51 protein-coding genes (2 of these 51 running past the window's edge) are annotated in these 56,747 nt (G+C 64.0%); 31 read left to right on the top strand and 20 right to left on the bottom strand.

The window, feature by feature from the left end; translation table 11 throughout:
• The 8 genes from xdhB to ACCD07_RS07690 form a co-directional block, all read left to right on the top strand.
• Window positions 1–1,303: the 3' portion of a xanthine dehydrogenase molybdopterin binding subunit gene (xdhB, locus tag ACCD07_RS07725; protein WP_413447009.1), read on the top strand. Its footprint begins 1,031 nt before the window's first position; 1,303 of the gene's 2,334 nt are visible here — the last part of the coding sequence; the start codon falls outside the window, past its left edge; the stop codon is at window positions 1,301–1,303.
• Between the two features lie 10 nt (window positions 1,304–1,313).
• Window positions 1,314–2,360: a xanthine dehydrogenase accessory protein XdhC gene (gene xdhC / locus ACCD07_RS07720; protein WP_413447008.1), complete on the top strand. Its 1,047-nt coding sequence runs from the start codon at window positions 1,314–1,316 to the stop codon at window positions 2,358–2,360.
• A 30-nt stretch (window positions 2,361–2,390) separates the two neighbouring features.
• The gene (guaD, locus tag ACCD07_RS07715) at window positions 2,391–3,698 is read left to right on the top strand and encodes a guanine deaminase (RefSeq protein WP_413447007.1); all 1,308 of its coding nucleotides are present in this window, start codon (window positions 2,391–2,393) and stop codon (window positions 3,696–3,698) included.
• A gap of 18 nt (window positions 3,699–3,716) precedes the next feature.
• The gene (locus ACCD07_RS07710) at window positions 3,717–5,180 is read left to right on the top strand and encodes an adenosine deaminase (RefSeq protein WP_176654598.1); all 1,464 of its coding nucleotides are present in this window, start codon (window positions 3,717–3,719) and stop codon (window positions 5,178–5,180) included.
• Between the two features lie 577 nt (window positions 5,181–5,757).
• Entirely contained in the window at window positions 5,758–8,139 is a 2,382-nt protein-coding gene (locus ACCD07_RS07705; RefSeq protein WP_413447006.1) for a TonB-dependent receptor, read from the top strand.
• 127 nt (window positions 8,140–8,266) lie between these two features.
• Window positions 8,267–9,985: a bifunctional metallophosphatase/5'-nucleotidase gene (locus ACCD07_RS07700; RefSeq protein ID WP_176654596.1), complete on the top strand. Its 1,719-nt coding sequence runs from the start codon at window positions 8,267–8,269 to the stop codon at window positions 9,983–9,985.
• A gap of 8 nt (window positions 9,986–9,993) precedes the next feature.
• Complete coding sequence (locus ACCD07_RS07695) at window positions 9,994–11,223, top strand: phospholipase D-like domain-containing protein (RefSeq protein WP_413447005.1); 1,230 nt, start codon at window positions 9,994–9,996, stop codon at window positions 11,221–11,223.
• On the top strand, window positions 11,220–12,296 hold the full coding sequence (locus tag ACCD07_RS07690) for a S1/P1 nuclease (RefSeq protein WP_413447004.1): 1,077 nt from the start codon (window positions 11,220–11,222) through the stop codon (window positions 12,294–12,296). The genes ACCD07_RS07695 and ACCD07_RS07690 overlap by 4 nt, the downstream gene beginning before the upstream one ends.
• A 7-nt stretch (window positions 12,297–12,303) precedes the next feature.
• On the opposite strand, the gene ACCD07_RS07685 is transcribed toward ACCD07_RS07690, so the two are convergent.
• From ACCD07_RS07685 to ACCD07_RS07675, 3 genes are all read right to left on the bottom strand, one after another.
• A complete protein-coding gene (locus tag ACCD07_RS07685) occupies window positions 12,304–13,974 on the bottom strand; it encodes a GH39 family glycosyl hydrolase (protein ID WP_413447003.1) in 1,671 nt (556 codons plus the stop codon).
• A 106-nt stretch (window positions 13,975–14,080) separates the two neighbouring features.
• Window positions 14,081–14,983 carry a substrate-binding periplasmic protein gene (locus ACCD07_RS07680; RefSeq protein WP_413447002.1) on the bottom strand — a complete coding sequence of 301 codons (903 nt, stop codon included), beginning with the start codon at window positions 14,981–14,983 and terminating at the stop codon, window positions 14,081–14,083.
• Window positions 14,984–15,025: 42 nt separating this feature from the next.
• Window positions 15,026–15,799, bottom strand: a complete 774-nt coding sequence (locus tag ACCD07_RS07675; RefSeq protein ID WP_413447018.1) for a DeoR/GlpR family DNA-binding transcription regulator — start codon at window positions 15,797–15,799, stop codon at window positions 15,026–15,028.
• A gap of 73 nt (window positions 15,800–15,872) precedes the next feature.
• Between ACCD07_RS07675 and ACCD07_RS07670 the strand changes: the two genes are divergently transcribed.
• The 3 genes from ACCD07_RS07670 to ACCD07_RS07660 all read left to right on the top strand — a co-directional run bounded on the left by ACCD07_RS07670 (window position 15,873) and on the right by ACCD07_RS07660 (window position 17,467).
• Entirely contained in the window at window positions 15,873–16,448 is a 576-nt protein-coding gene (locus ACCD07_RS07670) for an NUDIX domain-containing protein (protein WP_413447001.1), read from the top strand.
• 68 nt (window positions 16,449–16,516) lie between these two features.
• Window positions 16,517–17,098: a hypothetical protein gene (locus ACCD07_RS07665; RefSeq protein WP_176654590.1), complete on the top strand. Its 582-nt coding sequence runs from the start codon at window positions 16,517–16,519 to the stop codon at window positions 17,096–17,098.
• A gap of 9 nt (window positions 17,099–17,107) precedes the next feature.
• Window positions 17,108–17,467 carry a c-type cytochrome gene (locus ACCD07_RS07660; protein ID WP_176654589.1) on the top strand — a complete coding sequence of 120 codons (360 nt, stop codon included), beginning with the start codon at window positions 17,108–17,110 and terminating at the stop codon, window positions 17,465–17,467.
• A 13-nt stretch (window positions 17,468–17,480) separates the two neighbouring features.
• Here the strand turns inward: ACCD07_RS07660 and ACCD07_RS07655 are convergent, their stop codons facing one another.
• The 5 genes from ACCD07_RS07655 to tal form a co-directional block, all read right to left on the bottom strand.
• A complete protein-coding gene (locus ACCD07_RS07655; protein ID WP_176654588.1) occupies window positions 17,481–18,452 on the bottom strand; it encodes an ABC transporter permease in 972 nt (323 codons plus the stop codon).
• Window positions 18,453–18,459: 7 nt separating this feature from the next.
• Window positions 18,460–19,539: an ABC transporter permease gene (locus ACCD07_RS07650; RefSeq protein WP_353399911.1), complete on the bottom strand. Its 1,080-nt coding sequence runs from the start codon at window positions 19,537–19,539 to the stop codon at window positions 18,460–18,462.
• Window positions 19,536–21,065: an ABC transporter ATP-binding protein gene (locus ACCD07_RS07645; RefSeq protein ID WP_413447000.1), complete on the bottom strand. Its 1,530-nt coding sequence runs from the start codon at window positions 21,063–21,065 to the stop codon at window positions 19,536–19,538. The genes ACCD07_RS07650 and ACCD07_RS07645 overlap by 4 nt, the downstream gene beginning before the upstream one ends.
• 99 nt (window positions 21,066–21,164) lie before the next feature.
• Window positions 21,165–22,160 (bottom strand): BMP family lipoprotein, encoded by a 996-nt coding sequence (locus ACCD07_RS07640; RefSeq protein WP_176654585.1) that lies wholly within the window; start codon window positions 22,158–22,160, stop codon window positions 21,165–21,167.
• A 131-nt stretch (window positions 22,161–22,291) separates the two neighbouring features.
• A complete protein-coding gene (gene tal, locus ACCD07_RS07635; RefSeq protein WP_413446999.1) occupies window positions 22,292–23,380 on the bottom strand; it encodes a transaldolase in 1,089 nt (362 codons plus the stop codon).
• Between the two features lie 569 nt (window positions 23,381–23,949).
• On the opposite strand from tal, the gene ACCD07_RS07630 reads away from it, so the two are divergent.
• From ACCD07_RS07630 to pcp, 4 genes are all read left to right on the top strand, one after another.
• Window positions 23,950–26,298 (top strand): TonB-dependent receptor, encoded by a 2,349-nt coding sequence (locus tag ACCD07_RS07630; RefSeq protein WP_413446998.1) that lies wholly within the window; start codon window positions 23,950–23,952, stop codon window positions 26,296–26,298.
• Between the two features lie 70 nt (window positions 26,299–26,368).
• The gene (locus ACCD07_RS07625; protein ID WP_176654582.1) at window positions 26,369–27,070 is read left to right on the top strand and encodes a DUF969 domain-containing protein; all 702 of its coding nucleotides are present in this window, start codon (window positions 26,369–26,371) and stop codon (window positions 27,068–27,070) included.
• Complete coding sequence (locus ACCD07_RS07620) at window positions 27,067–28,023, top strand: DUF979 domain-containing protein (RefSeq protein ID WP_413446997.1); 957 nt, start codon at window positions 27,067–27,069, stop codon at window positions 28,021–28,023. The genes ACCD07_RS07625 and ACCD07_RS07620 overlap by 4 nt, the downstream gene beginning before the upstream one ends.
• Before the next feature lie 69 nt (window positions 28,024–28,092).
• A complete protein-coding gene (gene pcp / locus ACCD07_RS07615; protein WP_176654580.1) occupies window positions 28,093–28,743 on the top strand; it encodes a pyroglutamyl-peptidase I in 651 nt (216 codons plus the stop codon).
• Window positions 28,744–28,754: 11 nt separating this feature from the next.
• On the opposite strand, the gene ACCD07_RS07610 is transcribed toward pcp, so the two are convergent.
• From ACCD07_RS07610 to ACCD07_RS07600, 3 genes are read right to left on the bottom strand one after another with little or no spacing between them, the layout of a single operon-like run.
• Window positions 28,755–29,663, bottom strand: coding sequence for a LysR family transcriptional regulator (locus tag ACCD07_RS07610; protein ID WP_176654579.1), 909 nt, complete (start codon window positions 29,661–29,663; stop codon window positions 28,755–28,757).
• 29 nt (window positions 29,664–29,692) lie between these two features.
• Window positions 29,693–30,604: a pseudouridine-5'-phosphate glycosidase gene (locus ACCD07_RS07605; protein ID WP_176654578.1), complete on the bottom strand. Its 912-nt coding sequence runs from the start codon at window positions 30,602–30,604 to the stop codon at window positions 29,693–29,695.
• 5 nt (window positions 30,605–30,609) lie between these two features.
• Window positions 30,610–31,740, bottom strand: coding sequence for a carbohydrate kinase (locus ACCD07_RS07600; protein ID WP_413446996.1), 1,131 nt, complete (start codon window positions 31,738–31,740; stop codon window positions 30,610–30,612).
• 223 nt (window positions 31,741–31,963) lie between these two features.
• Between ACCD07_RS07600 and xapA the strand changes: the two genes are divergently transcribed.
• The 7 genes from xapA (at window position 31,964) to ACCD07_RS07565 (ending at window position 40,460) form a co-directional block, all read left to right on the top strand.
• A complete protein-coding gene (xapA, locus tag ACCD07_RS07595) occupies window positions 31,964–32,803 on the top strand; it encodes a xanthosine phosphorylase (RefSeq protein WP_176654576.1) in 840 nt (279 codons plus the stop codon).
• 52 nt (window positions 32,804–32,855) lie between these two features.
• On the top strand, window positions 32,856–34,049 hold the full coding sequence (locus tag ACCD07_RS07590) for a phosphopentomutase (RefSeq protein ID WP_413446995.1): 1,194 nt from the start codon (window positions 32,856–32,858) through the stop codon (window positions 34,047–34,049).
• Window positions 34,046–35,002 (top strand): deoxyribose-phosphate aldolase, encoded by a 957-nt coding sequence (gene deoC / locus ACCD07_RS07585; RefSeq protein ID WP_176654574.1) that lies wholly within the window; start codon window positions 34,046–34,048, stop codon window positions 35,000–35,002. Before ACCD07_RS07590 ends, deoC begins: the two co-directional genes overlap by 4 nt.
• 27 nt (window positions 35,003–35,029) lie before the next feature.
• Complete coding sequence (locus ACCD07_RS07580; RefSeq protein ID WP_413446994.1) at window positions 35,030–37,411, top strand: aldehyde dehydrogenase family protein; 2,382 nt, start codon at window positions 35,030–35,032, stop codon at window positions 37,409–37,411.
• 80 nt (window positions 37,412–37,491) lie between these two features.
• A complete protein-coding gene (gene deoA, locus ACCD07_RS07575) occupies window positions 37,492–38,814 on the top strand; it encodes a thymidine phosphorylase (RefSeq protein WP_413446993.1) in 1,323 nt (440 codons plus the stop codon).
• Between the two features lie 11 nt (window positions 38,815–38,825).
• Window positions 38,826–39,233 (top strand): cytidine deaminase, encoded by a 408-nt coding sequence (locus ACCD07_RS07570; RefSeq protein ID WP_176654572.1) that lies wholly within the window; start codon window positions 38,826–38,828, stop codon window positions 39,231–39,233.
• Between the two features lie 6 nt (window positions 39,234–39,239).
• On the top strand, window positions 39,240–40,460 hold the full coding sequence (locus ACCD07_RS07565; RefSeq protein ID WP_413446992.1) for a nucleoside deaminase: 1,221 nt from the start codon (window positions 39,240–39,242) through the stop codon (window positions 40,458–40,460).
• Between the two features lies 1 nt (window position 40,461).
• On the opposite strand, the gene ACCD07_RS07560 is transcribed toward ACCD07_RS07565, so the two are convergent.
• A complete protein-coding gene (locus tag ACCD07_RS07560; RefSeq protein WP_413446991.1) occupies window positions 40,462–41,877 on the bottom strand; it encodes an HD domain-containing phosphohydrolase in 1,416 nt (471 codons plus the stop codon).
• Between the two features lie 113 nt (window positions 41,878–41,990).
• Between ACCD07_RS07560 and ACCD07_RS07555 the strand changes: the two genes are divergently transcribed.
• The 3 genes from ACCD07_RS07555 to ACCD07_RS07545 are packed head-to-tail and all read left to right on the top strand — an operon-like array spanning window position 41,991 to window position 43,906.
• Window positions 41,991–42,593: a hypothetical protein gene (locus ACCD07_RS07555; RefSeq protein WP_176654569.1), complete on the top strand. Its 603-nt coding sequence runs from the start codon at window positions 41,991–41,993 to the stop codon at window positions 42,591–42,593.
• A 24-nt stretch (window positions 42,594–42,617) separates the two neighbouring features.
• Window positions 42,618–43,190: a cytochrome b/b6 domain-containing protein gene (locus ACCD07_RS07550; protein WP_176654568.1), complete on the top strand. Its 573-nt coding sequence runs from the start codon at window positions 42,618–42,620 to the stop codon at window positions 43,188–43,190.
• Window positions 43,187–43,906 (top strand): molybdopterin-dependent oxidoreductase, encoded by a 720-nt coding sequence (locus tag ACCD07_RS07545; protein WP_413446990.1) that lies wholly within the window; start codon window positions 43,187–43,189, stop codon window positions 43,904–43,906. Before ACCD07_RS07550 ends, ACCD07_RS07545 begins: the two co-directional genes overlap by 4 nt.
• On the opposite strand, the gene ACCD07_RS07540 is transcribed toward ACCD07_RS07545, so the two are convergent.
• The 6 genes from ACCD07_RS07540 to ACCD07_RS07515 form a co-directional block, all read right to left on the bottom strand.
• On the bottom strand, window positions 43,903–44,289 hold the full coding sequence (locus tag ACCD07_RS07540) for a VOC family protein (protein ID WP_176654567.1): 387 nt from the start codon (window positions 44,287–44,289) through the stop codon (window positions 43,903–43,905). The two genes, ACCD07_RS07545 and ACCD07_RS07540, sit on opposite strands and share 4 nt — an antisense overlap.
• A 10-nt stretch (window positions 44,290–44,299) precedes the next feature.
• A complete protein-coding gene (locus ACCD07_RS07535) occupies window positions 44,300–44,725 on the bottom strand; it encodes a VOC family protein (protein WP_176654566.1) in 426 nt (141 codons plus the stop codon).
• Window positions 44,726–44,845: 120 nt separating this feature from the next.
• Window positions 44,846–45,631 (bottom strand): LytR/AlgR family response regulator transcription factor, encoded by a 786-nt coding sequence (locus ACCD07_RS07530; protein WP_353399949.1) that lies wholly within the window; start codon window positions 45,629–45,631, stop codon window positions 44,846–44,848.
• A complete protein-coding gene (locus ACCD07_RS07525) occupies window positions 45,628–46,557 on the bottom strand; it encodes a sensor histidine kinase (protein ID WP_176654564.1) in 930 nt (309 codons plus the stop codon). Before ACCD07_RS07525 ends, ACCD07_RS07530 begins: the two co-directional genes overlap by 4 nt.
• A complete protein-coding gene (locus tag ACCD07_RS07520) occupies window positions 46,554–46,820 on the bottom strand; it encodes a hypothetical protein (RefSeq protein WP_413446989.1) in 267 nt (88 codons plus the stop codon). Before ACCD07_RS07520 ends, ACCD07_RS07525 begins: the two co-directional genes overlap by 4 nt.
• A gap of 102 nt (window positions 46,821–46,922) precedes the next feature.
• A complete protein-coding gene (locus tag ACCD07_RS07515) occupies window positions 46,923–47,483 on the bottom strand; it encodes a GNAT family N-acetyltransferase (protein WP_176654562.1) in 561 nt (186 codons plus the stop codon).
• 172 nt (window positions 47,484–47,655) lie between these two features.
• Between ACCD07_RS07515 and ACCD07_RS07510 the strand changes: the two genes are divergently transcribed.
• Window positions 47,656–48,735, top strand: coding sequence for an FxDxF family PEP-CTERM protein (locus tag ACCD07_RS07510; RefSeq protein ID WP_353399956.1), 1,080 nt, complete (start codon window positions 47,656–47,658; stop codon window positions 48,733–48,735).
• A 172-nt stretch (window positions 48,736–48,907) separates the two neighbouring features.
• Entirely contained in the window at window positions 48,908–49,843 is a 936-nt protein-coding gene (locus ACCD07_RS07505) for a choice-of-anchor A family protein (RefSeq protein ID WP_353399959.1), read from the top strand.
• Here the strand turns inward: ACCD07_RS07505 and ACCD07_RS07500 are convergent.
• Both ACCD07_RS07500 and ACCD07_RS07495 read right to left on the bottom strand, forming a co-directional pair.
• The gene (locus tag ACCD07_RS07500) at window positions 49,806–50,486 is read right to left on the bottom strand and encodes a TetR/AcrR family transcriptional regulator (RefSeq protein WP_353399962.1); all 681 of its coding nucleotides are present in this window, start codon (window positions 50,484–50,486) and stop codon (window positions 49,806–49,808) included. The two genes, ACCD07_RS07505 and ACCD07_RS07500, sit on opposite strands and share 38 nt — an antisense overlap.
• Window positions 50,468–51,943, bottom strand: a complete 1,476-nt coding sequence (locus ACCD07_RS07495) for a PLP-dependent aminotransferase family protein (protein ID WP_353399964.1) — start codon at window positions 51,941–51,943, stop codon at window positions 50,468–50,470. The genes ACCD07_RS07500 and ACCD07_RS07495 overlap by 19 nt, the downstream gene beginning before the upstream one ends.
• A 219-nt stretch (window positions 51,944–52,162) precedes the next feature.
• Here ACCD07_RS07495 and ACCD07_RS07490 point away from each other — a divergent pair, with 219 nt between their 5' ends.
• From ACCD07_RS07490 to ACCD07_RS07475, 4 genes are all read left to right on the top strand, one after another.
• The gene (locus ACCD07_RS07490) at window positions 52,163–53,479 is read left to right on the top strand and encodes an aspartate aminotransferase family protein (RefSeq protein WP_413446988.1); all 1,317 of its coding nucleotides are present in this window, start codon (window positions 52,163–52,165) and stop codon (window positions 53,477–53,479) included.
• A gap of 13 nt (window positions 53,480–53,492) precedes the next feature.
• A complete protein-coding gene (ald, locus tag ACCD07_RS07485; protein WP_413446987.1) occupies window positions 53,493–54,608 on the top strand; it encodes an alanine dehydrogenase in 1,116 nt (371 codons plus the stop codon).
• Window positions 54,609–54,630: 22 nt separating this feature from the next.
• A complete protein-coding gene (locus tag ACCD07_RS07480) occupies window positions 54,631–56,133 on the top strand; it encodes a CoA-acylating methylmalonate-semialdehyde dehydrogenase (protein WP_413446986.1) in 1,503 nt (500 codons plus the stop codon).
• 112 nt (window positions 56,134–56,245) lie between these two features.
• Window positions 56,246–56,747, top strand: partial view of an NAD(P)-dependent oxidoreductase gene (locus ACCD07_RS07475; RefSeq protein WP_413446985.1) — the beginning only. It continues 869 nt past the right edge of the window; only the first 502 of its 1,371 coding nucleotides appear in the window; it begins with the start codon at window positions 56,246–56,248; its stop codon lies beyond the right edge, outside the window.

Here is a 56,747-nt window from a genome sequence, read left to right as displayed (position 1 = left end):
CTGCGGCAAGACCAACACGCAGTCGAATACCGCCTTCCGCGGCTTCGGCGGTCCGCAGGGCGCGATCGCGATCGAATACATCGTCGACGAAATCGCCCGCAACCTGGGCCGCGACGCGCTCGATATCCGCCGCCTGAATTTCTACGGCAAGACCGAGCGCAACGTCACGCCATACGGCCAGGAGATCGTCGACAACGTCATCGAGGCGCTGACGGCGGAGCTGGAGCAAAGCAGCGACTACCGCGCGCGCCGCGCCGCTGTCGAGGAATACAACAAGACCAGCCCGGTGCTGAAGAAAGGGCTGGCGCTGACGCCGCTCAAGTTCGGCATCGCCTTCAACGTCACTCACCTGAACCAGGCCGGCGCGCTGGTCCACGTGTATGTGGACGGCTCGGTGCTGGTCAATCACGGCGGCACCGAGATGGGGCAGGGCATCAACACCAAGGTGTTGCAGGTGGTGGCGCACGAACTGGGTCTGGATCCGGAGCATGTACGCGCCACGGCCACCGACACCAGCAAGGTCGCCAACACTTCGGCCACGGCCGCCTCCACCGGCGCGGACTTGAACGGCAAGGCGGCGCAGGACGCGGCGCGCCAGATCCGCGAACGCCTGGCCGCCTTCGCGGTCAGGCTGTATGGTGATGACGACGGCGTGCCGGTGCAGTTCTTCGACAACGCGGTGCACGCCAACGGCCACTCGATTCCGTTCCCCGAACTGGTGCAGAAAGCCTATCTGGCGCGCGTGCAGCTGTGGTCCGACGGCTTCTACGCGACGCCGGGCCTGCATTGGGATCCGAAGACGATGAACGGCCACCCGTTCTCCTACTATGCCTACGGTGCCGCTGTTTCGGAAGTGGTGGTCGATACGCTGACCGGCGAATGGAAGCTGCTGCGCGCGGACGCCTTGTACGATGCCGGCCGTTCGCTCAATCCCGCCATCGACCTGGGGCAGGTGGAGGGCGCGTTCATACAGGGCATGGGCTGGCTGACGACCGAGCAATTGTGGTGGAATCCGGCCGGCAAGCTGATGACGCATGCGCCGTCGACCTACAAGATTCCCGGCGTGTCGGACTGCCCGGAAGACTTCCGCGTGCGGCTGTTCGACAACGGCAACGTGGAGGACAGCATCCACCGTTCCAAGGCGGTCGGCGAGCCGCCGCTGCTGCTGCCGTTCTCGGTGTTCTTCGCGATACGCGATGCGATTTCCGCTGTCGGCGGACATCGGGTCAATCCGCCGCTGAACGCACCGGCGACCAGCGAAGAGATCTTGCGCGCGGTGTCGGCGGTGGAAGCCGCGGCCTGAGGACGTCATCATGAACGAATGGCTGACAGCTGCGATCACGGAACCGGCGGTGCTGGTGACGGTGGCCATCGTCGAGGGCTCCGGCCCGCGCGAACCCGGCGCCCGCATGCTGGTGACGGCCGATGGCCAGGTCGACACCATCGGCGGCGGACATCTGGAAATGTGCGCGGTGGATGTCGGACGCAGCATGTTGAAAGGCGCCGCCAGGGGAGAGGATGTCCACGCCCGGCTGGAGCGGTACGCGCTCGGTCCGACGCTGGGCCAGTGCTGCGGCGGCGTCGTGCACCTGGCCTTTGAATTGATCGACCCCGCGCTGGCCAGGGTGATGTCCAGTCTGCGCAAACGCCAGCGGGAGGACAGTTGGCGCCTTAGCGCCATCGACGGCATGCCGGTCTCGCTGCTGCTCGATGCCGATGGTGCAATCGTCGCCGGCGCGGACGAAGCCGCCCCGTTCGGCCCGGCCTTCCCGGCAATCGACCACCAGCGCGGCACGCACGTCCTGCGCGACACCGCCGGCCGTCGCTGGCTGGCCGATCCATGCCTGGCACCGCGCGCGCATCTGCTGCTGTTTGGCGCCGGTCACGTCGGCGCGGCCATCATCCGCATGCTGGGCGAGCTGCCGTGCACCGTTACCTGGATCGACGAGCGCGATGACATGTTCCCGCAGTCCATACCCGCCAACGTCACCGTCGAAGCTACCGACGCGCCGGAAGCGTTGGTCGCCGCCGCACCGGCAAACGCCAGCTACCTCGTCATGACCCATAGCCACGCACTCGATCAGCGCCTGAGCGAAGCCATCCTCCGCCGCGCCGACGTCGGCTGGTTCGGCCTGATCGGTTCGAAGACCAAGCGCGTCCAGTTCGAGCGCCGAATGGCCGCGCGCGGCCTGCCGCAGGACCGCATCGACGCCATGGTCTGCCCCATCGGCGTGGCCGGCATCACCAATAAACTGCCCGCCGCCATCGCCACGTCCGTGTGTGCCCAGCTGCTGATGGTGTGGGAGGCGCAGCAGGCCGCCGTGCAAGGCGCGCCGGTGCGCCTGGTCGCTTCGCGTTAAACTGAGCATTCCCAACCAGGAAGGCCTTTCATGCCAAACACCCTGCAAGCCTACCGTGGCAGCTTGCTGCACTTTCTTGCCGATCCCGCCTTCAGCGACCAGTCATATGCATGGCATGAAGACGGCCTGCTGGTTGTCGCCGACGGCAAGGTGCAGGCGGCCGGCGACTATGCCACGCTGCACGCCGCGCTGCCGCCGGGCACCGAGCTGCACGACTACAGCGGCAAGCTGCTGCTGCCCGGATTTATCGACACCCATGTGCACTATCCGCAGACCGACATGATCGCCTCGCCGTCGGAGGGCCTGCTGCCTTGGCTGGAAACCTATACCTTCCCGACCGAGCGCCAGTTCGAGGACCCCGTTCATGCGGCCGGCGTGGCCGAGTTCTTCCTCGACGAGTTGCTACGCTGCGGCACCACCACCGCCATGGTCTACTGCACCGTGCATCCGCAATCGGTGGACGCCTTCTTCACCGCGAGCGAGGCACGCGGCCTGCGCATGGTGGCGGGCAAGGTGATGATGGACCGGAACTGCCCCGAGTTCCTGCGCGACACCGCCGAATCCAGCGCCCGCGACACCGAAGCGCTGATCCAGCGCTGGCACCAGCGCGGCCGCTCGCTGTACGCGATCACACCGCGCTTCGCGCCCACCTCCACCGAGGAACAGCTGCAACTGGCTGGCGAGCTGGCGCGCGCGTATCCGGACACCTTCATCCAGACCCACGTATCGGAAAACGAAGCCGAATGCGCGTGGGTGCGCAAATTGTTCCCCAAGTCGCGCAGCTACATCGACGTCTACGACAGCTACGGCATGCTGCGCCCGCGCGCCATGTACGGCCACTGCATCTGGCTCAATGAGCAGGACCGCCTGCGCATGGCGGAAACCCGCTCGGCCACCGCCATCTGCCCGACCTCCAACCTGTTCCTCGGCAGCGGCCTGTTCGACTTCGAGCGCGCCGACCAGGCCGGCGTGCCGCTGTCGCTGGCCACCGACGTGGGCGGCGGCACCTCGTTCTCGATGTTGCAAACGATGAATGAAGCCTATAAAGTAGCGCGCTTGAGCGGCAGTTATTTGCCGGCTTTGCGGATGTTCTACCTGGCCACGCTGGGCGCGGCCCGCAGCATGCAGCTCGAAGGCACGATCGGCAATTTCGCCGCCGGCGCCGAGGCAGACTTCATCGTCCTCGATCCGCAGGCGACGCCGCTGCTGCAACGGCGGACCGCGCGCGGCGAGAGCCTGGAAGAGCTGCTGTTTGCGCTGGCCTTGCTGGGCGACGACCGCGCCGTGGCGGCTACTTATTCGGCCGGCCGCAAAGTCCATACCCGCGAAACGAATTAATTCACATTGGGATCACACATGAAGAAAAAAATCGCCGTCCTGAAGGCCGCCGCCATTGCCGCCGCCGTGTTCTGCGCCATGCCGCACGGCGCGCAGGCCGCCAGCAATGAAGAGATCACCAAGCGCCACTTCGCCGCGCTGGTCTCGGGCAAGGAGCCCAAGCTGGCCGAGCTGACGATGTTCTTCACCATGATGCCCAAGGGGGGCGACCTGCATCACCACTACTCGGGCGCGCTGTACGCCGAGCAGTACCTGGAATGGGTGGACAAGCAGGGCTATTGCGTCAACAAGACCAGCTACACCATCGACATCAAGCCGGACGTGGCGGCCGCCGAAGCCGCCAAGCCGCTGGCCGAGCGCGCCTGCCTGTCCGGCCAGGACGTCATGAACAACAATACCGTGCTGGCCAACCTGCTGCAGCGCTGGTCGGACAAGGACTTCTACAACCACAGCGGCCTGCAGTCGCCGCCGGACCGCCAGTTCTTCGACACCTTCGCCTACTTCAATCCGGTGTCGTCGACCAACGGCGCCGACGGCCTGCAGCGCCTGAAGCAGCGTGCGATCCAGGAAAACCTGAGCTACATCGAGACCATCTACGAGATCGCGCCGATCGCGCAGGACCTGGAGTTCGACCGCAAGGCCACCGGCGGCGGCGTCACCGACGCCGACCTGGAAGCCTGGGCGGCCAAACTGGACCATGACGCCGCCTTCCAGGGCTGGATCGCCGGCTACCTGGAGGGCGTGCAGACCAACGGCGCCGGCATCGACGACGCCAACTTCACGCTGCGCTACCAGCCGTTCGCGCTGCGCTTCCTGTCGCCGTCGCAGGTGTTCTCGCAGATGGTGTCGAGCTTCAAGCTGGCGCTGGCCAGCCCGATGATCGTCGGCGTCAACATCGTCGGCCAGGAAAGCGTCAACGTGTCGATGCGCGATTACGCGATGCACATGCAGATGTATAAATTCCTGAAAGCCAAGTATCCATCCGTGAAACTGGCGCTGCATGCGGGTGAGCTGGCGCTGGGCATGGTGCCGCCGGAGGGCCTGACCTTCCACATCAAGGACGCGATCGACGTGGCCGGCGCCAGCCGCATCGGCCACGGCATGGATATCGCCCACGAGACCGATCCGCTGGGCATCATGAAAAAAATGCACGACAAGCAGATCGCCGTCGAGGTTAACCTCAGCAGCAACGACTTCATCCTCGGCATCAAGGGCGCCGCCCACCCTGTCACGCTGTACCGCAAATACGGCGTGCCGTTCGTGCTGGCGACCGACGATGCCGGCGTGTCGCGCAACAACCTGTCCGGCGAATACGTGCTGTACGCCGCGCGCTACCAGCCCGATTACGCCGAAGTTAAAAAGCTGTCATATGACAGCATCCGCTATTCCTTCCTGGCGGACGCCGATAAACAGCGCTTGCTGAAAGCTTTGGACGGCAAGTTCGCCCGGTTCGAGGCGGCCATCGCCGGCGCCAAGCGCTGATCCTGTTGCGCTGGCACGACGTAATCGCTGGTGTTACACATCTAAATTCGTTCTTTACGCGGCTTGCCATGTTTGCCACACTCCAGAGTGAGTGTGGCAACATTGCGACATAAACAGACTTGCCTGCACCGTCTTAGTGCGTTTTACGCATGAATTAATTTCAAGCCTTTATCCGTCTACTATAATTCTCCCCTTAAAGATGCCTGTCTGCTCATAGAGTGGAAACCAGCGCGGTTCAGCGCCTCATTTATATGGCTTTCATATAAATCCCTAAAGTAAATCGTATTTGTCACACATTTTTTGCTGATGCATAGTTGTTGAAGATGCTTCCAAACCGTCAACTTTGTTGTGGTTTCGAAGGTGTTGATACCACATTCAGTCCGGCAAGCAGTGGCAGTCTGATCGACCTGACTTTCTTGTCATGGTGGTGAAATATTTACTGATTACAATTTTGTGATGTCATGGGCACTTTGTGTCAAGAATGTGACCGCGGGCCACAAGCCCGGCCAGGTCCAGGCATCGTAAAACACAATAAATTTTTTTACATAAACTGGGAGTTCCCTTAATGCAATCCGCCGTGAAACACAATCCGAAGCTGCGTCTGAGCCTGGTCGCTCTGGCATGCCAGATGGTCTGCATGGGCGCCGCGTTCGCGCAAGACGCAACCGCCGACGCCGCCAAGCCAGCCACTGAAACCGTGACCATTACCGGCCGCAAAGTCGGTATGGGCCTGATGGTGCAGGAAGACGTACCAAAGGCACGCTCGACCGTTACCGCCGAGGAACTGGCCAAACAGCGTCCTACCGGTAACGCCTACGACGCTCTGGCCCTGCTGCCGGCAGTGAACACCTACAGCTACGACTCGACCGGCCTGTTCGGCGGCGGCCTGACCCTGCGCGGCTTCAACTCCGACCAGATCGGCGCGACCATCAACGGCGTTCCAGTGAACGATTCGGGTAACTTCGCTGTGTTCCCACAGGAATACGTCGACCAGGAAAACACCTGCACCACCTTCGTGACCCAGGGTTCGACCGACGTCGACTCGCCACAAGTTGGCGCCACCGGCGGTAACTTCGGCATCACCACCTGCGATCCAGAAGACGAGCAGCGCTTCCGCGTAGCCCAGACCCTGGGTCAGCTGAGCATGTTCAAAACCTATCTGCGCTACGACAGCGGCCGCTTCCTGAACGACAAGGCCAAGGTCTTCGTCTCGGTATCGCAGGCCAAGTCGGACAAATGGAAAGGCGCCGGCGAAGCTAACCGCAAGCACGTCGACATCGGCTTCAACTACGACTGGGACCGTTTCAACTTCATCCACGGCACCGTGTTGTACAACAACGCCAAGAACAACAACTTCAGCAGCTTCAACCTGGCTGACCTGAAGTCGCACGGCTACTACTACGATTACTCGACCACCTTCATCGGCCACGCACCAGCGAGCCCAGGCAAGGCAGTCAGCGATCCGGCACAGAACAACGCCGACTCCTACTACAAGTTGTCGCTGAACCCGTTCGAGAACGTCATTGCCTCGGCAACGGCCAAGTTCCGCCTGGGCGAGAACACCGACATCAAGATCGTGCCTTACTACTGGTACGGCTACGGCACCGGCGGCGTGCAGCAGAAACTGCAACAGGAAAATGCCTTCCTGAATCCGGCCACCGGCAAATTCACCGGCGTCGACCTGAACGGCGACGGCGACACCCTGGACAAGGTCTGGGTGTACAGCGGCTCGATCACCCGTACCCAGCGTCCGGGCGGTTCCGTATCGCTGACCCAGAACTGGGGCAACCACCAGATCCTGGCGGGCTTCTGGTACGAGCGCGCCAAGCACCAGCAAACCGGTCCGATGGAAAAGCTCGACAACAACGGCGAGCCTACCGACATCTGGCTGCGCGACAACCTGGTGACCCGTCCGGACGGTTCGCTGTACGAATCGCGTAACTGGAAATCGATCTCGACCGCGTTCCAGGGCTTCATCCAGGACACCGCCACCTTCGTCGACGACAAGCTGACCGTCAACGTTGGCCTGCGTACCCCGCACATCAAGCGCGACTTCACCAACTACGCCAACGAAGGCAACAGCCAGTCCACGCCGAACTCGGGCGTGACCTACCAGTACAACAAGACCTACTCGACGGTCCTGCCGCAACTGGGCCTGCGCTATCGCATCACCAACGACGATCAGCTGTTCGCCAGCCTGGCCAAGAACATGAAGGCGCCACCTAACTTCGTGTTCTCGACCACCAACGGCAACCTGCAGATCGTCAACAACATCCCGACGCTGCTGGGCGATGTCAAAGCCGAAACTTCGATGAACCTGGACATGGGCTACCGTCACCAGACGACCGCCATCACCACCCAGGCCACCGTCTTCTTCAGCGACTTCAAGGACCGCCAGGCTACCGCCTTCGATCCTAGCTCACAGACCTCGACGCTGACCAACGTCGGCAAAGTGCGCAACAAGGGCTTCGAACTGGAAGCGGGTAACACCCCTGTGAACGGCTGGTCGTTCTACGCTTCGCTGGGTTACAGCAGCAGCGAGATCCAGGCCGATCTGCAGGCAGCCAAGGGCGTGTACCTGCCGACCAAGGGCAACCAGTTCCCACTGACCCCGAAATGGAAAGGCGGCCTGTCCGCTTCGTACGAGACCAACAACTGGTACACCCGTCTGAAAGCCAAAGTCACCAGCAACCAGCAAGCTACGCTGGCCAACGACGAACTGGTTCCAGGCTACACCACGGTTGATTTCGACGCAGGCTACCAGTTCGCCAGCGCCGGCATGTTCAAGAATCCCAAGCTGACCCTGAACGTGTCGAACCTGCTGGACCGCCAGTACCGCAACCCATCGTCGCAGTCCGTGACCAACGCTACCGCCTACCCAGGCGTTACCGCGAAGTCCGTGTTCTACTACCTGGGCGCTCCACGCTTCCTGTCGGCAACTCTGCGCGTCGACTTCTAAGCTGAGTTCTACGCTGAGTTCTACGTTAATATACCGGTCTGGCGCTGCGGCGCCGGCTGGATCTGGCGCGGATTAGCGTCGTTTCGCAGGCCTTCGGGCCTGTTTTTCATTTTTGGAACGCGGTTACATGAACAAGTTTTCCAAGCCGGCGCGCGCGCTGGGCCCCTTGCTCGCTTGCGGCGCCGCGCTGGTCCTGTCTTCCTGCGGCCTGTTCCGGCATGCGCCGCCCGGCATGGCGGAAGTCCAGCTGGTGACGCTGAATGATTTCCACGGCAATATCGAAGCCACCAAGTATGTGATCGACAGCGCCTATGCGGCCGCGCCGCGCACCGTCGTCGCCGGCGGCATCGATACGCTGGGCGCCGCGCTGCAGGCATGGCGCAAGCAAGACCCGGAACTGCTGCTGGTCGGCGCCGGCGACCTGATCGGCGCCAGTCCGGCGATGTCGTCGATGTGGGCCGACGAGCCGACCATCGGCGCGATGGACCTGCTGGGCTTGCGCATCAGCTCGGTGGGCAACCACGAATTCGACACCGGCCGGCTGGAACTGCTGCGCCAGCAAAAAGGCGGCTGCAATTCGCCGCGCGCCGACAAGGCCTGCAAATTCGAAACCTCCTACGGCGGCGCCAAATTCCAATACCTGGCCGCCAACGTCATCGACATGGTGACCAAAAAGCCCATCCTGCCGGCCTACAAAATCGAGCAGGCGCATGGCGTCAAGATCGGCTTCATCGGCGCCGTGCTGCGCGACGCCGTCGAGAAGGCGCCGGCTTCCGGCATCGCCGGCCTGGACTTCGCCGACGAGGCCGACGCTATCAACCGCCAGCTGCCGGAACTGCGCAAGCAGGGCGTGGGCGTGTTCGTGGTGCTGATCCACCAGGGCGGCCGCACCACCGACAAATTCGACCAGCAGGATTGCACCCATCTGGGCGGACCGATCGTCGACGTGGTCAAGCGTCTCGATCCGGCGATCCGGCTGGTGATCAGCGGCCACTCGCACCGCGGCTACCTGTGCCGCGTGGACGGCCGCCTGGTGACGCAATCGGACATGGGCGGCCACGTCATGTCGCGCATCAAGCTGACGGTCGATACCGCCACCAACACGCTGCGCGACGTCAGCGCCAGGCAGGAGGTGATGATCCCCGGCACCTGGCCGGCGAATCCGGCGCTGGACGCCTATCTGAAAAAAATCCGCGAGCGCAGCGCCACCGCGCTGGCGCGCCCGATCGCCAGGCTGGCCGTGCCCAGCGTGCCGCGCGAAAAGCAGGACGACGGCGAATCGGCGCTGGGCGACCTGGTGACCGACGCCACCCTGGCGGCGGGCCGGGCCTACGGCGCGCAGATCGCCTTCGTCAATAACGGCTCGCTGCGCCATGACCTCGACACCGGCGCCGACAACCGCGTCAGCGTGGGCCAGCTGCTGTCGTCGCTGCCGTACACGAATTCGCTGGTGGTGATGAACCTGCGCGGCGCGCAAATCCGCGAACTGCTGGAGCAGCAATGGACCGGCGGCCGGGATATCACGCGCGGCCTGCTGCAGGTGTCGGAAGGCTTCAGCTACGAATGGGATCCGCGGCGCGGCGAAGGCAACAAGGTGGTGCGGGACAGCGTCATGCTCAACCGCGTGCCGCTGGACGACAACACCTCGTACCGTATCGTCGTCAACAACTTCCTGGCCGAAGGCGGCGACGCCTTCCCGATGTTCGTCTCCGGCAGCAACCGCGCCGAGACCAGCATCCGCGACATCGATGCGCTGACCGACTACCTGGTCAAGCGCGAACAGAACGGCAAGCCCGCCGGCAGGGCGGAAGTACAGGGCCGCATCAAGCGGCGGCAACCACTTTAAGGATGATCATGCGTCGAGTTTTGCTTTCTGTTGTAGTGCCCGCGCTGCTGGTGTCGCTGGCGGCGCCGGCGCGCGCCGACTTCTCCATCCCGGGCTTTGAGCTGGTGCAGACCGCGCCGGTCGAAACGCCGCTGCACAGCGCCGACCTGCGCGACCCGGCCACCGTATGGACCGAATTGTTCGACAACGCCAAAAGCGAAATCGTGCTGGGTCAGTTCTACGCGGTGAACAAGGAGGGCAGCGTATTCAGCAAGGTGGTCGAGCACCTGGCGGCCGCCGGCAAGCGCGGCGTCAAGATCCGCTTCCTGCTCGACGCCAAGGGCGTCGGCCTGTCGGAGAAAAGCACCATCGAGCAGCTGAAGGCTATCCCCAACCTGGAACTGCGCATCATCGATGTCAACAAGCTGACCGGCAACGGCATCCTGCACGCCAAGTACATGGTGGTCGACGGAGCGACGGCCTATGTCGGCAGCCAGAACTTCGACTGGCGCTCGTTCGAGCATATCCACGAGACCGGCCTGCGCATCAGCGACGCGAAGATCGTCGGCCAGATCATGGCGGTGTTTAACCAGGACTGGCGCGCGCAGGCGCTCAGCACGCAGGGCCTGGTGGCGCCGGCGCTGAACGTGAAGAAGGAAGCGGCCAACATCCACCAGGACGTCTTCCTGCTGTCCAGCCCCAATCAGTTCAATCCGGCCGGCGTCGGCGATTCCGAAGCCGGACTGCCGCAACTGCTGGCCGAAGCCAAAAGCGAAGTGCGCGTGCAACTGCTGGACTATGCGCCGCTGAGCTACGGCCCGAAAGGCACGCGCCCTTATTACGCCGTGATCGACAACGCGGTGCGAGCCGCCGCCAACCGCGGCGTCAAGATCAAGCTGATGGTGTCGAACTGGAACCTTGAGGAACCGGCCCAGGCCTACCTGAAAAGCCTGGCCGTGCTGCCGAACGTGGAGATCCGCGTGGTCACGCTGCCGGCGGCCTCCACCGGTTTCATTCCGTTCGCTCGCGTCATCCACAGCAAGACCATGGTGATCGACAACCAGATCGCGTGGGTCGGCACCAGCAACTGGAGCGGCGGCTACATGGATTTGTCGCGCAACCTGGAGGTGGTGATGCGCAACGAGAAAATGGCGCTGCGCCTGGCCGCGCTGCACGAACAGACCTGGGCTTCGCAATACGCGCAGCCGCTGGACATCAACAAGAAGTATGCGAAACCCGCGAAAGGCAGCCCGGAATGAAAAAGCTTGCATTGTTTGTGGCGCTGAGCGGCGCCTTCGTCTCCTTCAATGCCCATGCCTGGGGCAATGACGGACACCGCGCCGTCGGCGCGATCGCCGACCAGCTGATCAAGGGCACGCCCGCCGAGAAGCGTGTGCAGGCCTTGCTGCTGCCGGGCGAAAGCCTGGAGAAGGTCGCCAACTGGGCCGACTGCGTCAAGGGCACCTACTGCGGACCGCAGAGCGAAGAGATGGTGGCCTACGTGGCCGCCAATCCCAAGCACAGCGAGTACCACTACACCGACGTGCCGTTCCAGAACCAGCACTACCACGACCACGACGTCGGCACCGCCGATGACGATATCGTGCAGACGCTGAAGCAGTGCATCGCCACCTTGCAGGGCAAGGGCGACAAGATCAGCAACCCGCACAACTTCACGCCGCGCCAGGCGCTGCTGATGCTGACCCACCTGACCGGCGACATCGCGCAGCCGCTGCACGTGGGCGCCGCCTACGTCGGCAAGAACGGCGGCTTCGTCGTGCCGCAGAAGAAAGGCCAGATCGATGCGGTGGAGATGTTCGATTCGCGCGGCGGCAACAACCTGCTGCTGGACGATGTCAAACTGAGCGCCAACAGCGCGCAGCTGATTCCGGTGGCTCCGGCGGACGCGGAGGCCAAGCAGGCTACCCCGGCCACCCCGCCGCGCGCGCCGCAGACCACGCGTCCGTTCCATTCGTATTGGGACACCACGGTGGTGAACTACGCCTTCCGCCGCATCGGCGCCCGCACGCCGGAGCAGTTCGCGCAGATGGTCATCGCCGGCAATCCGGCGGTGGGGCCGAACAGCGGCGATCCGATCAGCTGGCCGTACGAGTGGGCCGACCAGTCGCTGGCCGTGTCGAAGCTGGCCTACGCCGACGTGGTGCCGGGCGTGGCCACCCAGCAGACGAGCAAGAACGGTGAGGTCTACAACGTGTGGTCGCTGACGGTGCCGGACAATTATCCGGTCCCCAGTTCTGCCGCCGCCAAGACGCAGCTGATCCAGGGCGGCTATCACCTGGCCGCGATCCTGAAAGCGATCTTCCCACAGTAACGGCGGTCTAGTAGCTCAGCGTCAGCAGCGAGACTGCCTGGCGCGGCAGCTGCATCGTGACGGTGGTGCTGTGATCGCGCAGCGCCACCGTTCTTGGCTTGTCCAGCTGCGCCAGTTCGCTGGCCTTGACCAGCTGGGCGATCTGCTCGCCGCTTGGCTGCGCCGGCGCCCCCATCTTCTTCCACAACGCATACGAGTTGCCGTGCTGCTGGTCGATCCGGTAGTGCCGCAGCACCGCGCGCTTGCCGGGTATGCCGGTGATGGTCACAGCCACCGGCGTGCCGTCGTCGATGCGGTCGTCGTCGTGATAATTCCATACCATCACGGCGATCCGGTGCCGGTCCCTGCTGGCCAGGGCGTTGATGTCCGTGCGCTCTCCGCGCACGCCGCCGGCGATGATGTTCGCGGCGTCGTAGGCCAGGTCGCCTTCCACCTTCAGGCGCTGGCCGCCCATCATGCCCAGCATGCGGAACACGTTGAGCACCGGCTTGTTGACGCCGTTCGTGGCCAGGTCGCGGAAGCCCGCGAACCACGGCTGGTCTTCGAACTCGAACGACCAGTTGACCGCGCCGAGCAGATTGACGCCAGTCTGCGCGGCCATGTCGTACTCGCGCGCGATGGAGGCGGCGGTGTAGCTGGCATAGAGCGTGCCGTTGCGGTAGGCGTTTTCCGGGTTGGTCTGCATGCCGCAGGCGGCGCAGCCTTCCGGGTCGGATTCGCCGATGATGATCGGCAGATGCCTGATTTCCGGATGGCTGGCGACGATGTTGAAGCCGTCCTGTATGCGTTTCAGGTGGATGCCCATGCCCATCTGTACGACGCCGTCCTTCACGGTCGGGCTGCCCTTGGCGTGGAAGGCCACGAAGTCCAGCGGACTGCCGGTTTTTCCGGTGGCGTAGTTGGTCTCGTGCAGACAGTGGACGATGAAGTCGTCGAGGAACTGGCCGGCGGCTGCGGTGTGCGGGCCGCCGATGCGGGCGGTCGGCAGGGCGCGCTTGACCGCGTCGGCCGCATAATCGTACATCTTGAAATAGGTGCGCTTGACGTCCGGCGCGATCAGGTACCAGCCGTCCGGCTCATTCCACACTTCCCAGTACCAGCTCTCCACCTCGGCCTGGCCGTAGCGCGCCACGCTGTGCCTGACCCACTGGTAGATCAGCTCCGACCATTTGGCGTAGTCCTTCGGCGGATACGCCCAGCCAGTCATGATCTCCTGGTACGGCGTGCCCGGCTTCCAGTGGTGCTGGTAGGGCTGCGGGTGTTCGGACAGCGCCTCCGGCATGAAGCCGATCTGCGCCAGCGGCTTCATTTTGCGCTGGATGTAAGTATCGAAGATGGCGTCGACGATGCGCCAGTCGTAGACCGGGTTGCCGTCCTTGTCTTCGGTGTACATATTGGTCGAGCCCCATTTCAGCGCGTAGCTACCGTCGCCGGAACTCATCAGGTTGTGGGCCCGCACGTAGACCGGCACCGGCGACAGCGCGGCGATATCGCCCAGCAGCTTGCGGCCGTTGGGCGCGGTGGTGTAGTTGGGCTCATCGTAGCCGAACCACGCCCAGAAGGGCTTCATCGGCCCGGTGGCGGCGTTGGCGTCGACATGGATGGCGACGGGCGCGGATTGCGCGTGGCACAGGGCGGCCGCGCCGCAGAGGACGAGCGCAAGCAGATGGCGTTTCATGATTGTCTCTTGATCTATTGTTTGAGACGATCTTATGCCGATTGTCCTTGCGTCTCCAATAACATCTTCGCGATCTGCGATACCGGAATGGGTATGGCTGCGGCCTTTACTTGCCGGTCAGGGGATTGAACCAGAGTTCGCTGCGCGACAGCGGCGTCTCCGGCGTCAGCGTCGGATTGGGCAGTGTCAGCACGCGGCGTCTGCCCAGCCCCGCGTTCTTGAGGCTTTCGCCTTTGTACTTCTGGAAGATCGCGTTCAGCGAGCCGTCCTTGATCATCATCTCCATGCCGGCTTCGATGCGCCGCGCCAGCAGCTTGCCCTCGGCGTCGCGCCGCAGGAAGAAGTACAAGGGAAGCGGGTAGTACATCAGCAGCGTCGGTTCGACCGCCATGTGCGGATGGCTGGCGCGGCGTTCCTGGAACTCGCGTCGCGCCTCGTCGATGCCGCGGGAGAAAAAATCGAAACGTCCGGCGTCGAGCATCGCGAACAAGCCCCGGTAGGTGGTGCCTTCCTCCACTTCGAAGCCCGCCGCGCGCAGGATGGGCACATCGATCCAGTCCTTGCCCTGGCCGACGCGCAGCTTGCGCAGATCGTCCAGCGTGCGCACGGCGGCGAAGCGCGGCAGGTCGGCGTCGCGTACCAGGAACGTGCGGTAGCCCAGCAGGCCGCGATCGATAGGCAGGCGCACCGGGATGAATTGCCGCTCCAGCTCGGGCGAGGTGGCGCGGGCGAAGATGTTGATGCGGCCACCCGGCAGCAGCGCTTCCTGCGCCACGCGCGGCGGCGACATCACATGGGTCGATTGCTGCAGTTCGTAAGGACCGAAGCGCGGCACGGTCTTGTCGAGCGCCGTGCGCAGCACGGCCCAATCGTAGTCGTAGCGGCTGTCGCTGTCGTCGGCGCTGGTGAGCGGATAGACGACATGCGTCCCCGCGCCCGCGTGCAGGCACAATGCCGCCAGCAGTAATCCCAACCAGACGCGCTTTCGATAGCCCCAGGACTGTTTCATCCTGCGAGTATGTCACGGCCTGCCGCGATCCATCAAGTAGCGCTAGGCGCGGATGATGGCTATGTCCATGTTGAGATAGGGGGCAAGCAGGGCTTCGGGCACGGAGCTGTTGACGACGATGGCGCTGACCTGCGCCAGCGGTGCGATCTGGTAGGGCGAGGCGGTGTTCAGTTTTTCGGGCGAGGCCAGCACCACGGTGCGCTGGGCCATGGCGCTGATCGCGCGCTTGATGCCGGCTTCGTCGAAATCGCCGGTGGTGATGCCGGCTTCAGGATGCAGGCTGCAGACGCCCATGAAGTAGATGTCGGTGCGGATTTGTGTAATGGCTTCCAGCGCCGACGGGCCCATCGCGACCACCGAGTGCTTGAACAGGCGGCCGCCGATCAGGATCACCTCGACCAGCGGATGTGCAACCAGTTCGACCGCCACGCTGGGACTATGCGTGACGACCGTGCAGCGCAGCTCGCGCGGCAGGGCGCGCGCCAGCTGCACGGCGGTGGTGCCGCCGTCGATGAAGACGACTTGTCCGTCCGCGATCATCGCGGCGGCGGCGCGGGCGATGGCGGGCTTGGCGTCGCTGGAAATCTGCTGGCGCTGGGCGAAGTCGCCCATGGCCGGCGAAGTTGGCAGGGGCGGAGCCAGGGGCAGGGCGCCGCCGTGCACGCGCTGCAGCAGTCCTTCTGCCGCCAGCTCGCGCAGGTCGCGGCGGATGGTGTCCTCGGACAGGCCCAGTTCCTCGCTGAGGGATTTGGCGACGATCTGCCCATCCTGCCGGAGGCGGGCGAGCAGCAGTTCTTTGCGTTGGCGTGTCAGCATATGCATGAAATATCTTGATGTTGCACGATATTGCATGATATCGTAAAAAAACGCAACCAAGGAGTGTATTGCTATGCCCGAAGACCGCATCCGCATCCACAAGGTGGAAACCCTGTCCGACGACTGGTTCCTGCTGCAGAAGACCACTTTCGACTATCGCCGCAACGACGGCAGATGGCAGCGCCAGACGCGCGAGACCTACGATCGCGGCCACGGCGCCACCATCCTGCTGTACAACCGCGAACGGCGCACGGTGGTGCTGGTGCGGCAGTTCCGCTTTCCGACCTACGGCAACGGCCACGACGGCTTCCTGATCGAAACCGCCGCCGGCCTGCTGGACGAGGCCAGTCCCGAGGAGCGCATCCGCGCCGAGGTCGAAGAGGAAACCGGCTACCGCGTCGGCGCAGTGAACAAGGTGTTCGAAGCCTTCATGAGTCCCGGCTCGGTCACGGAGCGGCTGTATTTCTTCGTCGCCGAATACGACCCCGCATCGCGCGCCGGCAACGGCGGCGGCATAGCGGAAGAGGGGGAGGACATCGAAGTACTGGAACTGGCGATGACCGATGCGATGCAGATGATGGCCGACGGCCGCATAGCCGACGGCAAGACCATCATGCTGCTGCAATATGCGGCGCTGCATCTGATGTAGAGGAGCGCCTCCACCTGCGACGTCGAATTGCTGATACATTTGCAAAATTGTAAATGTTAGGAGATTTCATGAGGCGCATCCTGTTCGCAGTCACTCCTTTGCTGTTCATCTCGGCGGTGTCGGCGCAGCAGCGCGCGGATGATCCGTTGGGGCCTTTGGCGGCGTGCTTCAAAGGCAGCGAGTTCCGCGTAGGTTCAAGGGACCGGCTGCCGGCGACGATGAAATGGCGCATGGTGGAAACCGCCGAAGGCCAGGCCAAAATCTCGATGGCGGACGGCTACCGGCTGATGATCTACAGCGATGGCACGGCGCCGGCGGTGAACCTGAAACTGGAGCGCTCGGAGGAAGGTCGTCTAGATGAGGACCGTGCCGCCGTGGTCGGCCAGTTCCGCTATCTGGCGGCGCGCGACGAGGGCAAAACGGTGACCTACACGGAGGGTGAGCTGGGTACGCTGGAGCATCTGGCGCTGCGCAAGGCCAAGCTGGATTCCCCTGGTCCTGCAAGCATCGAGACGCTGATACAAAAGCGCACGAATACCGTCGCCACTGTGTACCTGTTGAACAATGCGCCCGAAAAAGGGATGGAGTGGTTCGACGCCTTTCGCACGCGCTTCCTGGCCAAGCTGTCGGGGTGTATCGAAAAGCAGTAACATCGGCGCATGAAAGCATATCTTCTATTGGCGCTGCTGGCCGCCGCTCACGCCGTTGCGGCGGGAGATCTGAAGGCGGGCGAGTTACTGTTCAAGCGCTGTGCCTCCTGCCATCAGATCGGCCCTTACGCACAAGGCGGCTTCGGGCCGCAGCTGAACGCCATCATCGGCCGCCACGCCGCGTCGACCACGGACTACAAGTACTCGGAAGCGATGAGGAAATCGGGATTGGTGTGGGACGAAAAAACGCTGGCCGCATTCCTGCGCGCGCCGCACGACGTGGTGCCGGGGACCAGTATGCGTTTTTGGGGAATCAAGGATGAACAGCAGGTCGCCGACCTGCTGTCCTATATGCGCACGCTGAAGTGATCGGCGGGAGAGATTAACGGGACTTGACGAACGGCGTACCCAGCGCTTTCGGCGCCACCGACTTGGCCATCAGGCCGGCCAGCACGATCACCGTCACCACATAAGGCACCATCTGGATCAGCGAGCCTGGCAGGCGGCCGACCAGCGGCAGGTCCACACCCTCGATCTGGATCTGCACCGCGCCGAAGAAGCCGAACATCAGACAGCCAAGGAAGGTGTACAGCGGACGCCAGTTACCGAACACCATCGCCGTCAGCGCCAGGTAGCCGGCGCCGGCCGACATGTCGCGCAGGAAGAAGCCGCTCTGCACGATCGCCAGGTAGGCGCCCGAGAACGAGCACAGTACGCCGGCGATCAGCATCGCGATGTAGCGCTGGCGCTCGACGCTGACGCCGGCCGCATCGGCCGCATGCGGGTTCTCGCCGCAGGCGCGCAGGCGCAGGCCGAAGCTGGTGTGGTACAGCACCCAGTGCACCAGCGGCACCAGAGCGAACGCCAGGTACACCAGCACCGAGTGGCCGCCGATCAGGTGCGCGTACAGCCAGCCGACGAACGGTATGTCCTCAACCGCGGCGCTGCCCGGCAGCACCACGTCGAACAGGCGCGCTTGGCCCAGGTCCGGCGTGCGTCCGCCCTGCTGGAAGAAGAATTGCGCGACCACGAAAGTCAGCCCGCTCATGGCGATGTTGATCGCGATGCCGGCCACCAGCTGGTTGCCTTTCTGCGAGATGGCGACATAGCCCTGCAAGGTCGCCAGCAGCACCGACACCAGCATGCCGGCGGCCACGCCGTACCACGGATTCTGCGTGGCGAAGGCCACTGCCGCCGAGACGAACGCCGAAGCCAGGATCTTGCCTTCGAGGCCGATGTCGATCACGCCCGAACGTTCGGCGAACAGGCCGGCCATGCCGGCGAAAATCAGCACCGGCGCATTGCGCACGGTCGACACCAGGATGCTGCCGATATGGAGGTCTTCAAAAGTCATGACAGTCTCACTTTTTCCGTTTGAGCAGGGCGGCGATGGCGGGGGCGTAGAAGTTTTCCATCGCGCCGCAGAACAGGATGATCAAGCCCTGGATGAAGATGAAGGTCTCGGGCGGAATGTTCTGCTTTTCCAGCGACAGGTCGAAGCCGCCCTGGATCAGCGCGCCGAACAGCACCGCCGACAGGAAAATCCCTACCGGATGCTGGCGTCCCATCAGCGCGATCGCGATGCCGACGAAGCCCGCGCCGCCGACGAAGTTGAGCGACAGGTAGTGGGTCGAACCCATGATGGAGTTGACCGAACCGAGGCCGGCCAGCGCGCCGGAGATCAGCATCACGGTGATGATCATCTTGCTGATGCGGACGCCCGCATAGTGCGCCGCATGCTTGTTCAAACCGGTGGCGCGCAGCTTGAAGCCCCACGAGGAGCGCGACACCATCACGCCGTAAATCACCAGCGCGATGATCGCCAGGAAGAAGCTGATGTTGAGCGGCGTCTCGCCGAGGATGGGGAACCACTGGTTCAGGCGCGGCATTTCGGCGGCGGCGCTGAAGGCGCGGCTGGCCGGATTCTGCTCGCCCGCCGGCACCAGGTATTTGACGATCACGGTGTTCATCAGCGCGCCGGCGATGTAGTTGAACATGATGGTGGTGACCACCACGTGGCTGCCGCGTTTCGCCTGCAGGTAGCCGGGCAGGAAGGCCCACAGCGCGCCGAACAGCGCCGCGCCTATCATGCCGACCGGGATCAGTATCCACATCGGCAGCGAACTGTCGAAGGCCAGCATGGCCAAGGTCAGGCCGAGGCCGGCGAAGTACATCTGGCCTTCGGCGCCGATGTTGAACAGGCCGGCCTGCATGGCGATCGATACCGCCAGGCCGGTGAAGATGAAGGTCGACGCGTAGAACAGCGTGTAGCTCAAGCCTTCCGGATTGACGACGGCGCTGTTGATCAGGATGCCCATCGATTCGACCGGGCTTTCGCCCAGCAAATAGATCACCAGCGCGGCCACCAGCAGGGCCGACAACAGGTTCAGTACGGGCATTACAAAGCCGGTTGCCCAGCGTGGCAGGTCTTGGTTGTTCATGATTTGTGCATCCCGCCCATCAGCAAGCCGATACGGGTCGTGTCGAATTCTTCAATTTTCAGTTCGCCGGTGATGCGGCCGCCGCACATGACCAGGATACGGTCCGCCAGCGCGCGCACTTCCTCCAGCTCCACGGACACCAGCAGGATCGCCACGCCGGCGTCGCGCAGGGCGAGCAGCTGGGTGTGGATGCTTTCGATGGTGCCGATGTCGACGCCGCGCGTCGGCTGGCCGACCAGCATCAGCTTGGGCTGCGCCAGCACTTCGCGCGCGATCACCACCTTCTGCTGGTTGCCGCCGGAGAGCAGGCCGATACGCAAATCATGGTTGTTCGGGCGGACGTCGAAGTTCTTCATCAGTTCCGCGCAGCGCGCGGCGATGGCCTTGAAGTCGAACAGGCCCCAGCGGTTTTTCAGCTTGTCCTGGTAGCCGAGGATGGTGTTGTGCATGACCGAGAAGGCCTTCACCACGCCGTCGCGCAGGCGGTCTTCCGGAATGTGGGCGATGCCCAGTTCGCGGAAGGTGCGCGGCAGGCCGTCGGCGTCGGAGCGGCCGGCGAACGGCAGCGCCTTGCCCTGGAAGTCGATCTTGCCGGAAGTCGGCAGGCGCATGCCCGACAGGATTTCCATCAACTCGCTCTGGCCATTGCCGGACACGCCGGCGATCGCCACGATCTCGCCGGCGCGCAGCGTGAAGCCGATGTCGGCCAGCAGCTTGACCTGCTGTTCGTCCTGCAGCAGCAGGTTCTCGACGTGCAGCACCGGCGCGCCCGGGTTGTACGGCTTGCGCGGCAGGTTGTTCTCGATGGGACGCCCGACCATCATGTTGGCCAGGTCTTCCTTGGTGGTGCCGGCGGTCGGCACGGCGCCGATCACGCGGCCGCCGCGCATCACGGTCACGGTGTCGGTGATGTCGAGGATTTCCTGCAGCTTGTGCGTGATCAGGATGATGGTCTTGCCCTGTTCCTTGAACAGCCGCAGGATCTCGAACAGCGACTCGGTCTCCTGCGCGGTCAGCACGGCGGTCGGCTCGTCGAGGATCAGGATGTTGGCGCTGCGGTAGATCTGCTTGAGGATCTCCACGCGCTGCTGGGCGCCCACCGACAGGTCGTGGATGGTGGCCAGCGGATCGACGTCCAGGCGGTAGCGGGTGCAGATCTCGCGCAGCTGCGCTTCGACGGCGGCGCGTTTCGGCTTCAGCTTGAAGCCGCCTTCGCTGCCCAGCATCACGTTATCGAGCACGGTCATGTTCTCGACCAGCATGAAGTGCTGGTGCACCATGCCGATGCCGAGCGCGATGGCCTCCTGGCTGTTGTGAATGCGGCGCGCCTGGCCATCGAGCAGGATCTCCCCGCCGTCGGCGCGGTAATATCCGTACAGGATGCTCATCAGGGTCGATTTGCCGGCGCCGTTCTCGCCCACCAGGCCATGGATCGAACCCTTGGCGATGGCGAAGCTGACGTCCGTGTTCGCTTTTACAGCTCCGAAATGCTTGGAGATGCCGCGAAATTCTACTGCTGGCTGCATAGGATCGTTTTCGGTGCGGAGTTAAGTAAAATGCTTAAAACGTTAAACGCGCCGCACGGAGCATGACTCCGCCGGCGCGCTCTCATGTTCAAACAGGTATCAGGCCGGGCAGGCTGCGCCCGAACGGATGTCGATCACTTTGACCTTGCCGTCGATGATGTCCTTGCGGGCACCGGTGACGCGCTTCTCGATTTCCGGCGTGATCAGCTTGCGGTTGTTCTCGTCCAGAGCCCAATCGACGCCGCCTTCCTTCAGGCCCTTGGCGGTGACGCCGGCCTTCCAGGTGCCGGCCTTCATCTGCATGAAGGAGTCGTACACGGCGTTGTCCACGCGCTTGACCATCGAGGTCAGGATGGTGCCCGGGTACAGGCTGTTCTGGTTGGAGTCGACGCCGATCCCCAGCTTGCCTTTTTCCTTGGCCGTTTGCAGCGTGCCCAGGCCGGAGCCGCCGGCGACGGCGAACACCACGTCGACGCCGCGATCGAATTGCGAGCGCGCCAGTTCGCCGCCCTTGGCCGGGTTGTTCCACGAGTCGGAGGTGGTGCCGACCATGTTGGAGCTGACTTCGACTTTAGGGTTGACCGACTTGGCGCCCTGGGCGTAGCCGCAGGCGAAGGTGCGGATCAGCGGGATGTCGACGCCGCCGATGAAGCCCAGCTTCTTCGATTTCGAGGCCATCGCGGCGGCCACGCCGACCAGGTACGAGCCTTCTTCTTCCTTGAAGGTGATGGAGTTGATGTTGGCGCCCTGCGCCACGCCGTCGATCAGCACGAAGTGCACTTTCGGGAATTCCTTGGCCACCTTCTGCACGGCCGCCTGCTGGGCGAAGCCGATCGAGGCGATCAGGTCCAGGTTCTTGCGGGCCAGGCCGCGCAGCACCTGTTCGGCCTGGGTGTCGCTGGAGGCTTGCACCTCGATGAAATTGATATTGGTTTCCTTCTTGAAGCGCGAGGCGCCTTCAAAAGCGGACTGGTTGAACGACTTGTCGAACTTGCCGCCTGCGTCATACACGATGCCCAGCTTAGGGTCAGCCGCGGACGCGCTGCCAGCGATGAAGAGTGCTGCAAGCGTCAAACTAAGTTGTGAAAGTTTCATGAATAGGCTCCTGGAAGAACGATATTGTATATTTTTATTGGACGAAACATGTAATACGGCGCCGCTTTATCGCCGCAAACCCCTGATTTTTAGAGGTTTGCCTCGGGGATACGCCGGTAATCACCGGCGTATCACGCGGTCAGCGCCAGCAGTTTGTCAAAAGCTTGTTCAAATTGCAGCAAACCGGCGGCCAGCAGCTCGCTGCCCACGGTTTCCAGGTCGATGCCGTGGTGCGCCAGCTGCGCCAGCACGGCGCGCTCGGCTTCCACGTCGCCATCCAGGGTCGGCTCGGCCACGCCGTGGTCGCGGAAGGCGTCCAGCGTGGCGTCCGGCACGGTGTTGATGGTGCCCGAGCCGATCAGGCCCTCGACGTAACGCACGTCGCGCTCGGAAGGCGTCTTGGTCGCGGTGCTGGCCCACAGCAGCCATTGCGGCGTGGCGCCGAAGGCGGCGAACACGGCGAAGCCGCTGTCGTTCTTCCAGTCGTGATAGGCGAGGCGGGCGGCGGCCATGGCGGCGCGGCCGCGCACGGCGACGGCGGTGCTGTCGGCGGCGTTCTCCAGCAGGGCGTCGACGGCAACGTCGATGCGGCTGATGAACACGCTGGCCACGCTGGCGATACGCTGCACCGACAGCTTGTCCTGCAGGCGGCGGGCCAGGCCGCGGCGGTGCGCGGCGCGCACGGCCTGGGTCTGGCTGGCGGTGAAGATCAGCGTCATGTTGACGTTGATGCCGGCGTAGATCACTTCCTCCAGCGCGGCGATGCCGGCCGGCGTGGCCGGAATCTTGATCATGGCGTTGGGGCGGCCGATGACGGCCCACAGGCGCTTGGCGTCGGCCACGGTGCCGGCGGTGTCGTGGGCCAGCCGCGGCGCCACTTCGAAGCTGACAAAGCCGGCCTTGCCGTCGGAGTTTTGGTACAGCGGCGCGAACAAATCGCAGGCGCGCTGCACGTCCGGCAGCACCAGCGCCTCGAAGCGCGCTTCCGGCGTCGCCAGCGCGGTGCGCAGCAGCGGCAGGGCGGCCTGGTAGGCGGCGTCGGTGCGGATGGCGTTGTAGAAGATGGCCGGGTTCGAGGTCAGGCCCTGGATGCCGTCGGCGGCGATCAGTTCGGCCAGCTGGCCGGAGGCGAGCAGGTGGCGGCTCAGGTTATCGAGCCAGATTTGTTGTCCCAGGTCGCCCACCGCGCGCAGGCGGCTGTGTTCAAGCATGTTGTTCATCTACCGTTCCAAGTATGTGACGCAGCGCATCATGACGGCGGTGTTTGCGTCAGCCGGCCTCCGCGCCGGCCCCTCGGGGCCCGCAGAGTCCGCGCATGTCGCACCGCCGCAACAGTCGACGCCAAATTAAATATTTTTATATTGTTGCTTTTTTGTCCGTTTGGAAAAATTTCCTGCTGATTGGATAAATCTGCAGCGGCCTCCCAAGCCTGCCGAAAATCGGCTTTTTCATTGCAAGCCAGGGTGTTTTCGCCCTCGGAGGCCGGCTTTTTCAGGCGATCCACTACTATGCATCAGCGGCGATATGTACGACAAATTCGATTTTACTTAGCTATTTATATAAAATATATATGAATCGAAACACTCAAAAAGTGAGTTTCTGTCATTTTTTTCCATGCTAGCATGGTTGGCAATCTGCATATTGTTATGCGGAAGTTAGTAGTTTTAGTACTGTTTTAGCAATAAGTTTTGCCAATAAAAAGACATCGTCCCGCTGCCAAGCGCGGGGGAGGACGGGATTACGGATGGTATTTACAACTTGCCTACACAATAAATAGGGAGCAGCACTCATGAGCAAAAAAAGTAGTGGTTACGCAGCGCGATCGCTGATCGCCCTGGCTGTCGCAAGCGCCTTCCCGCTGCACGCAGCAATGGCGGCCGACGCCGCCGCCGCAGCAGCAACGGAAGCCGCCGAAGGCCAGGCCGCAGCGGCCAGCGCCCCGGACACCGCCACCAAGGGCCAACTGGAAACCGTGATCGTGACCGCGCAGCGCCGCGCGGAAAACATCAAGGACGTGCCGATGTCGATCGCCACGCTGAAGGGCGACAAGCTGGACGTGCTGACTTCCGGCGCCGCCGACATCCGCTTCCTGGCCGGCCGCTCGCCATCCGTCAACGTGGAATCGGACTACGGCCGTACCTTCCCGCGCTTCTACATTCGCGGCCTGGGCAACACCGACTTCGACCTGAACGCTTCCCAGCCCGTAGGTCTGGTGATGGACGATATCGTCCAGGAAAACGCGATGCTGAAGGGCTTCCCTGTGTTCGACGTCGACCAGGTTGAAGTGCTGCGCGGCCCGCAAGGCACGCTGTTCGGCCGCAACTCCCCGGCCGGCGTGATCAAGTTCGACTCCGCCAAGCCGGTGTTCAAACAGGAAGGCTATGTCACCCTGGGCGTGGGCAACTACTCGTCCAAGACCGCCGAAGGCATGTTCAACATCCCGGTCAGCGACACCGTGGCACTGCGCTTCTCCGGCACCACCCAGCACCGCGACAACCGCGTGCACAACACCAATCCGGTCGCCAACACCGGCACCAAGGACTTCGAAGGCTACGGCGACAACGCCTTCCGCCTGCAAGCCCTGGTCAAGCCGAACAAGGACCTGGACGTGCTGTTCAACTACCATGAGCGCGACTACCACGGCAGCGCCACGCTGTTCCGCGCCAATATCATCAAGAAGGGTACCAACGACCTGGTCGACGGCTTCGACTACGGTTCCTACCCGACCGACGGCCAGAACTACCAGAGCCTGAGCACCAAGGGCGGCAACATCCGCCTGAAGTACAACATGGACGACATCACGCTGCACTCGATCACCGGCTACGAAAAGCTGAAGTTCTACAGCCGCGGCGACGTCGATGGCGGCTACGGCTGCACGCTGTTCTGCGGCCCTGTGCAAGCGGCCAAGGGCAGCGGCCCTGGCGTGATCCCGTTCCCGGTCGAGACGGCCGACGTGCTGCCTAACCACAAGCAGTTCTCGCAGGAGTTCCGCGCCGAGTCGAACTACAAGGGGCCGCTGCAGTGGATCGGCGGCCTGTTCTTCTTCGACGAGAGCATCCAGATCGACAGCATCAGCTTCGACTCCTTCACCCCTGGCAATCCACAGAACGCGGCCTACGCGCAGCAGTTCCAGAACGCCAAGTCGTGGGCCGCCTTCGGCTCGCTGAACTACACGGTGACCGACAAGTTCAAGATGCGCGGCGGTATCCGCTACACCAGCGACAAGAAGGAATTCTCGGCCTCGCGCTATGAACCGCCTGCAAGCTCGGGCCCGTTCAACATCAACAACACCTCGCACAACGTGAGCTGGGACCTGAGCGGCACCTATGAGCTGGACAAGACCACCAACCTGTTCGCCCGCGTCGCCACCGGCTACCGCGCACCGTCGATGCAGGGCCGCCTGAACGGCCTGACCGACAAGCCATCGTTCGCCGGCGCCGAGAAAGCGCTGTCGTATGAAGCCGGTATCAAGCAGGACCTGTTCGACAAGCGCGCGCGCCTGAGCGCCTCGGTGTTCCAGTACCGCGTCAAGGACAAGCAGCTGACGGCAGGTAGCGGCGCTGTCAACATGAATCAGCTGATCAACGCTGAGAAAGTGACCGGCCAGGGTGTCGAGGTGGACTTCCAGGCCAACCTGAGCGACGAGTTCAGCATGACCCTGGGCGGCAGCTACAACGATACCGAGATCAAGGACAAGAACCTGTTCGTCCAGTACTGCGGTAACGTGAACAACAACCCAAGCAGCGGTTGCACCCCGACCAATGCGCCAGGTCCGTTCGCCGGCACCTCCAAGATCGACGGCAACCCGCTGCCACGCGCACCGAAGACCCAGCTGAACTTCACGCTGAAGTACAGCAAGGACATCGGCAACGGCGAGTTTTACGCCTACACCGACTGGACCTACCGCAGCAGCTACAACTTCTTCCTGTACGAGGCGCCTGAGTACAAGGCCAAGCCTCTGACCGAAGGCGGCGTACGCGCAGGCTACAAGTGGGGCAACGGCAAGTATGAAGTGGCGCTGTTCGGCCGCAACATCACCGACAAGCAAGTCCTGATCGGCGCCATCGACTTCGACAACCTGACCGGCATGTTGAACGAGCCGCGCACCTGGGGCGGCACCTTCAAGGTTAACTTCTAATCCAGGATAACCGCTAAAATCCCCGCACTGCCGCAAGGCGTGCGGGGATTTTTACATTGGGGAGCCTCTCTTGAATCACACCGTCGTCAACCTGTGGCCGCTGCTGGGCGTGGCCGTCATCATTCTCGGCTTTGCCCTGCGCGCGCATCCGGTGCTGGTGGTGATCGCCGCCTGCGCCGTCACCGGCATCGCCGCCGCCATGCCGGTCGAAAAGCTGCTGGCCACCCTGGGCGCGGCTTTCATCAAGACCCGCAACCTGCCGCTGATCCTGCTGCTGCCGCTGGCGGCCATCGGCCTGCTGGAGCGCTACGGCCTGAAGGAGCATGCGCAGACCTCGATCGCGCGCATCAAGTCCGCCACCACCGGCCGTCTGCTGATCGTCTACCTGGCGATCCGCGAGTTGAGCGCGGCCTTCGGTCTGACCAGCATCGGCGGCCATCCGAACATGGTGCGTCCGCTGATCGCGCCGATGGCGGAGGGTGCCGCCGAGGTGCGCTATCCGGCGCTGACGCAGGAACTGCGGCACCGCATCCGTGCCATGTCCGCCGCCACCGACAACGTCGGCCTGTTCTTCGGCGAGGACGTGTTCGTCGCCTTCGGCGCCATCCTGCTGATGCAGACCATCCTGCGCGGCGAGGGCCTGGAAGTCGATCCGCTGCACATGGCGATGTGGGGCATACCGACGGCGGTGACCGCGTTCATCATCCACTCGTGGCGCCTGCACCGGCTCGACGCGCACATCGCGCGCGCGATGCTGAAGGAGGGAGCATGATCCTCAAATTGGAGTACTTCTACGACGTCCTCGGCGTGATGCTGCTGGTGGTCGCGTTGATGGCGCTGCGCGATCCGCACAATCCCAAGCGCTATTCCAGCGCGCTGTTCTGGGCGCTGTATGCGGTGGTCTACCTGGCCGGCGACTATCTGCCTCCGGTGGCGGCGGGCGTGCTGATGGTGGTGATGGCGCTGATCGCCGGCTTCGGCGGCGTCGCGCTGGGCCGCTACGGCGACCGCACGCCGCAGGAACGCAAGAGCAGCGCGCAGCGCCTCGGCCACCGCCTGCTGATACCGGCGCTGATCATTCCCTTCACCACGGTGATCGGCTCGACCTTGCTGAAGGACGTGCACCTCGGCGATTTGTTACTGCTCGATCCGAAGAACGCCACGCTGGTCAGCCTCGGTTGCGGTTCGCTGTTCGCCGTCGCCACCGCGTGCTGGCTGACGCGCTCGACGCCGCTGCAGGCGATGCGCGAATCGCGCCGCCTCGTCGACCATCTCGGCTGGGCCGTGGTGCTGCCGCACATGCTGGCGGTGCTTGGACTGCTGTTCACCGAGGCCGGTATGGGCAAGGCGGTGGCGCACGTGGTCACCTCGTACATCAACATGGATGTGCGGCTGGTGGCGGTGGCGGTGTACTGCGTCGGCATGGCGCTGTTCACCGTCATCATGGGCAACGGCTTCGCGGCCTTCCCGGTGATGGCGGGTGGCGTCGGCATCCCGGTGCTGGTCGGCGTGTACCACGCCAATCCGGCGGTGATGGCGGCCATCGGCATGTTCAGCGCCTACTGCGGAACGCTGATGACGCCGATGGCCGCCAACTTCAACATCGTGCCCGCGGCCTTGCTGGAGCTGCCCGACAAGAACGCCGTGGTGAAGATACAGGTGCCGACCGCGTTGCCTTTGCTGCTTGCTAATATTGCACTGCTCTATTTCTTGATGAACATGTGATGAACATGTGCGAAGCAAGAAGTTGGAGTAGAGTAATGCTCTGGCAGGATGCAATCGGAGCAAACGTAGATGGAAAAGATAATATTGTTGACGGGCTTCGAGCCCTTCAACCAGGAGACCATCAATCCCTCGTGGGAAGCGGTGAGATCCCTGCAAGGCTGGCGTGAAGGCGATTTCATCGTCCACGCGCGACAGCTGCCATGCGTGTTCGGGCGTGCCAACAAGGTGATGCACCAGGCGGTGGAAGAGCTGCAGCCGAGTATTGTGATCGCGGTGGGCCAGGCCGGTGGCCGCGTGGATTTATCCATCGAGCGGGTGGCGATCAATATCGACGACGCGCCGATCGCCGACAACCAGATGCGGCAGGTCGTCGACCAGCCCATCGTCAACGGCGGTCCGGCGGCTTATTTTTCCACGCTGCCGATCAAGGCCATCGTGCATGCGTTGCGTGAAGCGGGCCTGCCGTCGTCGGTATCGCAGTCGGCCGGCACCTTTGTCTGCAACCACGTGTTCTACGGCTTGATGCACCAGGCCCACGAGTGGGGCACGACGATGCGCGCCGGTTTTATCCATATCCCGTACCTGCCGCAGCAGGCTGCTGCGCATCCGGGTTCGGCCAGCATGAAGCTGGAGGACATGGTGGAAGGCCTGCGCATCGCCATCCGCACCACGCTCGCCCACGACGTCGACATGCGCGAGGCGGGCGGCGTTACCCATTAGTTACCGAGTAATCAATCGGCGCGCGCGGGCGGATTCAGGATGTTCAGGAAGGCCCGCACCACCGGTGCATCGTCCAGCGTGGTGTAGGTGATGTACAAATTCGCCGACGGCGGATTGGTACGGATCGGCAGGAACACCACGCCCGGCCAGCCGATGCGGCTGGTGGTCTCCGGCAGCAGCGCCACTCCCAAGCCCGCACCGACCATCGCCAGCAGCGTTTGCGGTTCGGACGCCTCCTGGAAGATCGTCGGCTGGAAGCCGGCCTTCACGCAGCACTGGATCAGGTAGCGCGGGAACGACGACTTGTCGAGCGCCAGCGTCAGCATCGGCTCGTCGGCGATATCCATCAGCTCTATCGATTCATGCTTGGCCAGCGGGTGATGCTCGTTGATGGCCACGCACACGTCTTCGCGGAAGCACAGTTCCTGGCGCAGGTTGTCCTGCTTCAGGTCGTCCTCGTCGAGCTTGGGCTCGCGCCAGAAACCGACGTCGACCTGCTTGGCGCGCAGCGCCTCGTACTGCAGCGTCGGTCCCAGCTCGTGCAGCGTCCACGTCACGCGCGGGAACTTGGTCTGGAACTCTTCCAGCAAACTGGGGATCGGTCCCCACATCGCCGAGCCGACGATGCCCACGCGCAGTCGGCCCACCTCGCCGCGGTCGATCTGGCGGATGGTGTCGATCGTCATGCGCATCTTGGCCAGCAGGTCGGACGCCTCGTTCATCAGCGCCTTGCCGGCCACCGTCAGCTCGAAGGTGCGGGTGGTGCGCGCGAACAGCTTGACGCCAAGCTCGCTCTCCAGCTTCATGATCTGCTGGCTCAGTGGCGGCTGCGAAATATGCAGTCGTTCGGCCGCGCGGCTGAAACTCTTTTCTTCGGCCACAGCGAGAAAGTACTTTAGTTGTTTCAGGTCGATGGACATGGCGGGTCTTGGGCGATGTGGGTTCGAGTTTAGTTCGATTGCATGGCGACGGCCAGCGCCGCACCGCAGCGGGCGTTGTTCTTCACCAGCGCGATGTTGGTGGCAAGGCTGCGGCCTTCCGTCAGCTGCTTGATGCGGCCCAGCAGGAACGGCGTGACGTTCTTGCCGGTGACGCCTTGCGCATCGGCTTCCTGCAAGGCTTGCGCGGTGATGGCGTCGATCTCCGCCTTCGGCATCGCCTCCGCCGCCGGCACCGGATTGCTGACCACCACGCCACCCTTCAAACCCAGCTGCCACTTGGTGTGGATGAAGGCCGCCTGCTCGGCCGGCGTATCGAGCTGGAAGTCCGCGTTGAAGCCGCTCTCGCGCGTGAAGAAGGCGGGGAAGCCGCGCTGGCCAACGCTGATCACCGGCACGCCGTGCGTCTCCAGGTATTCCAGGGTCAGGCCGATGTCGAGGATGGACTTGACGCCGGCGCAGACCACAGCCACCGAGGTGTGCGCCAGTTCCTGCAGGTCGGCCGAGATGTCGAAGCTGGTCTCGGCGCCGCGGTGCACGCCGCCGATGCCGCCGGTGACGAACACGGTGATGCCGGCCAGCTCGGCGCAGATCATCGTGGCGGCGACGGTGGTCGCGCCCAGTTTGTTTTGCGACAGCACGTAGGGCAGGTCGCGGCGGCTGACCTTCATCGCGTCGGGCGAGGTGCCCAGCAGTTCCAGCTGTTCGTCCGACAGGCCGATGCAGATCTTGCCGCCGATGACGGCGATGGTGGCCGGCACGGCGCCGCCGTCGCGGATGATCTGCTCGACCTCGCGCGCCATCCGCACGTTTTGCGGATACGGCATGCCGTGCGAAATGATGGTCGATTCCAGCGCGACGATGGCTTTGCCGGCGGCGCGGGCGGCGGCTACTTCCGGCGAGAAGAGTAGGAATTGGTGCATGGTGTTCAGCCTTGGAGAGGGAAGAGCGGAGCGCTCATATCGAAATCGTGGATCTCGTCGAGTACGTCGGCGGCGAGCAGGGGGGAAACGGTGTCCGGGCTTTCCAGCGTCATCGCGGCGACTTTCAGGCCGCGCCGGCAGGCCAGCGTCAGGTCGTCGCTGCCCTGGTACAGCGACCAGCAGACAGCGGCCGAGAAGGCGTCGCCGGCGCCGGTGACGTCGACCACCTCGACCTGGTGCGCGGCCAGCCATACCAGCTCGCCGCCCTTGGTGTGGAACACGCCCTGGCTGCCGCAGGTCACGATGACATCCCGCGCGCCCTGCGCCTGCACGTCGCGGCAGGCGGCGCGCACGTCGGCCTCGGTCGGCAGCGCGCGGCCGGCGCGGGTTTCCAGTTCGCCGCGATTGAGGATCAGCAGGCGCAGGCCGTCCAGGCTGGCCGGCAGGCGCGCCATCTTCGGCTGCGACACGGCGACGATCACCAGCGGCACCTTGTCGGCGCGGGCGCCGGCCAGCAGCGTGGCGATGCTGTCGGCCGGCAGGTTGAGGTCGACCACCGTCATCGCGGCGGCGGCGCGCTGCGGCTGGCGGCTGTCGAGGAAGGCGGGCGTGATGCGGTCGTACAGCGCCATGTCGGCCAGCGCCACCACCAGCTCGCCGCGGTCGTCGAGGATGGCGGTGTAGGTGCCGGTGGCTGTTTCCGACAGCTTCAGGCTGCCGCGCGTGTCGATGCCGGCGCTCTCTGCGTGGTCCTGCAGCGTGCGGCCGGCACTGTCGTCGCCCAGCGCCGTCAGCAGCGAGGTCGGCAGGTTCAGGCGCGCCAGGTTCTCGGCGATGTTGCGGGCCACGCCGCCATAGACTTCCTCGGCGGTGGCGGGATTGGAGGTGCCCAGCTGCATCGGTGCGATGGTGCGCAGCTTGCGGTCCAGGTTGGCGGCGCCTATGCACATGACGGGGCGCTGGTCCGGCAGCACGTAGGCGCGGCCCAGCAGGCGACGCTCGCGTATCAGGCCGGCGATGTGGCCGGCCACGGCGGAACGCGACAGGCGCAGTTCGACCGCCAGGTCTTGTTGGGAGATGAAGGGGTTGGAGCGGATCAGCTGGTACAGCTGTTCCTTTTTGGAAGAATCGGTCACGGCAGCATCTTTTAGACAATTGTCCGTCATGATAAACATTTGTTCATTCTGAGTCAAACCCCGAGTCAAACGCGCTCTGCGGCTCAGTTTTCATTGATTTATAATACCCCTTATTTATATGGTTTTTGTATAAATGATGAAGAAAAATGGTATTTGCCATACATATGGACGATGATGCATAGTGTCAGCTTCCCCAGCCACAACAGAAAAACAGAGGATATACATGTCTAACAATTCCCCATTCCAGGCAGCTGACATTATTCGCGCCCGTATCCCAGCCGGCTTCAAGCCGCGCGTGGCGATGATCCTTGGTTCGGGCCTCGGTGTGCTGGCCGAACAAATGACCGACGCGGTCACCATCAGCTTCAACGAACTGCCGGGCTTCCCGATCTCCACCGTGCACGGCCACGCCGGCGAACTGGTGGTGGGCACGCTGTCGGGCGTGCAGGTGGTGTGCATGAAGGGCCGCGGTCACGTCTACGAAGGCTACGGCCTGGGCGTGATGACCAGCGCCGTGCGCACCATGAAGCTGCTGGGTTGCGAGATGCTGTTCGTGACCAATGCCGCCGGTTCGCTGCGCACCGAAGTCGACGCCGGTTCGCTGGTGGCGCTGACCGACCATATCAACTTCCTGCCTGGCACGCCGATGATGGGCCCGAACGACGAGCGCTTCGGCCCGCGCTTCTTCAGCATGGCCAACGCCTACGATGCCGACCTGCGCGCGCTGCTGAAGTCCTCGGCCGCCGAGAAGAACGTCCCGATGCACGAAGGCGTGTACATCGCCTACGCCGGTCCGAACTTCGAAACGCCTGCGGAAATCCGCGCCTTCAAGACGCTGGGCGCCGATGTCGTCGGCATGTCGGTGGTGCCTGAAGTGGTGTCGGCCCGCCACTGCGGCCTGAAGGTGGTCGGCGTGTCCGCCATCACCAACCTGGCAGAAGGCCTGTCGCCGTTCCCGCTGTCGCACGAGCAGACCCTGAAGTACGCAGCCGTCGCGGCGAAGTCGCTGATTGAAGTGATCCTGGGCTTCCTGGCCAACGTGGCCAAAACGCCGCAGGCGTAAGATTCCCGAGGGGCGGCTGGTCCGCCCCTTTGTTTTTAAGGAGTTCGATATTATGAAACGCGCATTTATCCTCTTGCTCGATTCGTTTGGTCTGGGCGCCACGCCCGATGCCGCGAAGTACAACGACGTCGGCGCCAACACCTTCGGCCACATCGCCGAGTGGGCCGCCAAGAGCGGCAAGCCGATGTCGCTGCCGACCATGGAAAAACTCGGACTGGCCGCCGCCGCCCATACCGCCAGCGGCCAGTGGGCCGCCGGCTTCGAACAACGCGAAGGATTCACCGCCGCCTACGGCGCCGCGCGCGAACGCTCGACCGGCAAGGACACCCAGTCCGGCCATTGGGAAATCGCCGGCGTGCCGGTGGAATTCGACTGGGGCTACTTCCCGAAAACGATGCCGTCGTTCCCGGCCGAGCTGACCCAGAAGCTGCAGGAACTGACCGGCGTGCCGGGCTTCCTCGGCGACTGCCACGCATCGGGCACGGAGATCATCAACAAGCACGGCGACGAGCACGTCGCCAGCGGCAAACCGATCATCTACACTTCCGCCGACTCGGTGCTGCAGATCGCGGCGCACGAGGAATCGTTCGGCCTGGAGCGCTTGTATGAAGTGTGCGAGATCGCCTTCAAGCTGGTCGAGCCGTACAACATCGGCCGCGTGATCGCGCGTCCTTTCACCGGCGCCAACGGCAACTACACCCGCACCACCAACCGTCACGACTACGCGGTCGCGCCACCGGCGCCTACGCTGCTCGACCACGTGAAGAACGACGGCGGCGAAGTGATCGCCCTCGGCAAGATCAGCGACATCTTCGCGACCCAGGGCGTATCGCGCCTGGTCAAGGGCAAGGACAACATGGCGCTGTTCGACGCGCTGCTGAAGGTGGAAGAAGAAGCCGGCGACAAGTCGCTGACGTTCGTGAACTTCGTCGACTTCGACCAGGCCTTCGGCCACCGCCGCGACGTGACCGGCTATTCGAACGCGCTGCACGAGATGGATGCGCGCCTGCCCGAGTTCATCGGCAAGCTGAAAGAGGGCGACCTGGTCGTCATCACCGCCGACCATGGCTGCGATCCGACCTGGCCGGGCTCCGACCACACGCGCGAGCACATCCCGATGATCTTCTTCGGTCCGGGCGTGAAAGCGCGCCAGCTGCCGATCTCCGAAACCTTCTCCGACATCGGCCAGACCCTGGCCCATCACCTCGGCGTCAAACCACTTTCCCACGGAAGCAACCTGTTATGAGCATTGATTTCAAGCGCAACGAGGCGGTCCCACTGGACCTGGGCTGGATCAACCACATCCACATCAACAAGAGCGCGGCCGACCGCCGCGCCGCCAGCCTGGCGAACCGCCGCACGGTGAAGAAGGAGTTCCAGGCCGCTTGGCTGGTCAAGGCCATCGGCCTGATCGACCTCACCACGCTGTCCGGCGACGACACCCCGGGCCGCGTCGAGCGCCTGTGCATGAAAGCCATGCGTCCGCTGCGTTCGGACCTGGTCGAGGCGCTGGGCCTGCAGGACGTCAAGCTGACCACCGGCGCCGTCTGCGTCTACCACGAGATGATCAAGCCGGCGGTGCAGGTGCTGCAAGGCCGTTTGCCGATCGCCGCCGTGTCGACCGGCTTCCCCGCCGGTTTGACCAGCATGGAAACCAAGGTGCGCGAGATCGAGCTGTCGGTGGCCGCGGGCGCGACCGAGATCGATATCGTCATCACCCGTCAGCACGTCTTGACGGGTAACTGGCAGGCGCTGTACGACGAGATGGTCGCCTACCGCAAGGCTTGCGGCGAAGCGCACGTCAAGGCCATCCTGGCGACCGGTGAACTGGTCACGCTGGAAAACGTCGCCAAGGCGTCGTGGGTGTGCATGATGGCCGGCGCGGACTTCATCAAGACATCGACCGGCAAGGAGCCGGTGAACGCGACGATCCCCGTGTCGCTGACGATGGTGCGCGCGATCCGCGAGTACCACGAGCAGACCGGCTTCAAGATCGGCTACAAGCCTGCGGGCGGCGTCGGCACGGCCAAGGCCGCGCTGCAGTACCTGACCCTGATGAAGGAAGAACTGGGCAACGAGTGGCTCGAGCCGCACCTGTTCCGCATCGGCGCATCAAGCCTGCTGACCGACATCGAACGCCAGCTTGAGCACTATGTGACCGGCAACTACTCCGCCGCTCACCGCCACGCGCAACCATAACGCAGCTTACAAGACTACGGACACGTCATGCCATCAATTAAAGAGATCCTGAACACTATGGAATACGGCCCAGCACCCGAAAGCCAAAAAGAAGCGCAAGCGTGGCTGGAGCAGCACGGCCGCACCTTCGGCCTGTTCATCGACAATCAGTGGAGCGAGCCGGGCGAACTGTTCGCCTCGACCAACCCGGCCGATGCCGCCAAGCTGGCCGACCTGACGCAAGCCACCGGCAGCGACGTCGATCGCGCCGTCGCAGCCGCGCGCGCCGCGCAGCCGGGCTGGCAGGCGCTGGGCGGTCACGGCCGCGCCAAGGTCATGTACTCGCTGGCGCGCCTGATGCAAAAGCATGCGCGTCTGTTCGCGGTGCTGGAAACGCTGGACAATGGCAAGACCATCCGCGAAACCCGCGACATCGACCTGCCGCTGGTCGCGCGCCACTTCTACTACCACGCCGGCTGGGCACAACTGCAAGCCGAAGAATTCAGCGACTACCGCGCCGTCGGCGTGGTCGGTCAGATCGTGCCGTGGAATTTCCCGCTGCTGATGCTGTCGTGGAAAATCGCTCCGGCCATGGCCGCCGGTAACACCATCGTCTTCAAGCCAGCCGAATTCACGTCGCTGACCGCGATGCTGTTCGCCGAGATCTGCGTGCAAGCCGGCGTGCCGGCCGGCGTGATCAACATCGTCACCGGCGACGGCCGCGTGGGCGAAGCGATCGTCAACCATCCCGGCATCGACAAGCTGGCCTTTACCGGTTCGACCGAAGTGGGCCGCCTGATCCGCATCGCCACGGCGGGCAGCGGCAAGAAGCTGTCGCTGGAACTGGGCGGCAAGTCGCCGTTCATCGTATTTGACGACGCCGACCTGGATGCCGCCGTCGAAGGCCTGGTCGATTCGATCTGGTTTAATCAGGGCCAGGTCTGCTGCGCCGGTTCGCGCCTGCTTGTGCAGGAATCGGTGCAGGATAAATTCCTGGCCAAGCTGCGCGCCCGCATGGACAAGCTGACTCTCGGTTCGCCGCTGGACAAATCGATGGATATCGGCGCGCTGGTCGATCCGGTGCAGCAGCAGCGCATCGCCGGCCTGGTGGAGTCGGCCCGCGCCGAAGGCTGCGATGTGTACCAGCCGAAGTGCGAAATCCCTGCCAACGGCTCGTGGTTCCCGCCGACGCTGATCACCGGCGCATCGACTTCCGCCGCTGTGGCGCAGGCCGAGATCTTCGGCCCTGTGCTGGTGGCGATGAGCTTCCGCACTCCGCCGGAAGCCGTGCAGCTGGCGAACAACACCGTCTACGGCCTGGCCGCCTGCGTGTGGACCGAGAACATCTCGCTGGCGCTGGATGTCGCGCCGCAGATCAAATCCGGTGTGGTGTGGATTAACACCGCCAACCAGTTCGACGCCGCCTGCGGCTTCGGCGGCTACCGCGAATCCGGCTTCGGTCGTGAAGGCGGCCGCGAAGGCATGTACGAGTACATGACCGCGCTGTCGGAAGATGCGCGCCCTGCGGCGCCGGTGGTTGAGGCGAAGGCCAAGCCTAAAGCCGCTCCTGTATCTGGTGGCGCGTTCGCCATCGACCGCACCGCCAAGCTGTACATCGGCGGCAAACAGGCTCGCCCTGACGGCGCCTACAGCCGCGCCATCCACGGCGCCGACGGTTCCTTCATCGGCGAAGTCGGCGAAGGCAACCGCAAAGACATCCGCAACGCGGTGGAAGCGGCGCACAAGGCGGGCGGCTGGGCGAAAGCCACGTCGCACAACCGCGCGCAGGTGCTGTATTACATCGCCGAAAACCTGGCCGCGCGCGGCGAGGAGTTCGCCGCCCGCATCGCCGCCATGACCGGCACCAGGAACGCTGAAAAAGAAGTGCAAGCTTCGATCGAGCGCCTGTTCTACTACGCCGCGTGGGCCGACAAGTACGACGGCCTGGCGCACCAGCCGCCGATGCACGGCATTACCGTTGCGCTGAACGAGCCGGTCGGCGTGATCGGCATCGTCTGCCCGAACGAGTCGCCGCTGCTGGGCTTCATCTCGCTGGTGGCGCCTGCGATCGCGCTGGGTAACCGCGTGGTGGTGGTGCCATCGGAAGCGCATCCGCTGTCGGCGACCGATTTGTACCAGGTGCTCGACACGTCGGACCTGCCGGACGGCGTGGTCAATATCGTCACCGGTTCGGCGGACGAGCTGGCGCGTACGCTGGCTTCGCACTCGGATATCGACGCGGTATGGCGTCACGACGGTTCGGCCGAAGGTTGCGCGGAAGTGGAGCGCCTGTCGGCCGCATCGCTGAAGCGTACCTGGGTTGGCGGGGCCAAGGGCCGCGACTGGTACAGCACGGCGCAAGCCGGCGGCCGCGCGGTGCTGGCGCATGCGTCGCAAGTCAAGAACGTCTGGATTCCTTACGGCGTCTAAGTAATAGCTCAGTAATACGGGCGGGTCCGCGGACCCGCCCTTGTGCTTTCAATACCCAATAATTTGAAGTGGAGAATTCCATGTTTTTACCCCAAGAGATCATTCGCAAGAAGCGTGACGGCGGCGTCCTGAGCGCCGAGGAGATTCAGTTCTTCGTCGGAGGCATCACCTCGAACCGCGTCACCGAAGGCCAGATCGCCGCGCTGGCGATGGCCGTCTTCTTCAACGACATGACCATGGACGAACGCGTCGCCTTCACACTGGCCATGCGCGATTCCGGCGAAGTGCTGGACTGGCGCTCGCTGGACCTGCCAGGCCCGGTGGTCGACAAACACTCCACCGGCGGCGTCGGCGACGTGGTCTCGCTGCTGCTCGGCCCCATGGTCGCAGCCTGCGGCGGCTTCGTGCCGATGATCTCCGGCCGCGGCCTGGGCCACACCGGCGGCACGCTGGACAAGTTCGATTCCATCCCCGGCTACACCACCGTGCCGACCAATGAGCAGTTCCGCAAAGTAGTCAAGGAAGTCGGCGTCGCCATCATCGGCCAGACCTCGTCACTGGCGCCGTCGGACAAGATCTTCTACGGCGTGCGCGATGTGACCGCCACCGTGGAATCGGTCGCCATGATCACCGGCTCCATCCTGTCGAAGAAGCTGTCGGCGGGCCTGGATGCGCTGGCCATGGACGTCAAGGTGGGCAGCGGCGCCTTCATGCCGACCTACGACAAATCGGTGGAACTGGCCGACAGCATCGTCAAGGTCGGCAACGGCGCCGGCATGATGACCTCGGCCATCCTGACCGACATGAACGAATCGCTGGCGCCATACGCCGGCAACGCGCTGGAAGTGCGCGGCGCGATGGACTACCTGACCGGAAAATCGCGTCCTGCGCGCCTGCACGAAGTGACGATGGCGCTGTGCGCCGAGATGCTGGTGCTGGGCAAGCTGGCCGCCACCGAAGAAGAAGCGCGCGCCAAGCTGCAGGCGTCGCTGGACAGCGGCGAAGCGGCCGAGCGCTTCTCGCGCATGGTGGTGGCGCTGGGCGGCCCGGCCGACCTGATGGATAATCCGGACAAGTACCTGGAGCGCTCGCCTATCATCGTGCCGGCGCCTGCGCTGGTCTCCGGCTATGCCGCCACCGCCAACTGCCGCGACATCGGCCTGGCCGTGGTGTCGCTGGGCGGCGGCCGCCGCCGCGCCGCCGATCCGATCGACTTCGCCGTCGGCCTGACCGATCTGGCCGGCCTGGGCGACAAGATCGAAGCCGGCCAGCCGCTGGCGATAGTGCATGCGCGCACGCAGGAAGCCGCCGAGCAGGCCATTCGTGAAATCCAGGCGGCCTACCAGATTGCCGACGCCGCACCGGCCGCGAATCCGGTCATCTACCGCACGATCCGTCCATAAGAGAGCCGGTCATGAACAAACAAGAACTGATCGCCGAAGCCGCCGCCGCGCGCCTGAAGGCTTACACGCCGTACTCGAACTTCAAGGTCGGCGCCGCGCTGCAGACCAACGATGGCAAGGTCTTCCATGGCTGTAACGTGGAGAATGCTTCCTACGGCCTGTGCAACTGCGCCGAGCGTACCGCCTTCTTCAGCGCTTTCGCACACGGCTACAAGCCGGGCGATTTCAACCAGTTGGTGGTCATCGGCGAGACCGACGGTCCTATCGCGCCGTGCGGCGCCTGCCGCCAGGTGATCCTGGAATTGGGCGGCAACGAGCTGCCGGTGCTGCTGACCAATCTCAAAGGCGACATCTTCGAGACCACCGCAGCCGGGCAACTGCCGAACGCGTTCGGCGGCGCCGACCTGAAAAGGAAGTAAGCCACCTTGGCCTTCAAGAAGACTATCGATGTGCAGGCGGCCGTCGCGATCGCGGCGGCTGAAGCCATTGCCGCGAAAACCCAGGGCACCTTCGGCGTCGGCGGCCTGATGCTCGACCAGCACGGCAACGTGCTGCAGTCGCTGCACAACAACGTCATCAAGCAGGGCCTGATCTTCGACCCGACCGCGCACGGTGAACGCCAGTTGATCGACTGGTACTACGCCGAGCGCGCCAAGGGCCGCGAACTGCCCGCGCCGGAAGACATCACCATCGTCACCTCGCTCGACCCCTGCTGCATGTGCAGCGGCGCGATCCTGGCAGGCGGCTTCAATGTGGTGGTGGCGGCGCCGGACCGCAACGCCGGCGTCAACTTCGACGAAAGCGCTGGCTTCAACGCGCTGCCGGAAGCGCTGCGCCAGCAGGCGGCGGCAAGCTTCAGCTACCCGGCCATCCTCGGATCGTCGCTGTACGCGCGCGCCGGTTCGGGCGCCACGCCGAAGTCCTTCTTCATCGGCAAAACCATCTCCGAACCGACGCAAGCCTTGTGCGCACTGGTGTTCGAGGCCACGTCCGGCGAGGTGATGGAGCTGTTCAATACCGATCTGCCGCAGCAGCAATTGAAGTGCCCACTGACTCTGCCGCCCGACCACGCCATCGTGCACGCCTTGAAGCAGCTGTATCCCGACGCGCTGGCCTACCGCTGCACCCCGCATCAGCCGGACGTGGGCCTGGCGCCGTTCCTGAAGCAGGCGATGGCGCGCGACCGCGAACATGGCGGGGCAGGGGATGCGGTGGCCTTGCTGGATTCGTTCGGCAACCTGCTGCTGTGCATGCCGGGGCGGATGACGCAGTCTGGCATCCGCAGCGCCTTCATGGAAACCACGCGCGCCTACGCGCAGCTGCGCTACAAGCTGATGGCCGGTGCCACGGTGGCGCAGCAGGACGAAGTGCGCCGCTACCTGGGCCATCCGAAGGACGGCACCTTCGTCTTCGCCAAGGGGCCGGATGCCGGCGCGGTCAGCTTCATGAACCTGGGCGCCTACGGCTCGACCATGGAAGGCCCGCTGCCGCTGAAGAATCCGACGCAGTTCCAGTACGTGCTGCCGGCCATGCCCGAAGCGGAACTGGCCGCGCTGTGCGCCGCCATGCCGCCGCTGTACCGCAGCGTCATCCGCATTCGCCCGACCCAAGTCGCCGACCCGGACCTGGTCGCGGCCTTGTCCTGAGCTACAACAGCCGTAGCGTCGATGCCTTCAGCGTGGCGGCGGCACGTGTGGTGCATCCCAGCTTGCGGAACACATTCTCAACGTGGGTGCGCACGGTGCTCGGGCTGATGGCCAATGCGCGCGCCACTTCCTTGTTGGTCTGTCCGAGGCTGATGCCCCGGAAGACTTCAATCTCCCGCTCCGTCAACACGATGTTGGTGTGAACCGCCGCCGGCATCGTGCCGCCGGTCACCGCGCGCACGGCGCCGGCGTCGAAGCGGCCGCCTGCTGCTTCCGATTCCAGCACTGCGCGGGCCTGTTCCAGAGTCATCGCGGCCCGCCATGGCCGCGCCGATTGCAGCGCCACCCATGCGGCGGCAGCGGCGACGATGAGGCCCTCGAGCGGGATGGCGGCGCCGGCGCAGGCCCTGAACGCGCCGCTGCCGTCGAGCCGCTCGGCGGCATATGAGCCGATATGGGCGGCGTCCGACAGGGTGCCCAGGCGCGCCGTGGAGCGACTGGTCCAGTATGGCGCCAGCCGCAGTTGCTCCCGCGCCGCCGCCGACAGCCGGCCGACGGTATTCCACACCGTGTTCGGCACCGCCGCGCGGCCGATGCCATGCAGCAGGCCGGCCCGGTAGCAGCGCTGCGCGGTCTCCGCTTCAAGACCCATGGCCAGCGCGCCGCAACGGGCCGCTTCCGCCACCCGGCGCGAATAGCCCGTCATCCAGGGCAGCTTGAGATCGATCACGTCGGCCAGCAACTCCAGCGGCACCATGTCCCCGGTGGCGGCCCCGAACGCCAGGTCGGCGTGCCAGCTCTCGTCGCGGTCCAGTACCTCCAGCCACTGCGAGGCATGACGCACCGCCACCGCGGCCAGCGCAGCCGGGTAGGCGTGCCCGCTTTTGTGGACGATGATGGACAAGGCCCGCTCCAGCCCCTGCACGCGGCTGAGCACTTCCACGTCGCTGGCCAGGGCAACGATGAAGACGCTCGGGCTGGCGCCGTCGGCCGTGGAGAAGATCGAGCGCAGCGCCAGTTCAACGTCGTCCGATACATTCAGCATGCGGGCGACGTCGCCGGATACCTCGCAATGGATCTCGGCCAGCCGCTGCATGTCGCCGTGCAGCCGTTGGCCCATCAGTGCATAGGCGGGATCGTCCAGCTTCTGCGACAGCATCAGCGCCCTGCCTTCGACGTCGTCGCCCAGCAGCTCGCTGAATTCGGGGGCGTTGGCCGTGCAGCCCGACCAGCGCAGCAACGCGACTTGCGGGACGGCCGTGCAGTCCGCATCGCCGCAGCCGGCCGCTTCGGCGATGCGAGAGGCCAGCCACGCGGTCCGCAGCGAGTGGTCGGTGGGCTGGCCCATGGTCAGGTCGCCGATATAGGCCAGCGCGTGCATGGTGTCGGTGACGGAGGCGGGGGTATCAAGGTTCATGGACCGATTATAGCGAGCGGCGCGGCATCGCAGGCATCGGACATTCGACCGATTCCCCGGCGCTCCCGGGTGGAGCATAGTGCGGCTTCACTTCAACCATACGAGGAAGCACCATGAAACGCATCTCCACCCTGATCGCCGTCGCCACGCTGGCGCTGGCCGGATCCAGTTTTGCCGCCGACCGCCCGGTGCACCTGCGCGGCGAAGTCACCGCCGTCGGCACGGGTGATTTCGTCGTCACCGACCGCAAGGGCACCAAGACCACCATCAAGCTGCCGGAGCAGGCGCAAGTGCTGGACGTCTCGCGCAGCAGCCAGGCGGCCATCCAGGAAAACAGCTACCTGGGCATCGCCGCCGCGCCGGCGCCGCAGGGCAAGGTGCGCGCCATGGGCGTGATGGTGTTCCCCGAGGCGGCGCGCGGCTTGAACGAAGGCCATTTCCCATGGGATCTCGGTGATCGCGGCACGATGACCAACGCCACCGTCGCCAAGGTGGTCAAGAAGGCCAGCGCCACCGAGCTGGAAATGCGCTTCGGCGGCAAGGCGCAGCAGGTGGTGCTGGACAAGGACACCGTCTACGGCCAGTTCGTTCCCGGCAAGCGCGAGTTGATCGTCGTCGGCGCCAAGGTGTTGGTGATCGGCGCATCGGCCGCCGATGGCGCCACCGCCGCCAACGCTGTGATGGTGGGCCGCGACGGCTTCCTGCCGCCGATCTGAGCCGCATAGAGAGGAGGCCGCCGCATGACGACCGCATCGACCGACATCGGCGGCGGCCCGCCGCTCTGGGTGCGCCTGTGCCACTGGACCAACGCCGTGGTGTTCCTGCTGATGCTGACCAGCGGCTGGCAGGTGTTCAACGCCTCGCCGTTCTGGATCGACCATTTTCCCACGGCGCTGACGCTGGGCGGCAGCCTGCCCGGCGCCTTGCTGTGGCATTTCGCCGGCATGTGGGTGCTGGCCGCCAACGGCATCGTCGCGCTGACGCTGCTGGCCGCCAGCGGCCGCTTGCGTCACTTGTACCTGTCGCTGGGCCGAAGCCACAAGCCCGGCGGCGAGCGCAGCCGGGTGCAGAAGATCGCCTACCTCGGCGTTCTGGTGCTGCTGACGCTGGAAATCCTGTCCGGCCTGGCGATCTGGAAGCCGGTGCAGTTGCAAGCGCTGACGCAACTGGCCGGCGGCTTCCAGCGCGCCCGCGAAGTGCATTTCATCTGCATGGCCCTGCTGGGCATGTTTGTTGCCGGCCATGTGGTGCTGGCGCTGTCGTCGCCGCGTCTGCTGCTGGCGATGCTGGGATTAAGAAGGAGAACGACGTGAAAGAACCGGATCCCGGACGACGCGGCTTCCTGCGGCTGGCGCTGGGCGGCGGTGCCGCCGCGCTGCTGCAAGGCTGCGCGGGCACCGACAACGACACTGTTGCCGCCGCGCTGCGCGGCGTATCGCGCTTCAACGACGCGGCGCAGGCCGCGTTGTTTTCGCCGCAAACGCTGGCGCCGTTGTACCCGCGCAGCGAACTGACGCTGCCGTTCCGCTTCAATGCGTTTTATTCGGAAGCGTCGGTGCCGGAAATCGACGAGGCCGGCTGGCGGCTGGCCGTGGACGGCATGGTGCTCAGCCCCGGCGACTGGACGCTGGCGCAGCTGAAATCATTGCCGCCGCTGACGGAAATCACCCGCTTGATCTGCATCGAAGGCTGGAGCGCGGTCGGCCAGTGGACCGGTGTGCCGCTGCACTATTTCCTCGGCCTGGTCGGCGCCAATACGCGCGCGAAATATGTCGCCTTCCGCTGCGCCGACGGCTACTACACCAGCATCGACATGGCCAGCGCGCTGCACCCGCAAACCATGCTGGCCTTCAGCTTCAACGGCTCGGCCAGCCTGCCGGACGAATTCGGCTTTCCATTGCGGCTGCGTATCCCGACCAAGCTGGGGTTCAAGAACCCCAAGCACCTGACCGGGATCACCGTGACCGATCAATTCACCAGCGGCTACTGGGAAGACCTGCACGGCTACAACTGGTTCGCCGGCCTTTAGGCTGCGGACGTATCGGCCTGCATCATGCCGAAGATGTTGCCGTCGGGGTCCTTGGCGTAGGCCAGCCAGCCGACGCCGGGCACCGCCATTTTCGGCACCACCACTTCCGCCTTCAGCTGGTCGACTTGCGACAGCGTGTCGTCCAGCTGTTCGACGTCGACCGTGCAGACAAAGGCGTTCACGCTTTGCATCGGCTCGGGCACCGCACCGCGCCGCGGCAGCAGGCCGCCGTTGATGCCGGGCTTGCTGCCGTCGCCGGTGTCGATCAGCCAGTATTCGCCGCCTTCCCAGCGGTGAAAATTCCAGCCGAACAGCGAGCCGTAAAAATCGATCAGCGCCTGCGGCTGGCTGGCCTGGATTTCAAAATGTACTGGACGTCCCATGGTTTGCTCCTTAGTCTTCCGGATCGTAGGTGCCGATGCTCCAGATATGGCCTTCGGGATCGCGGCAGGTGAAGCCGCGTCCGCCGTAGTCCTCATCCTTGATGTCGAGCAGGATTTTCGCGCCCGATTCAAGCACGCGGCCGTACACCAGGTCGGCGTTGTTGACGACCAGGTAGGTGCTTTGCGTGTTGAAGCCGCCGACCTCGCCGGGCTGCTTCATCAGGCGGCCGTATTCAGTGTCGAACACCGAACCCAGCATGATCATGCTGTTGCCGAAACTGAGCTGTGCGTGGGCGATGGTGCCGTCCTCGTTGGGCACCACCAGCGTCGCTTCGAAGCCGAGGGTGGTGCACAGCCAGTCGATGGCGGCGGGCGCATCGCGATAGCGCATGCAGGGGATGACGTTGCAGAGAGTCTGCTTGGGTATGCTGGACATTGTTCTCTCCCTATCCTGGGTAGTGGAACAGATTCGATCGCGTTTGACACCCTGCCGTTCGCCGGGCTGGGGCGAGCGGATGAGAAATAAAAGTATATATTGATAACGATCAGACAGGGCTTACATTTGCTGAAATAAATGCGCGTTGCCACGGCTGACTTCCAGTTGCTCGGCGAAATTGCGTATCTTTACCATCTGCCGTCCGCGCAGGTCGCGCGTGACTTCTTCGATGGCATCCACGCGCACCAAGGTCGAGCGGTGGATGCGCCAGAACTCGTCCGGGTCCAGCTCGTCGGCCAGCTCCTTCAGCGTCTTGCGTATCAACACTTCCGAGCCCTCGGTCTGCACCCGCGTGTATTTTTCATCGGCGCGGAAGAACAGCACTTCGCGCGTGCTGATCATGCGCAGGTTGCTGCCCACCACCGCCTGGATCCAGCGCAGGTACTCGGGCTTGGTCTCGGGCTTGCTGTGGTGTGACAGCAACTGACTCAGCTGCCGTTCGATGTTCGACGGCTGCTGGCCGATCAAGGTCTGCAGCCGCGCGCAGGTGGTCTTCAGCCGGTCGCCGCCGACGGGCTTGAGCAGATAATCCAGCGCGCCCTGTTCGAACGCCTCGATCGCGTACTGGTCGTAGGCGGTGACGAACACCAGGTGGCAGCGGTTGAACAACATGCGCGCCGCCTCGATGCCGGACAGGCCGGGCATGCGGATATCCAAAAACACGATGTCCGGCTGGTGCTGGCCGGCCAGCGCCACGGCCTCGATGCCGTTGGCCGCCTCGGCCACGATCTCCAGTCCCGGCCAGGCGTCCAGCAGGCGCGCGCGCAGCTGCTGGCGCATCGGTTGCTCGTCGTCGGCGATCAGCGCGGTGGCGCGGCGCTGGCCGCTGCTTGCGGTGAAATTCATTTGCTGCTCCCGGCAAAAATATCCGGCGCATACGGAATGCGCACGCTGGCCCGGGTGCCGCCCGTCAGCGGTGCCTCGATCACCAGCTGCGCGCGGTTGCCGTACAGGATGCGCAGGCGTTCGCGTACATTGGCCAGGCCGATGCCGTCGCCGGCGTGGATGTTGAAACCGATGCCGTCGTCGAGCACGTCGACCTGCAGCATCTGGCCGTCGACGCTGGCGCGGATGTCGATGCGGCCGCCTTGTATCTTGGGTTCCAGGCCGTGCTTGATGGCGTTCTCGATCAGGATCTGCAACATCATCACGGGGAAGGTGGCGCTCAGCATTTCGGCCGGCACGTCGATCGACACCGCCAGCCGCGCGCCCATGCGCGCCTGCATGATGGCCAGGTAGGCGCGCGACATTTCGATCTGCCGGCCCAGCGTGCCGGCGCCCTTGGCGCGCATCTGCGGCAAGGTGGCGCGCAGGTAGTCGATCAGGTTCTGGTGGATGCGCGCCGCCTGCGGCGGATCGGTTTCGATCAGCTGGCCGATCAGGGCCAGCGTGTTGAACAGGAAGTGCGGTTCGACCTGGGCCTGCAGCGCGGCCATGCGCGCCTCGACCACGCGCCGTTCCATGCCTTCCTCGTCGGCGTGGCTGGTGGCGTGGCGCGCCTCGATCTCGGCCTTGCGCTTGCCGCCGGCCAGCACCTTCAGGCCGAACGACAGCAGGATGAAGGCGCCGGTCTGCTTCGGCAGGCCGAACGGCGTCAGGCCGAAGATCAGCAACAGCAGCCAGATCATCATCAGCTTGCGCCACTCGACCTGGGCCAGCCAGTCGAAGAAACGCCACCACAGGCTGACCGCGGTTTCGCCTATCTCGCGGACGATGTCGAGCAGGCTCTTGGCGTTGTCGTAGCCGGCCTTGGCCAGCCGGGATTTCTTCATTGCTTGTGCTCCTGGTGGCGGCGCTGGCGGCGGCTGCCGACCACGCACGCGCCGACCGCGATCTTCAGCAGCAGGAAGAAGGCGAACAGCACCATCGCCAGCGGCAGGATGGTCAGGATGAAGGCCAGGATCAGCGCCGCACCCAGCAGCGCCGGCGGCGACATGCGCTGCACCAGGCGCACGCCGTACCGTATCGTTTGCGCGAGGGCGTGGAAGATTTCTTCCAGCAGATCGACCACCGCCTGGCTGTTGAATTTGCTCATGTCGTGTCTCCATCAAATCGTTGCGATGGAATCACTGTAACAAAGCCTTCCCATGGCCAACAGAGGATTCCGACCAACGGCGGTTTCGGCGGAATGAACCGGTTATTCCACGCGATGAGTGGTCCAGTCGCTGCGCAGCAGGCCGTAGATGGTGCTGCCCGAGATTTCGCCGCCGACGAACCAGCGTTCGCGCAGATGCCCCTCGACCTGGAAATGCAGGCTTTCCAGCAGGCGGGCGGAGGCAATGTTATCGGGATGGATATCGGCTTCGATGCGATGCAGCTCCAGCGGGCCGAAGCCGTGGCTGATCAGCGCCGCCAGCGCCTCCTGCATGTAGCGCCGGCCCCAGTGCGGCCGCGCCAGCATGTAGCCGATTTCGCAGCGGTGGTTGCGGCGGTCGAAGGCGTACAGCGTGGCGGTGCCGATCACCTCGCCGTCCGGCAGCGCCATGGCCAGGCGCAGCGCGCTGCCGTCCAGGTAGGCGCGCTGCGTCTGTTCGATATTGTCGACAGCCTGGGAAATGTCCAGCCAGGGGGCGCTGCTCCAGTGGCGCAGCGCTTCCGGATCGGAGAACAGGCGGAACATGGCGGCGGCGTCGGCGGTTTCCACAAAGCGCAGGGTCAGGCGCGGAGTGTGCAGCTGGAATGGTTCAAAGCTGGGCATGGCGATACTCGAGAGGTAACAGCCCTCTAGCTTAGCGTAATTATTATCAAAATGTGCTTTTACGATGGACTGCCGACAGGAAATTATGATATGCTAATTGCAATTGTTATTAATATTTGGTAATTGTTGAGTGACCGCAAGGCCGCTCCTTCTTTTTCTTGAGGACAGATTGATGATCACCCGTACCCGTCTTGCCCTGGCCGTCGTCGCCATGGTTTCCAGCGCGGCCCAGGCCGCCCCGCTGAGCGCGACCGAGATGCTGCGCCAGTTCAATGTGGTGGTCAGCGGCAACCTGAACTCGACCTCGCACGTCGACGGCCGCACTTACGTGGGCGGCGACGCCGTCGGCGGCGATTATGTACAGCACGTCAACGACACGCCGGCCTCGGCTTACGCCGGCCTGACCGTGGGCGGCAATTACAGCGGCAATACGCATGTGAACGGCCTGGGCGCTGTGGTCGGCGGCAACGCCAGCGGCGTCAACGTCAATAGCGGCAGCACCTATGTCGGCGGCTCGGCCAGCAATTCGAGCTTCAACGGCGACGCCTGGATCGCCGGCAGCGCCTCCAGCGTCAACTTCAACGGCAAGGGCCATGCCGCCAGCTATAGCGGCACCAATAACAACAACGTACTCAACGCCCCGACCGGCATCATGAACAGCACCCTGGCCGCATCGACGTCGACCAACTTCTCGTCGGTGATGACCGGGCTGTCGAGCCAGTTGTCGTCGCTGCAGGCGACCGCCGGCACCTCGGTGGTCTTCAGCAACAACGACCACCAGGTGACGCTGAACGGCAGCGGCGTCAACGGCGTGCTGGTGTTCGACCTGACCGCGCTCGACACGAAGATCTTCTCGTCCACGACCACGGATATTTCGTTCAACCTGAGCAACGCCAGCACGGTGATCTTCAACACCAACGACTCCACGCTGAACCTGATGGCCAACTTCAACCAGGCGCAAAGCCTGGGCAGCAAGCTGATCTGGAACTTTGCCGGCCACGACACCAGCGTCAGCGTCGGCCGCACTTTCGGCGGCCAGGTGCTGGTCGCGGACGGCAGTTTCAGCAATACGGGCGGCGCCAACGTCGAAGGCGGCGTGTTCGCCAAGACGCTGAACCAGTACGGCGAAGTCCACTTGCAAAGCTTCAGTGGCACCGTGCCGACCGCGCCGGTGCCGGAACCGGAAACGTACGCCATGCTGCTGGCCGGCCTCGGCCTGATGGGCGCCATCGCCCGCCGCCGCAAACAGTAAGCCCCGCCTTACCGCAACAAACACCCGGATCAACGATGGCCATTTGGTCATCGTTGATTTTTTTTTGTCGCATTTGAAGCGCAGCCGGTGTATTTTTACTTGTGATTCAGAAATGAAATATGAAGTTGTGATATCCTTGAAGTAACTTAAATTGCTTTATAGGAATTTCATCATGACTGCTGCCGCGAAAAGTGCTGTTTCCGCCGTTGTACTTGCCATCGCCTCGCTGGGCGGCGCGCAGGCGGCTGTGCTGGACTTGGGCCTGCATGGCGCCAACGTATTTTCGTTCACCGACTTCAAGGCGCAAAGCGCCGACGTCGAAGGCGCGATCATGGCCGGCCGCGATGTCCAGCTGAACAATTACTCGGTCAACTACAACAACGTTGATGCGATAGGCAGCTATTCGCTGATCGCCGGCGGCAACCTGAAATTCACCAGCGGCTCGATCAAGAACGGCGACACCTATGTCGGCGGCACGACCAGCGTCACCAAGCAGGTCGACATGTACTCGCCTGTCAAGACCGGTACCGCGCCGATCAACCTGGGTGCGCTGAGCACCCAGTTGAAGAGCACCTCGTCCTCGCTGTCGAAGCTGGCGACCACCGGCAGCGCGGCGGTCCAGTGGGGCGGCTTGAACATCACCGGCAGCAAGAAGGCTGTCGAAGTGATCGATATCGACGCCAAGTCGCTGTCCTCCGTCACCTATTTCAACTTCAGCAACCTGAACGCCGGCTCCACGCTGATCTTCAACGTCAGCGGCGACAAGGCCAGCTTCAACGGCGGCTACCAGGGCTTCGAGAATTACAACGTGCTGTTCAACTTCTACCAGGCGACCGATCTGGGCGTGCACACCGGCCTGACCGCCAACATCCTGGCACCGAAGGCCAGCGTAACCGGCGGCAGCGGTGTAATCAACGGGAATGTGATCGTCGATTCATGGAGCTCGTCGGTGCAGATCAACGCCAACCACTTCTTCAAGTCCATCAACGTGCAAGGCTTCGGCAGCGTCAGTGCCGTGCCGGAACCGGAAACCTACGCGATGCTGCTGGCCGGCCTGGGTTTGATGGGCTTTATTGCCCGCCGCCGCAAGCAGGCTGCGGCACGCTGATCGCCGCCAGCACCATGTCGACGATGACCTTCTCGGCATCGTCGAAGTCCTTTTTCGTCAGCTGTTTGCGGTTCAACACCAACGCCATCTGCGCCGAGAAATCGGCATAGGACTGGGTCATCGCCCAGATCGCAAACAGCAGGTGGGTCGCGTTGATCGGCGCGATCTTGCCCTCGCTGATCCACTTCTCGAACACCTCGATATCCTTGCGCACCAGCGGCACCACGCGGCTCTGTATCTGCTCGCCGTACAGCTGCGCGCCGCTGATCACTTCCATCGCATACACGCGCGACGCCCACGGCTGCTCGCGCGAGAACTTCAGCTTGGCCTGCACGTAGGTGCGCAGCACCTCGCGCGGATCCTGGTCCTCGGCGGCCAGGTTTTCCATGCGTTCCAGCCATTCGTCCAGCACCTCGTCCAGCACGCGCTGGTACAGCGCCTGCTTGGTCGGGAAGTAGTACATCAGGTTCTGCTTCGACAGCCCGGCGTTTTCCGCCACGGTGGCGATCGACGTGCCCTCGTAGCCGCATTCGGCAAACACGCGCACCGCCTCGGCGGCGATGTCGGCTTCGAGCTTGTCGCGGTTGAGAACGCGCCGCTTGATCTTCGGCGCTGGCTCTGCATTCAGTTTTGCTGTCGGCATATGAGTCTCAGGAAGGTCAGGAGTTGAGGTTGGTCGGTGTAGGCCACGTTGAACCGGAACCAGATCGATTCCGGTGCGCGCAGCATGAAGAAGTCGCACGGCGACAGCAGGATGCCGGACTTGAGCGCCTGGTCGGCGATGATCTTGCCGTTCCAGTCGGCGGTGGGTGCGTCGCTCCAGCCGGCGCTGACGAACATGCCGCCGCGCGGCCGCGCCAGCGGTTCCATGCCGGCGCTGCGCAGGCTGTCGATGGTGCGTTCGCGGCCGGCCTCCAGCTGCGCGGCCAGCTTGTCCACCATGCGCTTGTAGGGCCGCGCGGTGATCGCGTGGTAGACGGCGCGCTCGTTGATCTCGGAGGTGGTCAGCCCGGCCAGCATCTTCACCCGCAGCAGCTCGGGGATCAGCGAGGCCGACGCGCAGATCGAGCCCACGCGCAGCACCGGCGACAAGGTCTTGGAGAAGCTGCCGACGCGGATCACGCGCCGCAGGCCGTCCATCGCCGCCAGCGAGGCTTCGCCGCGCGGCGCCAGCTCGCGGTAGATGTCGTCCTCCACCAGCCAGAAGTCGAACTGCTCGGCCAGGCCGAGCAGGCGGTGCGCCTGCGCCGCGCTGAGCGATGTGCCCAGCGGGTTTTGCAACACCGTGTTGACGAACATGAGCTTGGGCTGGGTCTGCGCCGCCTGTCTGGCCAGCGTGTCGAAATCCAGGCCGTTCTCGCCGCGCGGAATCCCGACCGGCACGCAACCGTGGTGGCGTATCAGCGACAGCAGGTTGCTGTAGCCGGGATCCTCGACAAACACGGTATCGCCCGGCTTGGTCAGCGTGCGCAGGATCAGGTCGAAGGCGTGGGTGGCGCCGTGGGTCAGCAGCACCTGCTCCGGCTCGACCGGGAACAGCTCGTCGCTCAGCGTCGACGACAGCTGCTGGCGCAGCGACGGGAAGCCCAGCGGGTGGCCGTAGCCGCGCAGGCGGTTGGCCGGGATGCGCATCGCGTGGCGCACGGCGTCGAGGATGGTGTCCTCGCCGTACCACTCGGGCGGCAACCAGCCGGCCCCCACGGCCAGCGCTTCCGAGGTGCCGGAATACAGATCGGGAGTGAGGGCGTCGATGGCGGTCGGCGTGGCTTGCAGCGTGGAAGGCAGCAGTGTTGCGGGAACGTCCTGGCGGGCCACGAAATAGCCGGAACCGCGGCGCGATGACAACAGTCCCAGGGTCACCAGACGGTCATAGGATTCGACAACTGTAAAGGTGCTGATGCCATTACACTTCGCAAATTGCCGTACGGAGGGCATTTTGGTTCCGATGCGCAACTCCCGGCGTCCCACCATGGCGCTGATGGCGGCGACGATCTGGTCGACCAGGCTGCCTTTCTTGCTGCGCTCTATGGCGAGCACGGGCCAGCCGGCCGCTCCGGGCGGACAGTCGGCTTGATCGATCACAGGATTCGCTAGGTCCATCCTTGACTCCAATTGCTGCGTAAAGCAAAACTGTAGTGTTTTTGTTGCCAGTACGGTTGGACAGTTTTGATATTTGTGTATCTGTGCCATAGTTGTTGCGCTGTCTATTATTGCATCATCATTTTGCCAACTGGTAAATTTTTTTATGGTTCGTCAAAAAAATCCTTACGTTTGCGAGCAAACTCGAAGCTGAATTGAGCTGTATCACAGGAGATGAGCATGAACGAGTCCAGACCTGAATCGATGGCGTCCTTCTGGATGCCGTTTACCAACAACCGCGACTTCAAGGCGCATCCGCGCCTGCTGGTGTCGGCCGAAGGGATGTACTACAAGGATGTCGACGGCAACTCCATCCTCGACGGCACCGCCGGCCTGTGGTGCGTGCCCTGCGGCCACGCACAGCCGAAGATCGTCGCCGCCGTGCGCGAGATGGTCGGCCAGCTGGATTTCGCGCCGACCTTCCAGATGGGCCACCCGGCCGCCTTCGACCTGGCCGAAAAGCTGATGGAGTACACCAATCACAAATTCGGCCACGTGTTCTACACCAACTCCGGCTCCGAGGCGGTGGACACGGCGCTGAAGATCGCGCTGGCCTACCACAAGGCGCGCGGCGAGGCGAGCCGCACCCGCCTGATCGGCCGCGAGCGCGGCTACCACGGCGTCGGCTTCGGCGGCATCTCGGTCGGCGGCATCGCAGGCAACCGCAAGCCTTACGGCGTCATGCTGCCCGGCGTCGATCACCTGCCGCACACGCACAACCTCGAGAAGAACGCCTACACCCGCGGCGAACCGGAATACGGCACCGAGCTGGCCGACGAACTGGAACGCATCGTCGCGCTGCATGACGCGTCGACCATCGCCGCCGTCATCGTCGAGCCGGTGGCTGGTTCGACCGGCGTGCTGATTCCGCCCAAGGGCTACCTGAAGCGCCTGCGCGAGCTGTGCACCAAGCACGGCATCCTGCTGATCTTCGATGAAGTGATCACCGGCTTCGGCCGCCTGACGACGCCGTTCGCGGCCGACTACTTCGACGTCGAACCGGACATGATGACCACCGCCAAGGGCCTGACCAACGGCGTGATCCCGATGGGCGCGGTGTTCAGCAAAAAATTCATCCACGACGCCTTCATGGAAGCGCCGGCCGGCATCGAACTGTTCCACGGCTACACCTACTCGGGCCACCCGGTCGCCTGCGCCGCCTCGCTGGCGACCTTGGAAGTGTTCAAGGAACAGAAGATCCTCGAACACGCCGCCGGCATGGCCGAATACTGGGCCGATGCGGTGCACTCGCTCAAGGGACTGCCGCACGTGATCGACATCCGCACCATCGGCCTGATCGCCGGCATCGAGCTGGCGCCCATCGCCGGCAAGCCGGGCGCGCGCGCCTTCGCCGCGTTCAAGCAGGCCTTTGCCGACGGCGTCCTGATACGCACGACGGGCGACATCATCGCGCTGTCGCCGCCGCTGGTGCTGGAGAAAAAACATATCGACGAACTTTTTGGAAAGCTGACGACTGTACTGAAAAACCTCGACTGACAAGGAGAACACCATGCTGGTAGGCGTCCCAAAAGAGATCAAAAACCAGGAGTCCCGCGTCGGCCTTACCCCGGCCAGCGTCAAGGAACTCGTATTGCGTGGTCATCAAGTGGTAGTGCAGAAAAACGCCGGCGTCGCCATCGGCCTGAGCGATGCGATGTACGAAGGCGCCGGCGCGACCATCGTCGAGGAGGCGAGCGAGATCTTCGCCCGTGCCGAGATGATCGTCAAAGTGAAGGAACCGCAGCCGGAAGAATGCGCCATGCTGCGGAAAGGGCAGATCCTGTACACCTATCTGCACCTGGCGCCGGACCCCGAGCAGACCAAGGCCCTGGTGGAATCCGGCGCGGTTTGCATCGCCTACGAAACCATCACCGGCGCGAACGGCGGCCTGCCGCTGCTGGCGCCGATGAGCGAGGTGGCGGGGCGCATGTCGATCCAGGCAGGCGCCGCGCACCTGGAAAAATCCAAGGGCGGCATGGGCCTGCTGCTGGGCGGCGTGCCCGGCGTGGCGCCCGGCCATATCGCCATCATCGGCGCCGGCGTGGTCGGCACCAACGCCTTGCAGATGGCGGTCGGCATCGGCGCCCGCGTGACGATTGTGGACAAGAATATCGACCGCCTGCGCCAGCTCGACCTGGTGTACGGCAACCGCATCTCGACGATGTTCTCGAACGCGCACTCGATCGAGGAAGCGGTGCTTGATGCGGACCTGGTCATCGGCGGCGTGCTGGTGCCCGGCGCCGCCGCGCCCAAGCTGGTGACCAAGGCCATGATCGCGCGCATGAAGCCTGGCGCGGTGGTGGTCGACGTGGCGATCGACCAGGGCGGCTGCTTTGAAACGTCGCACGCCACCACGCACGAAAAGCCGACCTACGTGGTCGACGGCGTGGTGCACTACTGCGTGGCCAACATGCCGGGCGCCGTAGCCCGCACGTCGACCTTCGCACTGAACAACGCAACGATAGGCCACGCGGTGGCGCTGGCCGACAAGGGTTGGCAGAAGGCCCTGAAGACCAATCCGCACCTGAAGAACGGTTTGAATGTCTGTCTCGGCCATGTCACCTATGAAGCGGTGGCGCATGGCCTTGGCTATACGTATGTGGACGCGGACACCCTGTTGGGCTGATCCGAATTTTAGAGAGAACGTTATGAGCAACCTGGACACCATCACCCATTACATCAACGGCGTCAAAGTCGATACGCAAAGCGGCCGCTACGCGGACGTGTTCAATCCGGCGCTGGGCGAGCCGGTGGCCAGGGTTGCGCTGGGCACGACGGAAGAAGTCGACGCCGCCGTGCGCGCGGCGGAGAAGGCTTTCCCCGCATGGTCCGCCACGCCGCCGCTGACGCGCGCCCGCGTCCTGTTCAAGTACCTGCAGCTGTGCCAGCAGCACACCGACGAATTCGCGGCGATGCTGACGCGCGAACACGGCAAGACCTTCGCCGATGCGCAGGGCGAAGTGGCGCGCGGCATCGAGATGGTGGAATTCGCGGTCGGCATCCCGCAGATGCTGAAGGGCGAATTCACCGACCAGATCTCGCGCGGCATCGACGCCTGGTCGATGCGCCAGGCTCTGGGCGTGGTGGCCGGCATCACGCCGTTCAACTTCCCGGTGATGGTGCCGATGTGGATGTTCCCGGTGGCGCTGGCGTGCGGTAACACCTTCATCCTCAAGCCTTCCGAGCGCGATCCGTCGCCGTCGCTGTTGCATGCGCGGCTGTTGAAGGAAGCGGGTTTGCCGGACGGCGTGTTCAACGTCATCCAGGGCGACAAGGTGACCGTCGATGCGCTGCTCGATCATCCGGTGGTGCAGGCGGTGAGCTTTGTCGGTTCGACGCCGATCGCGGAATACATCTACTCCCGTGGCTGCGCTGCGGGCAAGCGCGTGCAGGCGCTGGGCGGCGCCAAGAACCACATGGTCGTCATGCCGGATGCGGACATGGAAATGACTGTCGATGCGCTGATGGGCGCGGCCTACGGTTCCGCCGGCGAGCGCTGCATGGCGATCTCGGTGGTGGTGGCCGTCGGCGATGCCGGCGACAAGATTGTCGATGCACTGGCAAAGCGCACCGCCGCACTGAAAGTGCGCGACGGCATGGCGTCCGACGCCGAAATGGGGCCTGTCGTTTCAAGCGCGGCCAAGCAGCGCATAGAGCGCTTGATCGGCGAAGGCGTGGAGCAGGGCGCGAAACTGGTGGTCGATGGACGCAACCATGTCGTAGCAGGACGCGAGAACGGCTTCTTCATCGGCGGCACTTTGTTCGATCATGTCACGCCGGATATGACGATTTACAAGGAAGAGATTTTCGGCCCCGTGCTGTGCATGCTGCGCTCGCCGGACGTTGGCAGTGCGGTGGAACTTATCAACCGCAACGAGTACGGCAACGGCGTGGCGATCTACACCCGCGACGGCGGCGTGGCGCGCGAGTTCGTGCGGCAGATCCAGGTGGGCATGGTCGGTGTCAACGTGCCGTTGCCGGTGCCGATGGCCTTCAACAGTTTCGGCGGCTGGAAGCGCAGCCTGTTCGGCGACCATCACGCATATGGTCCCGAGGGCGTGCGTTTCTACACGCGCCACAAGGCGGTGATGCAGCGCTGGCCGAACACCGCAAGCGCTGGCGCAGAATTTGCATTCCCTCAGATGAAGTAAGCTCCCGTCATTCCCGCGCAGGCGGGAATCCATACACAGCATGGCGTCACGCGAAGTATGGATCCCCGCTTTCGCGGGGACGACGTTCTCCAAGCACTAGCCAGGAAATCGTATGATGATCGAATCTCTCAAATACATGCCCCAGCCGAAGGAAGCCAACGCCACACTGGCGGAACACTTCACAGACCTGGCGCCGGCGCTCAATGCGCGCCAGGCCGCGATTGAAAGTTCGCGCTGCCTGTATTGCTACGACGCGCCATGCACGCGCATCTGCCCATCGGATATCGACGTCGCCAGTTTCATCCGCAATATCCACGACGGCAACGTCAACGGCGCGGCCGTCGGCATCCTGAAGCAGAACATCCTGGGCGGCAGCTGCTCGCGCGTCTGTCCGACCGAGATCCTGTGCGAGGACGCCTGCGTGCGCAATCACGATGCGGAAGGCCAGCCGGTGAAGATCGGCTTGCTGCAGCGCTACGCCATCGATAACATGACGATCAGCGAGCACCCGTTCAAGCGCGCCGCATCGACCGGCAAGAAGATCGCCGTCGTCGGCGCCGGGCCTGCGGGACTGTCGTGCGCGCACCGCCTGGCGATGCTGGGCAACGACGTGG

Origin of the sequence: Duganella sp. Dugasp56 (assembly GCF_047304105.1) — a bacterium.
Lineage (GTDB): Bacteria > Pseudomonadota > Gammaproteobacteria > Burkholderiales > Burkholderiaceae_D > Rugamonas > Rugamonas hordei.
The sequence above is the reverse complement of the archived record's forward strand: the minus strand, read 5'-3'. Positions and strand labels throughout refer to the sequence as shown.

Excerpts from the sequence above, each read along its gene's own strand:
- ACCD07_RS07650 (WP_353399911.1), bottom strand. The coding sequence starts at position 19,539 with ATGAACAACCAAGACCTGCCACGCTGGGCAACCGGCTTTGTAATGCCC.
- ACCD07_RS07645 (WP_413447000.1), bottom strand. The coding sequence starts at position 21,065 with ATGCAGCCAGCAGTAGAATTTCGCGGCATCTCCAAGCATTTCGGAGCT.
- ACCD07_RS07570 (WP_176654572.1), top strand. The coding sequence starts at position 38,826 with ATGAACAAACAAGAACTGATCGCCGAAGCCGCCGCCGCGCGCCTGAAG.
- ACCD07_RS07620 (WP_413446997.1), top strand. The coding sequence starts at position 27,067 with ATGATCCTCAAATTGGAGTACTTCTACGACGTCCTCGGCGTGATGCTG.
- ACCD07_RS07605 (WP_176654578.1), bottom strand. The coding sequence starts at position 30,604 with ATGCACCAATTCCTACTCTTCTCGCCGGAAGTAGCCGCCGCCCGCGCC.
- ACCD07_RS07690 (WP_413447004.1), top strand. The coding sequence starts at position 11,220 with ATGAAAAAGCTTGCATTGTTTGTGGCGCTGAGCGGCGCCTTCGTCTCC.
- ACCD07_RS07555 (WP_176654569.1), top strand. The coding sequence starts at position 41,991 with ATGAAACGCATCTCCACCCTGATCGCCGTCGCCACGCTGGCGCTGGCC.
- ACCD07_RS07665 (WP_176654590.1), top strand. The coding sequence starts at position 16,517 with ATGAGGCGCATCCTGTTCGCAGTCACTCCTTTGCTGTTCATCTCGGCG.
- deoA (WP_413446993.1), top strand. The coding sequence starts at position 37,492 with ATGTTTTTACCCCAAGAGATCATTCGCAAGAAGCGTGACGGCGGCGTC.
- ACCD07_RS07530 (WP_353399949.1), bottom strand. The coding sequence starts at position 45,631 with ATGAATTTCACCGCAAGCAGCGGCCAGCGCCGCGCCACCGCGCTGATC.
- ACCD07_RS07660 (WP_176654589.1), top strand. The coding sequence starts at position 17,108 with ATGAAAGCATATCTTCTATTGGCGCTGCTGGCCGCCGCTCACGCCGTT.
- xapA (WP_176654576.1), top strand. The coding sequence starts at position 31,964 with ATGTCTAACAATTCCCCATTCCAGGCAGCTGACATTATTCGCGCCCGT.
- ACCD07_RS07610 (WP_176654579.1), bottom strand. The coding sequence starts at position 29,663 with ATGTCCATCGACCTGAAACAACTAAAGTACTTTCTCGCTGTGGCCGAA.
- ACCD07_RS07540 (WP_176654567.1), bottom strand. The coding sequence starts at position 44,289 with ATGGGACGTCCAGTACATTTTGAAATCCAGGCCAGCCAGCCGCAGGCG.
- guaD (WP_413447007.1), top strand. The coding sequence starts at position 2,391 with ATGCCAAACACCCTGCAAGCCTACCGTGGCAGCTTGCTGCACTTTCTT.
- ACCD07_RS07525 (WP_176654564.1), bottom strand. The coding sequence starts at position 46,557 with ATGAAGAAATCCCGGCTGGCCAAGGCCGGCTACGACAACGCCAAGAGC.
- ACCD07_RS07670 (WP_413447001.1), top strand. The coding sequence starts at position 15,873 with ATGCCCGAAGACCGCATCCGCATCCACAAGGTGGAAACCCTGTCCGAC.
- ald (WP_413446987.1), top strand. The coding sequence starts at position 53,493 with ATGCTGGTAGGCGTCCCAAAAGAGATCAAAAACCAGGAGTCCCGCGTC.
- tal (WP_413446999.1), bottom strand. The coding sequence starts at position 23,380 with ATGAACAACATGCTTGAACACAGCCGCCTGCGCGCGGTGGGCGACCTG.
- ACCD07_RS07675 (WP_413447018.1), bottom strand. The coding sequence starts at position 15,799 with ATGCTGACACGCCAACGCAAAGAACTGCTGCTCGCCCGCCTCCGGCAG.
- ACCD07_RS07580 (WP_413446994.1), top strand. The coding sequence starts at position 35,030 with ATGCCATCAATTAAAGAGATCCTGAACACTATGGAATACGGCCCAGCA.
- ACCD07_RS07490 (WP_413446988.1), top strand. The coding sequence starts at position 52,163 with ATGAACGAGTCCAGACCTGAATCGATGGCGTCCTTCTGGATGCCGTTT.
- ACCD07_RS07700 (WP_176654596.1), top strand. The coding sequence starts at position 8,267 with ATGAACAAGTTTTCCAAGCCGGCGCGCGCGCTGGGCCCCTTGCTCGCT.
- pcp (WP_176654580.1), top strand. The coding sequence starts at position 28,093 with ATGGAAAAGATAATATTGTTGACGGGCTTCGAGCCCTTCAACCAGGAG.
- ACCD07_RS07560 (WP_413446991.1), bottom strand. The coding sequence starts at position 41,877 with ATGAACCTTGATACCCCCGCCTCCGTCACCGACACCATGCACGCGCTG.
- ACCD07_RS07505 (WP_353399959.1), top strand. The coding sequence starts at position 48,908 with ATGACTGCTGCCGCGAAAAGTGCTGTTTCCGCCGTTGTACTTGCCATC.
- ACCD07_RS07515 (WP_176654562.1), bottom strand. The coding sequence starts at position 47,483 with ATGCCCAGCTTTGAACCATTCCAGCTGCACACTCCGCGCCTGACCCTG.
- ACCD07_RS07520 (WP_413446989.1), bottom strand. The coding sequence starts at position 46,820 with ATGAGCAAATTCAACAGCCAGGCGGTGGTCGATCTGCTGGAAGAAATC.
- xdhC (WP_413447008.1), top strand. The coding sequence starts at position 1,314 with ATGAACGAATGGCTGACAGCTGCGATCACGGAACCGGCGGTGCTGGTG.
- ACCD07_RS07535 (WP_176654566.1), bottom strand. The coding sequence starts at position 44,725 with ATGTCCAGCATACCCAAGCAGACTCTCTGCAACGTCATCCCCTGCATG.
- ACCD07_RS07630 (WP_413446998.1), top strand. The coding sequence starts at position 23,950 with ATGAGCAAAAAAAGTAGTGGTTACGCAGCGCGATCGCTGATCGCCCTG.
- ACCD07_RS07710 (WP_176654598.1), top strand. The coding sequence starts at position 3,717 with ATGAAGAAAAAAATCGCCGTCCTGAAGGCCGCCGCCATTGCCGCCGCC.
- ACCD07_RS07695 (WP_413447005.1), top strand. The coding sequence starts at position 9,994 with ATGCGTCGAGTTTTGCTTTCTGTTGTAGTGCCCGCGCTGCTGGTGTCG.
- ACCD07_RS07480 (WP_413446986.1), top strand. The coding sequence starts at position 54,631 with ATGAGCAACCTGGACACCATCACCCATTACATCAACGGCGTCAAAGTC.
- ACCD07_RS07500 (WP_353399962.1), bottom strand. The coding sequence starts at position 50,486 with ATGCCGACAGCAAAACTGAATGCAGAGCCAGCGCCGAAGATCAAGCGG.
- deoC (WP_176654574.1), top strand. The coding sequence starts at position 34,046 with ATGAGCATTGATTTCAAGCGCAACGAGGCGGTCCCACTGGACCTGGGC.
- ACCD07_RS07550 (WP_176654568.1), top strand. The coding sequence starts at position 42,618 with ATGACGACCGCATCGACCGACATCGGCGGCGGCCCGCCGCTCTGGGTG.
- ACCD07_RS07495 (WP_353399964.1), bottom strand. The coding sequence starts at position 51,943 with ATGGACCTAGCGAATCCTGTGATCGATCAAGCCGACTGTCCGCCCGGA.
- ACCD07_RS07640 (WP_176654585.1), bottom strand. The coding sequence starts at position 22,160 with ATGAAACTTTCACAACTTAGTTTGACGCTTGCAGCACTCTTCATCGCT.
- ACCD07_RS07510 (WP_353399956.1), top strand. The coding sequence starts at position 47,656 with ATGATCACCCGTACCCGTCTTGCCCTGGCCGTCGTCGCCATGGTTTCC.
- ACCD07_RS07655 (WP_176654588.1), bottom strand. The coding sequence starts at position 18,452 with ATGACTTTTGAAGACCTCCATATCGGCAGCATCCTGGTGTCGACCGTG.
- ACCD07_RS07590 (WP_413446995.1), top strand. The coding sequence starts at position 32,856 with ATGAAACGCGCATTTATCCTCTTGCTCGATTCGTTTGGTCTGGGCGCC.
- ACCD07_RS07680 (WP_413447002.1), bottom strand. The coding sequence starts at position 14,983 with ATGAAACAGTCCTGGGGCTATCGAAAGCGCGTCTGGTTGGGATTACTG.
- ACCD07_RS07685 (WP_413447003.1), bottom strand. The coding sequence starts at position 13,974 with ATGAAACGCCATCTGCTTGCGCTCGTCCTCTGCGGCGCGGCCGCCCTG.